This window comes from Microbacterium sp. R1 (assembly GCF_015159725.1).
GTDB classification, from domain to species: domain Bacteria; phylum Actinomycetota; class Actinomycetes; order Actinomycetales; family Microbacteriaceae; genus Microbacterium; species Microbacterium oxydans.
Window position 1 is genome coordinate 2,193,334 of record NZ_JADDUD010000001.1, and the last position, 56,414, is coordinate 2,249,747.

Genomic DNA, 56,414 nt, shown 5'->3' on the forward strand with positions numbered 1-56,414 from the left:
TCGTACGAGGCTTTGGGCGTTCGCTCACCCGTCTCGAAGTCGACGTGGACGAGGCCGAATCGCTGGGTGTAGCCGTCGGCCCATTCCCAGTTGTCCAGCAATGACCACACCGTGTACTCCTCCACCGGCACTCCGGCCGAGATCGCATCGCCGACGGCCTGCAGATGCCCGGCGAGGTACGAGATGCGGTCGGTGTCCTCCACGCGGGTCGCGCGCTCGGGCTCGGGGAAGGAGGCGCCGTTCTCCCCGATGATCACGGGCGGCATGTCGGGATGGCGACCATGCAGGTCGATCAGCAGGTCGCGCAGCGCGCCGGGCATGATCGGCCATTCGGGACCGAATCCGGTGACCGGAACGCCGGGCGTCGGCACGATGTCGAAGGGGATCGGGCTTCCCTCTTCGGCGGTCGTGACCGTCGTCGGATTGTAGAAGTTGACGCCGTAGAAATCGATCGAGTGGCCGATGGCTTCGAGGTCGCCTTCCTGCACGGGCATCGAGGGCAGGCCGAGTGCTTCCAGGTCGGGGTAGGTGCCGGCGAGGAGCGGCTCGCTGAAGACCCTGTTGTGGATCAGGTCGTAGATCGCCGCGGCCTCATGGTCTTCGGCGGTGTCACCCAGCGGCAGGACCCAGGTGTGGTTGTTGACCAGACCCACCGCGACAGCACCGCGATCTCGGAGCACCGCCGCTGCGCGGGCGTGCGCCAGCAGTTGATGATGGGCGGTAGGCAGGGCACCGAACAGGAGTTGCTTGCCTGGCGCCAATGCGCCGACCGCATACCCCTGGAGGGTCGTCATCGCGGGTTCGTTGAGGGTGTACCAGTTCTGCACCCGATCGCCGAGGCGATCAGCCACAAGCGCCGCATAGTCGGCGAAGCGCTCGGCGGTGTCGCGCTCGAGCCACCCGCCGTCGGCTTCGACGCTGCTCGGCATCTCCCAGTGGTACAGGGTGGGGAACGGCTGGATCCCGGCGTCGAGAAGCATATCCACGACGCGCGAGTAGTGGTCGAGCGCTGTGGTGTCTCCCGGACCCAGGCCGTCGGGCTGGACGCGAGCCCAGGGGATGGAGAACCGGTATCGGTCGAGTCCGAGACCGGACGCGAGAGCGACGTCGCGTTCGGGGCGCCGGTAGCTGTCGCACGCGGGGTCGGCCATGGATCCGTCGAGGACGGCACCCGGCCTCTCGAGGAAGTCGTCCCAGATTGATCGCCCGGATGCACCGGTGGGCCGGGAGCCCTCGATCTGGAAGGCGGACGTCGCTGCGGACCAGCGGAGCCCGGAGGGCATGGGCGAACGGGAGGGCTCGAGGGTCATGTGGCTCCTAGACATCAGTGTCGGGATAATGATGATTCTGCACCCGGTACCGTCGAATCCGCGACTGAGTCTCGCGTTCTCGCCGCCGTTTCGCGTCAACGGCCCGTCTGCTGGTAGACTCGACTCTTGGCTTGCGTGTGGGTTCTTCCCTCACGACCGCTGTGCAGCAGCCCTCTTCTGCTGCCGGCAATCCGAACACTCCTGTACAGAAAGCGTCCACACGTGGCAAACATCAAGTCGCAGATCAAGCGCAACAAGACCAACGAGAAGGCTCGCGAGCGCAACAAGGCCGTGAAGAGCGAGCTCAAGACGGTCATCCGTACCACTCGTACGGCCGTCTCCGCCGGCGACAAGGCAGCCGCAGAGGCCGCCCTGAAGAAGGCCGCCGTCAAGCTCGACAAGGCCGTCAGCAAGGGTGTCCTGCACAAGAACCAGGCGTCGAACCGCAAGTCGGCTCTCGCCAAGCAGGTCGCTTCCCTCTGAACCGACGCTTCTGAGAAAGGCCCGTCCCGATATCGGGGCGGGCCTTCTTCGTGTTCGGGGTGAGCGCACCCGGCGATGAACTATTCGCCGAAAGGCTGTCGTGTGGCGATGACCGTCACCATGCGCTCCAAGGCGAAGATCGGATCGCGCGCGGCACCCTTCACCTCGCCGTCGGCTCTGGCCGTGGCCTGGATCGCCATCCCGAGCGAGCGCTCGTTCCAGCCCGCCAGATCGCGACGGGCACGGTCGACCTGCCAATCCTTCATCCCCAGGCGCTGCGCGAGTTGACGGCTCGGCTCGCGGTTGCCGGCCACGCGGGCCATGGTGCGCAGCTTCATCGCGAAGGCTGCGACCATCGGGACCGGGTCGGCCCCCGAGGAAAGTGCGTGGCGGAGGGCCATGAGCGCCTCGCCGTAGCGGCCGGCGATCGCGGTGTCGGCCACGACGAACGCCGAGACCTCGACTCGTCCGCCGTAGTACTTGGTGACGACCTCCTCGGTGATGTCGCCGTCGACATCGCCGATGAGCTGCTGGCAGGCTGCGGCCAGCTCTGTGAGGTCGTCGGCGAACGCCGAAACCAGGGCGCGCAAGGCCGGAGGAGCGATGCGCTTCTTCGCCGCGCGGAACTCACCGGCTGCGAAATCGACCCGATCGCCGTCGCGCTTGATCGCCGGGCAGGCGATCTCGATGCCGCCACCGGAACCACCGCGAAGAGCGTCGAGGAGCTTCTTGCCCCGCACGCTGGCTCCGGTGTGCCGGAGAATGACCGTCGCCCCCTCCTGCGGGTGGTCGAGGTACGACACCGCCTCCTGGATGAACGCATCCGAGCACTTCTCCACGCCGGAGACGCGCACCAGACGCGGTTCTCCGAACAGGGACGGCGACGTGAGCGACAGGAGCGTCCCTGGTGCGTAGTCGTCGGCGCGTACGTCACTGACTTCGAGCGCAGGGTCTTCGGCGCGGAGGTAGTCGCGCACACCGGCTATGGCCCGCTCGGCGCAGACCTCTTCCGGACCGGAGACCAGCACGACCGGGGCCGGGCGCGGCTCGCGCCAGGAGACCTGGGGGATCTTGGTGGGCTTCGCGCCGCCGCGGGAAGGGGTACGCGAAGCTGCCATGGAACCAGCCTACCGGCGGTCGCCGACATGGCTCCGCCGTCACGGTGGCGTCTTCTCGGTCCAGATCTGCAACTCCCCGTCATCGAGTGCGAGCAGGATGCGCCCGTGCACGTCGGTACGGAGCACGCGTGCACCGGCGTCGGTCAGAGCATCGATCGTCTCGGCGCGGGGGTGCCCGTAGTCGTTGTCCGCTCCGACGCTGAACAACGCCACGCGCGGCCGGATCCGCCCATACAGCTCTGGATCCTGATCCGCGCTGCCGTGGTGAGCCACCTTCACGACCGCGTACGGAGCGAGTCCTCCTGTCCTCTGCAGCACGCGCTGTGGTGCGGCGGAGAGATCGCCGAGGTAGAGGGAGCGCGGCACACCTCCCCCGGCGACTTCCAGCACGACGCTCGCGTCGTTGCCGGAGGGGAACGCCGGTGACCGGGGTGGCGGCCAGAGCACGCGCCAGGCGGCATCGCCGAGCATGCCGCGCCGTCCCGCCGATGCCTGCTCGACCTCGGCTCCCTCATCGGCGAGGTCGTCGATGAGGCGTCGATCGGGCGGATCAGCCATCGGACCGTGAAGGACCGTCGACACCCGCGCCTGCACAGCTGCGGTCCCGCCGACGTGATCGAGGTCGAAGTGCGTGAGCACCAGAAGATCGATGTGCTCGATGCCGAGCGACCGCAGACAGGTGGACAGCAGATCCGGATCGGGCCCCGTGTCGATCAGCGCCACCCGGCCTGCCGAGCGCACGAGCACCGCGTCGCCCTGCCCGACGTCGCACACCGCGATCGCCCAGCCATCCGGAGCCGCCGCGGTCGCCAGCGGTCCATCGAGGAGTACACGTGATCCGGCGAGCGAGAGCACCACCACGAGCACCAGTGCCGCAACCCGCCTCAACCAGCGAGAGATCCGCCCGGCTGGAGTCGCCTCCGTCGAGCTCGGGGCGCGTATGAGGACTGCGGCGATGGCCGCGCTCAGCAGAGCCACCAGGAGCGCACTGCCGAGGCCCGCCGGCACGGTGACCTGCGCGCTCGGAAGCTCCGCCGTGGTGGTGGCGGTCGTCGCGATCCAGGCAGCGGGGAGCCACGCCGAGGCCGCAAGGAGATCGGCGATCATGGGCAGCGGTGCGGCCAGGCACGCGAGGAGTCCGATCACCGTCGCGACCGGCGCCGCGGGCGCGGCTATCAGATTCGCAGCGACTCCGACCAGGGACTGCTGCTCAGCGAACAGCGCGATGATGGGGCCGCACGCGAGCTGCGCGGCGAGCGGGACCGCCAGAGCCAACGCGACGGGTCCTGGCACGGCTCGTCTCAACCCGTGGGCGAGAGACGGGGCGAGCAGGATCAACGCCCCCGAGGCGACGGCCGACAGCGCGAATCCTGGCGTCGCCGCCAGCCACGGATCCGCGACGAGTATCCCCGTCGCGCACAGAGAGAGCACTCCCGCCCCGGCGCTCGGCCTCCCGCACAGGATGGTCAGCATCCCCGCCGCTGCCATCACCCCAGCCCGGACGACGCTCGGCTCCGGAGTCACCAGCACGACGAAACCCGCCAGGCCCGCAAGCGACAGCAGGGCGCGCAGCCAACGGCCGCCCCCGCAGAGGGCCGTGAGCCAGAAGATCGCGCCGACGACGATCGCGCAGTTCGCACCGCTGACGGCGGTGAGGTGGCTGAGCCCACTCGCGCGCATGTCGTCGTTCAAGGCCGTCGTCACCGCGCGGGTGTCGCCCACCGCAAGGCCGGGCAGGAGGCCTGCTCCGGGCTCCGGCAGGCGTAGCGCCCTCTCGACGAACGTGCTCTTGATCGCGGCTGCCGCGGCGAACACACCGGATGCGGGGTCGACGATCTCGGCCTCGCTCGCGAAGATCACGAGAGCCGAGCGCTCCCCGGCCTCCGTGATCGATGACTCGCCCACCACCCGTATCCGCGCACCGAGATCGAACCCGTCGGCGGGGTCCACTCCGACGCGGACCGGGACCGTGGAAGGGGCTGCCCGGCCAGGCGGCCCGAGTGTCGTAGCCGCCGCCTCGAACCACAGCCGCCCGTCCCGTCCGAGCGATGCCGAGGAGGTAACCTCGGCCGACGACTCGATGACGCGCCCGCCCCATGCGCGGGCCTCATCCCGCGCGGGAAGAGCGAACCCGACGGACACGGCCGCACCCGCCATCGCCGACAGCACGACGATCGTGACACCGGCCTCGGCGCGCTGAGTGTTCTTGGCTCGCAGCCCGGAGCGGCTGAACACCAGCACACCTGCCGCGGCTGCCGTACACGTGCCGGCACACACCCACGCGAGTTCAGGCAACAGCACGCACAGCAGCGCGGCACCCCATACGGCTGCCGCCACAGGGAGTAAGCGCAGATCGCGCGCTCTCACACCCTGACCCCGTCGCGCAGTCCCTCGAGGAGCTTCTCGCCGATGCCGGGCACGGCCAGAAGGTCGTCGATGGAGGCGAAGCGACCGTTCTCCTCTCGCCAGGCGACGATCCGCTCCGCCAGCGCGGGTCCGATACGCGGAAGCGTCTCGAGTGCAGTCTGATCCGCCGTGTTGAGATCTATCCGCGCGTCGCCCGGTGGCGCTGCCGCCCCGCCGGGTGCATCCGTCATCGCGCCTGTCGCCGGCACGACGATCTGCTCCCCGTCTTCGACCACCCGTGCGAGGTTTACGGCGCTCAGGTCCGCATCGGTGGTCGTTCCGCCGGCAGCGGCCACCGCATCGACGACTCGCGCGTCGAGATCGAGCACGTAGAGCCCCGGCCTCTCGACAGAGCCGAGCACGTGCACGTACAGCTCACCGGTCGACGAGGGCCCCGGGCTCGCACCTGCTCCGGCGCCGGTGTCCGTGCCGGTGTCCGTGAGTGACACGGTTTCGACAGGCGCAGACTGACCACGCAGAATGCCGACCCCGACGGCAGCCGACAGCACGACGAGTGCCAGCACCACCGCCGCTCCCACGCTCAGGCGCAGACGGCGCCGGTGCGGAAGAGGTGCCTGGGGAGAAGCCATCCGGCCACGCTAGGAGACAACGATCCCCCGGTGGTGCGCAGTAGACGCCCACAGTGGACAACCCGAGTGGATCCTCCTCAGTGGAGAAGAGACGATCAGCCCTTGACGACGAAGCTCACGATCTTCGGTGCGCGCACGACGACCTTGACGATCTCGCGGTCACCGATCGATCGGATCACACGCTCATCGGCCCGGGCCAAGGCCTCGAGCTCCGACTCGCCGATCCGAGCGGACACCTCGAGCTGCGCGCGCACCTTGCCGCCCACCTGCACGACGGCGGTGATGGTGTCCTCGATCAGCAGTGCGGGATCGGCGGAGCGCCAGGTCACCAGCCCGACGGAAGGCTCATGGCCGAGGATCTCCCACATCTCCTCCGCGGTGTGCGGGGCGATGAGGTCGAGCATCACGGCGATCGTCTCCGCGGCCTCGCGCACGGCGGGGTCGCCGGCACCAGCGGCGCTGTCGATCGTCTTGCGCGTGACGTTCACCAGCTCCATCAGGCGCGCGACCAGCACGTTGAACTTCGTCTGCTCGACGAGCGCCGGCGCCTCGGAGAGGAGCTTGTGCGTCGCGCGGCGGAGAGCGGCGTCACCACCGTCGAAGACCACATCGACCGGGCTCGACACCTCCCCCGCGATGCGCATCGCACGCGCCAGGAACTTCTGGGCACCGGTCGTCGAGACGTCCGCCCAGTCCTTGTCGTCCTCCACAGGACCGGCGAAAGCGAGGCCGACACGCAGCGCGTCGGCACCGTGCGCGTCGAGCTCTTCCTGGAACAGCACCAGGTTGCCCTTGCTCTTGGACATCTTCTGTCCGTCGAGCAGGACCATGCCCTGGTTGATGAGATTCGAGAACGGCTCGGTGAAGTCGATCAGGCCCATGTCGAACAGGACCTTCGTGATGAAGCGCGCGTACAGCAGGTGCAGGATCGCGTGCTCCACGCCGCCGATGTACGAGTCGACCGGCGCCCAACGAGCCGCCTGAGCAGGGTCGAACGCGACGGTCTCGCTGTTCGGCGACAGGAAACGCAGGAAGTACCACGAGCTGTCGACGAACGTGTCCATCGTGTCGGGGTCGCGCAGCACGGGGTCGCCGGTCTCGGGATCGGTCGTGCGCACCCAGTTCTCCGCACCACCCAGCGGCGAGGTGCCCTTGGGCTTCAGGTCCAGCCCTTCGACACTCGGCAGCTTCACGGGGAGCTTGTCCTCGGGAACCGGGATGATCGTGCCGTCCTCGCCGTGCAGCATCGGGATCGGGGTACCCCAGAAACGCTGACGGGAGATGAGCCAATCACGCAGACGGTAGTTCTTCGCGGCACGACCGGTACCGGAAGCCTCCAGCTGCTCGATCGCACGCGCGATCGCATTGCGCTTGGAGAGCCCGTTCAGCGCACCGGAGTTGATCATCCGACCCTCACCCGTGAGCGCGATGCCGGTGGTGGCCGGACTCTGCTCCTCGAGCGCTGCACCGGTGTCGATCGGCACGCCCTCGTCATCGACCTCGATCACGGGCATCGCACCCGTGACAGGAGCCGTGGTGTCGACGACCACTTTGACCGGCAGGTCGAAGGCTCGGGCGAAATCGAGGTCACGCTGGTCGTGCGCCGGCACGGCCATGACCGCGCCATGGCCGTAGTCGGCCAGCACGTAGTCCGCCGCCCACACCGGCAACTTCTCGCCGTTGACGGGGTTGATCGCGTAGCGCTCCAGGAAGACACCCGTCTTCGGACGGTCCGTGGACTGCCGATCGATGTCGGTCTCCTTCTGCACCTGCTCCAGATACGTCTGGAAACGCTCACGCACCTCGTCAGGCGCTCCGGCCGCGAGCTCCGCCGCCAGGTCGGAATCCGGAGCGACCACGAAGAACGTGGCCCCGTGCAGGGTGTCGGGTCGCGTCGAGAACACCGTGACCGGCTCCTCGCGCCCCTCGATGAGGAAGTCGACATCGGCTCCCACCGAGCGACCGATCCAGTTGCGCTGCATCTGCAGCACCTTGTGCGGCCAGAAGCCCTCGAGCTGGTTCAGGTCGTCCAGCAGTCGATCCGCGTAATCCGTGATCCGGAAGTACCACTGCGTCAGCTTCTTCTTGACGACCTCGTAGCCGCAGCGCTCGCAGCGCCCGTCGACGACCTGCTCGTTCGCGAGCACCGTCTGATCGTTCGGGCACCAGTTGACGGGGCTCTTCTTGCGATACGCCAGGCCGCGCTCGTACAGCTTCAGGAACAGCCACTGGTTCCAGCGGTAGTACTCGGGGTCGGACGTGTGCAGTACGCGGCTCCAGTCGAACGAGACGCCGTACTGCTCGAATCCGACCTTCTGCTGCGCGATGTTCTGGTAGGTCCACTCACGCGGATCGGCACCCTGACGGATCGCCGCGTTCTCCGCCGGCAGACCGAAGGAGTCCCAGCCGATCGGGTTCAGCACGTTGTGTCCGCGGTGACGCCAGAACCGAGCCACGATGTCGGAGTAGAGGTAGTTCTCCGCGTGTCCCATGTGCAGGTCACCGGAGGGATACGGGAACATCGCGAGCACGTACCGACGCGGCCGGGTGTCGTCATCGCCACCCGTGAGGAACGTGCCGTTGTCCGCCCAGTACTTCTGCCACTTGTTCTGGATGGCGTGCGCCGACGGGGTCTCGTCGTCGGCAGGAGCGGTGGACAGGTTCTCAGACAACGAACGCACGACCAATCTGGTGGAAAAAGCGGGATCAGTTCAGGATATCGGAACGCCAGAGGGCAGGCATTCCGGCGCCGAGTGCGGCGAGCGGCGCCCGAGCCTTGGTCGCGACCTCGGCCACCTCGGATGTGGCGACGGACCCCCAGGTGATTCCTCCGCCGGCACCGACGACGGCCTGCTCCTCATCGATCAGGATGCTGCGGATCACCATCGCCAGGTCGAGGGCGCCGTCGACGCCGACGTATCCGAAGCACCCGGCGTACACGCCGCGTGGCCCGCCCTCCAGCTCGTGGAGGCGAGTCATCGCGGAGAGCTTCGGGGCTCCGGTCATGCTCCCCGCGGGGAAGGCCGCACCGAGCAGATCCCCGACTGTCGTCCCCTCGACCGCGACGCCGCTGACCGTGCTCACCAGCTGATGCACGGCGGGATAGCTCTCCACCACCCAGAGTCCCTCGACACGGATGCTCCCCGCCGCGCACACCTGCGAGAGGTCATTGCGCATCAGGTCGACGATCATCACGTTCTCGGCACGTTCCTTGGGATCTGCGGCCAGTTCTGCGGCGAGCGCGGCGTCTGCGACGGGCTCGGCGCCTCGGGGTCTGGTGCCCTTGATGGGTCTGGTGCGGATGATGCCGCCCGCTGCGTGGAGGAACTGCTCAGGGCTCGCACTCAAGAGGGTGCGTCCGCCGATCCGCACGAAGCCCCCGTGGTGCGCGGGGGTCGAGGTGCGGAGGCGGTCGTACACCTCGACGGCATCATGCGTGCCGGACACAGTGAAGCGGGTGGTCAAGCACAGCTGGTACGCGATGCCCTCGCGGATGAGCTCTCGGCAGCGTTCGATGAGTGCGATGTACTCGCGCGGGTCGTGCCGTGCTTCGGCGACGCGCGTCAGGGGCCCGGTCGCCGTGCGGAACCGATCCTGGTTCTGGCTCTCCCTCGTGTACGCGGTGACCGCCGCTTCCCAGCTCTCCAGTTCGCTCTCAGCGCTGAGCGCCCAGACCCGTCGGTGCGAATGGTCGAAGGCGATGAGTCGCTCGGCGCTCAGCCATGCCCCATCTGTCTCGTCGCCCGTAGGGGACACGGGTGCCCCCGCAGCCGCGGCGCCGCTCTCGTAGTCGAGCCAGCCCACCCAGCCCCCGGTGAACGGCGGCTGCCCCGGCGTCGGGGCTGCAACGTCGAGGCGGACGTCGCGCGGAAGCGTCGAACGCTCCCCTGTGCCGATGAAGCTCCATCCCGTCGTCGCATCCGCGCCGGCGTCGAGCCAGAAGACATCGGCGTTCCCCGTTTCGAGCATCGGGAACACCGACGACGGCTCCGTCCACTCGGGAAGGGGTCTGGCGCTCAGCAGTACAGGCACCTTGCCAGCCTAGGACCGGGCGGCTCCCGTATTCTCGTGGGGTGGACGACCTCCTGATCTGGCTCCTCGACACCGTGCAGTCGATCGACCCGGTCGCACGCACGCTCATCGCCGGGCTCGCCGTGATGCTGGAGACGAGCATCCTGATCGGTCTCATCGTCCCCGGTGACACGATCGTGATCATCGCCTCGATGGGTGTCGCCACTCCCCTGGAGGGCATCGCGATGGGCGTCGCCGTCGTGATCGGCGCCCTCATCGGCGAGAGCATCGGCTTCTGGCTGGGCCGCTGGCTCGGACCACGAATCCGCGTGTCCTGGTTGGGACGCAAGATCGGCGAGCACAACTGGGTGCGCGCCGAGAACTACCTCGAGCGCCGAGGGGGCATCGCGATCTTCCTCTCCCGGTTCCTCCCCGTGCTGCACTCGCTCGTCCCCCTGACCGTCGGCATGAGCGAGTACCCGTACCGCAGGTTCCTGGCGTGGACGGCTCCCGCCTGCGCGCTCTGGGCAACCGCATACGTGAGCGTCACATCGCTCGCGGCCGGCAGCTTCCGCGAGCTCGTCGATCGCGTGCACTTCGCGGGCTACATCTTCGTCGGCGTCATCGCACTGTTCCTGCTCCTGGCGTTCCTCGGAAAGAAGCTGCTGCAGCGCCTCGAGGCCCGTCACCTGGAGGGGCCCGAAGCGGAGGCCGACGCCGACGTGAAAGACTGAGTCAATGGCATCGGCTCCCCCAGCCCCCCGGATCCACTGGTTCGCCCGACTCGAACACCGCCTCCACGTCTGGCGTGAAGGTCGTGCGCGCCGTCGTGGTCGTGTCGCGACGATCCTGCCCTTCCCCGGCTACGGCGGCCCAGGGTGGGTGCGCGTGGTCGGACGTGTGCTGATCGTGCCCCCGCAGCGCCGCACACGTCACGGCGAGCCGGCGAGTGTACGCGGGTGGCGCAGCTTCGTCGGCATTCCCGTGGGCTTCGCATCCGTCAGCGTGCATTTCGGTGACACCACCCATCAGGTGGCGGCCGACCGCGGTGGCGTGGTGGATGCCATGATCCGCGTCGACCTCGAACCCGGCTGGCAGACCTTCACCTTCTCCGTCGAGGGGCAAGCCCCCGTGGAGGCGAGAGCGTTCATCGTCGCCGAGGAGACCACGTTCGGTGTGGTCTCCGATGTCGACGACACCGTGATGGTGACGGCGCTGCCTCGTCCGTTCATCGCGTTCTGGAACTCCTTCGTACTCGACGAGCACGCCCGACTCCCCGTACCCGGGATGGCCGTGCTCCTCGACCAGTTGCTGCGACAGCACCCCGGCGCCCCCATGGTGTATCTCTCCACCGGCGCCTGGAACGTCGCCCCCACGCTGTGGCGCTTCCTCGGTCGCCATCTCTTCCCCGCCGGCTCCATGCTCCTGACCGACTGGGGACCGACGCATGAACGCTGGTTCCGCAGCGGCCGCGAACACAAGCTGACCAACCTGCGGAGACTGGCGACCGAGTTCCCGCACGTGAAGTGGCTCCTGATCGGCGACGACGGGCAGCACGACGAGGCCATCTACAGTCAGTTCATGGACGAGTACCCCGACTCTGTCGCCGGTGTCGCCATCCGTCGCCTGCTTCCTGCCGAGGCCGTGCTCGCCGGTGGGCGCGCCGGACACGAGCCGCACTCCGAGGACACCGCCCCCTGGGTCAGCGCCGAGGACGGCGCGGGCCTCCGCGACCTGCTGGGCGAAGCCGGCATCCTGCACTGACATGCCCATCGCCCGCCAGGAGTGGCTCCTCCGCGAAGAGAAGCACCGTGAACGTGCCGACGAACTCACCGCCGCGCACCGTGACAGGGCGACCAGGGCCGAGAAGCACCCGGTGTGGGACTTCCTCTTCACCTACTACTCGTACAAACCGGCTCAGCTGCGTCGCTGGCACCCCGGCGCCGGTGTCGAGCTCGCGGAGGCCGTCGAGCGACTCGAGTGGCGGTGGTACACGACAGGCAGCAGCGCGGACAGCGCAGTTCCCGATGCGGCGGCTTTCGGCACGGAGAAGGCAGAGCTGGCATCGCTCATCGAGAGGATGCTCCGCCGCACGGCGTCGCGTCCCGGACAGTTCGGGTGCTTCGGACTGCACGAGTGGGCCATGGTGTACCGCGCGGACGAGACCCGTCACTCGGTTCCGTTGCGCCTCGGGCGGGATGGAACCGACGCTGTGGTCGAGAACCACGACCTTCGCTGCACCCACTTCGACGCCTTCCGCTTCTTCACTCCCGAGGCCGTGCCCCGCAACCGCACCTCGTTGAGCAGGGACGAGCAGCCGCTGTTCGAGCAACCGGGCTGCCTGCACGCCGGCATGGATCTGTACAAGTGGGCCACCAAGCTGGGCCCCCTCATCCCGGGTGAGCTGCTCCTCGATTCGTTCGAGCTGGCCCGAGACATCCGCCTCCTCGACATGGAGGCCGCGCCCTACGACCTCTCGCCCTGGGGCATCGTGCCCGTGCCCATCGAGACACCGGAGGGCAAGGCCGAGTACGTCCGCCGGCAGCGAGGATTCGCAGACCGTGGTGCGGCACTCCGGTCGGCCCTGCTGGATGCCTGGCTCGGCGAGGGAGCCCGCGAGGCGGCCTGAGCGTCAGCCGACGGGCTCGCAGTCGTCGCAGGTCGCCCATCGAGCCGTCGCGGCAGCCATCTGCATGCGCAGCGCCACCACCCGCGTCGCTGCTTCTTCGAGCCTCTCGGCCGGAAGCGCGCCCGCATCGACCGCCGCCCCGATGCCTGCCGCCATCGCCCCGGCAGTCTGCGCGTCGGAACCTGCGATCATCAGCACCAGGTCGTTCCCTGCGGCGATCGCCGCCACGCCGTTCGCGACCGGATCGGCATAGGCGGGGTCTCCCGACGAGAGCAGCATCCCCAGGTCATCTGTCACCGCCACCCCCGTGAAGCCGAGCTCTTCTCTGGCGATGTCGTGCCAGACCGGCGAGAGCGACGCGGGAAGCGGGTCGATCTCGGTGTAGGCGAGGTGACCGTACATGAGCAGGGAGGCCCCGGCGTCGATGCCCGCCTCGAAAGGCACGGCTTCCGTGGCACGCCATTCCTCCCGACCCATCGTGGAACTCGGGATCGCCCGGTGCGAGTCGCCGGGCGCGGCGCCGTGGCCGGGGAAGTGCTTCAGCGTCGAGGCGACGAACTGCTCCTGTGCGGTGGTCGCCGCCGCGACGCGCTCGGCGGCAGACGCGGAGTCGATTCCGAGTGCCCGGCCGTGGATGAACGAAGCGGGATCGGACGTGTAGTCCGCCACCGTGCCGAAGTTCACCGTGATCCCGGCGCGTGCCACCAGGGCGCCCCGTGCGGAGAACGCCGCCGACGTCTCCGCGACCGGGAGCCCCTTCAGCGAGGTCGAAGCGGGGAAGCCGTCGCCGTGCAGTCGGGACACGAAGCCGCCTTCCTGGTCCACGGCGATGAGCGGCGGAAGGGCGGGATCGACGGTGAGCGCGGCCGTGAGAGCCTGCAGCTCCGCTTCCGTCGCGGGGATGTTGGCGCCCATGAGGATGAATCCGCCCAGCCCCGATGCCATGTAGGCATGCAGGGCCGCCGGATCGGTTCCCGCGACGTGCCCCATGACCACCGTCGATGCCTGCTCCGCGACCGACATCTCCGCCACCCGCTCTTCAGCGCGTTCCACGAACTCCTCGGAGGAGACGCCAGACGAAGTCTCGGCCGCCGCCGCGCGTATTGGCGTGTCCGTGAAGGTGGAGGAGGTTGTGGCCGGCGTCGCTGCGCACAGCCCCGCCATCGCGGCGAGCGCCAGGGCACCCACCCCGTACCTGCGGACCCGAGACGTCATGCTCGTCGCGGTGATGCGGAGGCGTCAGCAGGACAGCGCATCGGCGATGGGGTCTGCCGAGTCGGCGTCGCCGTTGCCGAAGCGGATCGTCCGGCCGACCGTGCACGGTTCCTGCAGGGATGCCGCGATCACAGCTGCGACGTCGGCACGGGAAACGGCTCCCCGCCCCTCGGGATCGATCTGGATGCGTCCGGTCGGATCGTCGAACGTGAGAGTCCCCGGAGCGAGGATCGTGCCTTCGAGGCCGGCACCGCGCAGGTGCTCGTCGGCAGCCCACTTGGCATCGGCGTAGGGGAAGAACGAGTCGTCCCGCGGGACACCGTGGTCGGCGGTGGAGCCGAGCCACGACACCATCACGTACCGCCGGACACCTGCGCGCTCCGCCGCGTCCATGGAGCGCTGCGCAGCGTCACGGTCGACGGCATAGGTGCGCTCGGGCGACCCCCCACCCGCGCCGGCCGACCAGACGACGGCATCGTGCCCGCGGATGATCTCGGCGAGCGCGTCGACGTCCATGCTCTCGACGTCGGCGACCAGGGCTCTCGCCCCACCGGCTTCGACCTCGGAGGAATGCTCCGGGTTCCGGATCACCCCCGTGACCTCGTCTCCCCGTGCGGCGAGGAGCGGCGCGAGCAGCAGGGCGATGCGGCCGTGGCCGCCGAAGACGATGATTCGCGACATACCTTCACCCTACGCGCCCTCTCCGACCTCAGCGCGGGGTCTGGTCGCTGTCGATGACGAATGCCTGCGGATGGTCGGGGAGGTAGCGCACCACGATCAGCTGGCCACCGGGGATGTAGGCGTCGCGGTCCGGGTACACGGCCGGGGTGAAGAAATTGCTCTCCAGCGTGTACTCGACGCCCTCGGCTGTCGTGAACGTCACCCAGTCGCCGTCGAGGGTCGCCGCCGTCGGCCGTCCGTTGTCGTAGATGTACGCGCGGGTCACCGGAACTCCGATGAGGCTGAGGATGCCGATCACCAGGCAGGCGAGCATGAGGAAAGCCAGGATCCGCGCCCCGATGCGTACGATCGCAGCCCCGGCCCGCCCGCGCGGACGCTGATCGGGGCGCAGCAGCCCTTCCCTCCGGCGGATCGCCCGCAACTCACCACCCGGCGCGGTTCCGCCGGCGGAGAGCGCGAACAGGCCGAGGATGGAGAAACCGGCGATGAACACCATCGCGTATCCGTGCGACGCCGGGAAGTTCACGAGCCAGATGAGGGTGTCCATCGGGTTCATCGTCCCGCCTCCTTCTCGATCGTCACCGCGACCGTATGCGGGTCCTCCCGCCGGTAGTACGCCCAGACGGGAGCGCCGACCTGCAGATGCGGGATGGCCTGCGGATACACGAACACGGTGGTGTCCGCCTCCCAGGTCGCCACGCCTTCCGGTGCCATCAGCACACGGAGCGCGAGCTCGCTCTGCCCTTCGCGACGTCGCCCCGTCGGACGGACCTCGAGCACGGAGGCCGTCACCGCGGTCCCGCTCGTGCGGGCGCGCACCTGTGACGGGTCGATCAGCCCCCGTTCGATCCTCCACTGGAGCATGGCGTCACGCACCGCGGGATCGGTGAGGTCTGCGAGGACCACGGTGTCCTGGTCGGTGAGGCTGTATCGCACCGGCACGGGAAGTCCGACCTGCAGGGCGGACATGTCTGAGGCGTCGACCAGCATCCGCATCTGGGCGACGAACTCTTCCCCGCTGTTCGGGGTCACGCGGATGAACAGGTCGTACTGCGGCACATCGTTGACGGTCAGACCGGTCCGGCTGACCTCGACGATCGTGCCGACACCGATCTGCGTCTCTCCGCGCACCGTCTTGCGACGGCCGAGGCCGGACAGCATGCCGCCGAAGGTCAGCAGCAGCCCCCAGGCGACGCCGATGAGGATCGGGGCGCCCAGGGTGTCCTCTCCGGCGAAGGGAAGGACCGAGTGTCGTTGATCGACTCCGAACAGGCCCTCGCCGACCCACACGACGAGCCAGGCGGAGAGCAGCAGCCAGACGACGAGGAACACGATGCGGAGCATGCTCTCAGCGTATCCAGAGTCCGATCCCCTCCCCGCCCGGAGGGTGTTCCTCGTGCGGAACACCGTCCTCTACACTCGGGGCAACGACACCGCCCCGAGGTGTCCTCCGGACAGCAGGACGAAGATGCCCACACCGCTGATCGAGCGCGAGATCACCGCGCCTGTGTCTCTCACCACCCCGGACGGGGAACTGAACCGGGATGCGGTGGGCTGGTCACGCGCCCCTGTCCACGACACCTCCGGCATCCCCGGGCGCGGACATTGGGGCCGCAACAAGCGGTGGGAGTACTGGAACGTGATGACACCGTCCCACATCATCGCGTTCACGGTGTCGTGCGTCGACTACATGTCGCTCCACGAGGTGTGGGTGCTCGATCGCGCGACCGGGCATGACATCGGCGCCACGGTGATCTCACCCGGGAGCCGAAGTGCGACGCTGCCTGCGTCGATCGGCGATGGGCCCGCGAGGGCGCGCACCCGTCGGATCACGGTGGACGTCGATGAGAGCTTCGACGGCACCCGCCTGCGCGGGAGTGCACCTCGCGTCTCATTCGACCTGCTCGCCGGTCGTCCCGCAGGGCATGAGGCGCTGGGGGTCGTCGTGCCGTGGCGTCGGGGCGACGACATCCCCCGGTTCCAGTACACGGTGAAAGACGTCGCCCGTCCGGCCAGCGGCACGGTGACGGTGGACGGCATCGCGCACGACGTACCCACGGGAAGCTGGGCGGTGCTCGATCACGGTCGCGGACGCTGGCCGTACCGGGTGCAGTGGAACTGGGCGGCCGCGAGCGGGGTCGTCGACGGACGCGTGATCGGACTGCAACTCGGCGCGAAGTGGACCGACGGTTCCGGGGCGACCGAGAATGCGCTGCTCGTCGACGGGCGACTGTCGAAGATCAGCGAGGAACTCGTGTGGGACTACGACCCCGGACACTTCATGCGCCCGTGGCACGTGCACGGAGTGAAGGCCGATCTCACCTTCACACCGTTCTACGACAAGCGCTCACGCACCAATGCCGTGGTGATCGCCAGCTCCACGGACCAGTTGTTCGGCGTCTGGTCGGGCTGGGTGCTCGACGACACCGGGAAACGGGTGCGCGTGGACGGCATCGAGGGGTTCGCTGAAGAGGTGCTCAACCGCTGGTGACGCGCGATTCTGCGGACTTCAGCGCGCGCTGCACGCCCTTCGCCGCGGAGCGACCGGCCCGATTCGCGCCGATCGTGCTCGCAGACGGCCCGTAGCCGACCAGCTGCACGCGAGGATCTCGGACGGCGGTCGTTCCGCGTCCGTTCCGGTCGAGCTGGATGCCTCCGGCAGCGCTGCGCAGATGCAATGGTGCCAGATGACCGATCGCGGGTCGGAAGCCGGTCGCCCACAGGATCGCATCGACCCGCTCGAAGCTGCCGTCGGACCAGCGCACACCGTCGGGTTCGATGCGCTCGAACAGCGGACGCCGGTCCGCGTAGGCGCCCAGACGCTCCGCTTCCCGCTCCTGCGCGCGGAGCATGAGTCCCGTGACGCTGACCACGCTCTGCGGAGGAAGCCCTGCGGCGACGCGCTGCTCGACGAGCGCGACCGCTGCGGCTCCCGCCTCCGGGGTGAAGTCGTCGTCGCGCCAGACCGGCTCACGGCGTGTGACCCACAGCGTCTCGGTGATCGGGGCCAGCGCGCCGAGGAACTGCACGGCTGAGGCGCCACCGCCCACGACCAGCACCCGCTTGCCGATGAAGTGCTCCGGTCCCGGATAGTCGACGGTGTGCAGCTGTTCTCCGACGAACGTCTCCATGCCGGGGAAATGCGGGAGGAACGGATGGGACCAGGTACCGGTCGCATTCACGATGGTGCGGGTCGTCCACTCCCCCTCCGCGGCTCGCACGGCCAGGAGACCGTCGCGGTCCTCCACCCGATCCACATGGACGGGGCGCAGCACGGGAAGTGCGTGCCTCCGCTCGTACGACGCGAAGTACGCCGGCACAGCCTCATTGGCGCGAGCACCGTCGCGGGCAGGAGGCGTGTCTCCCGGCAGCTCTGCAACGCCGTGCACGTCTCGCATCGTCAACGCGTCCCACCGATGCTGCCATGCGCCACCCGGGCGCTCGTCCGCATCGAGGACCACGTGCGAGATACCCAGCCGGGACAGGTGGAACGATGCCGAGAGACCGGCCTGTCCTGCGCCGATCACCAGACTGTCGAGGATGCTCACGCCGGATCCAACACGCGACGCCGCGTGCTTGTTCCTCCGCGCCTTCTCATCCGCGCCCTCATCCGTCGTGACGCGCCCGGGATGCCCCCACCGATTGGTGCTCCCGTCGATTCGTGTAGTACTCTTTTCAAGTTGCTCCGGCTGGTTCGGAACAGCGTCTGGGCCTGTGGCGCAGCTGGTAGCGCACCTGCATGGCATGCAGGGGGTCAGGGGTTCGAGTCCCCTCAGGTCCACAGAAAAAGCCCCCGGTTCTCCGGGGGCTTTCTTCGTCTCACGGGACGTGTACCGGGACGCCGACCCCGATCTGCCTGGCGCCGTTCTCAAGGGCCGAGGGGCGCGCCGCTCGGATCGTGCTGCGTCGCGGACAGGTCGTCAACGGCGACGGCGATTTTGCTGCGGCCGCTGTCGAGCGCCAGTCGGTCTATCACCCCGCCCCGACCGCTCGGTCGATGCAGAGCGCTGAGGCGCCTAGCGCGCCCCTTCCCGACCGTCAACCCGATGCAGCATCGTCGACGCGCGCCCTACCGTGAAGGCATCTCCACGAAAGGACGCGACCATGTCGAACCCCATCATTCCTCCCGTGCCTCCGATCCGCCCCGATGACGATGACGCCGCCGGTGTACCGACGCGAGATGTCGACGGCGAGCGTGTCCTCGATGCCGACGTCGACGATGCACTCGTCGACAGCGCCGAGGCCGACCGTATCGCCGCAGCAGCGGACGACGACGACACCCACGACGACTGAGCATTCGGAGGCATCCGCCCTGGACCCCGTCGACTCCCACCGCTCCGCCTAGACTTGCCTCATGGCACCGGTGGTGGCGACGTGGTCAGGAAGAGGCTCATCGAGCGTCTTCCGCGGTGTGCTGTCCGCCGTTCTCCTCGTAGCCGCGATCATCCTCGGACTCCTGGGGATGCACACCCTGAATCTGCACGGGACGCCATCCGCCGAGGCACCGGCAGCAGTCGCGATGCCGGTGAGCGACACCGCCACGACGCCCGCTCACCATGCGGCGGCTCCGCACGGCGCGGCGCAGGCTCACCCCTCCGGGAACTCGACCAACGCCGGCGACATGTCCTGTGCAGGTTGCGGCAGTGACGACCACGCCGGCATGGCGATGATGTGCGTACTCGCTCTGCTGCTCGCACTCGCGCTGGTCATCGCTCCCGGTGCGCTCCGGGCCTGGGCAACCACCGTCTTCCGGTCCTCTCCGACCGGGGCCCTCACCTCCCGCGCGCTCCCCCGCACCCCCTCGCTTCACGTTCTCTGCATCAGTCGCACCTGAGCGGCCGTCGAGCCCGCACCCCTCGTGCCCGGCTCCACACCACTCACCTTGCGCGCGCCGTCATCGGCGTGCGCGCGACGACTATGCGTATTGGAGAACACCATGAAGAAGATTCGCGCTGCGGTCACGACCGCACTCGCCCTGTCCACGGTCCTGCTGCTGTCCGGCTGCGCGACCGGCGACACTGACGGCTCGATGCCGGGGATGGACCACGGCTCGTCGTCGGCACCCGCCGGCGTCGACGAGGCGGACATCATGTTCACCTCGATGATGATCGTCCACCACCAGCAGGCCATCGAGATGAGCGACATCGTGCTCGCGTCTTCCGGGGTCGACCCGGCCGTCACCGCTCTCGCCCAGCGGATCAAGACCGCTCAGGGACCGGAGATCGAACAGCTCGAAGGCTGGCTCGACGAGTGGGGCGTCGGCCCCGACGATCGCGACGCGGGTGCGATGGATCACGGGAACGGGATGATGAGCGACGACGACCTCGCGGCGCTCCGCGAGGCCGACGGCGCCGAGGCCTCCCGACTGTTCCTCGAGCAGATGATCGCGCACCATGAGGGGGCCGTCGAGATGGCGCAGACCCAGGTCGACGAAGGAAGCGACCAGGAAGCGGTCGAGCTCGCCCAGACGATCATCGACGCGCAGACGGAGGAGATCCAGGAGATGAAGGACCTCCTCTCCTCTCTCTGACCCATCCCCGGGCCGGTGTCGGCGCCGCGCAGCGCGACACCGGCCCTTTTCCGCACGAAGGAACCACGCCATGAACCTCCCCACCATGCCCGCCGTCGTCCGCACGCTCCAGCGGCGTCGGCTGTCCGTCACGCTCGCCGCCCTCGCTGCCACAGGTATCGCCCTGACCGGATGCTCGGCCGGCGTGCAGACGACGCCCTCGCAGACCTCACCCTCGCAATCGGCCTCCACGCCATCGACGGACGCCGGCTCGGAGGCAGTGGCACAAGAGCTGCTCGCCGTACACGATCTGGCGGCGCTCGACGTCCGCGAGGTGATCGCGCGGCTCGAGGCGACGGCCCTCGTGGATCGTCCTGATGACCTCCTCGCCTCGGTGCAGCCCGACACGCTCGTGCTTCGAGACGCCAGGGGCAGAGAGGGCAGACTTCCCCTGCCCGACGACGCCGTCTACGTCTCGATCGCGCCGTTCCGCGATCAGACCCACGAGTGCCACTTCCACAGCCTCACGACGTGCGTGGGCGAGCTCGCCGACACGGAGGTCCGTGTCACCCTGACGACCGACGACGGGAGCATTGTCGTCGACGAGACCCGACGAACCCAGGACAACGGCTTCGTCGGCGTATGGGTGCCCCGCGGCCTCGAGGCGACGCTGACCGTCGAGAGCCAGGGGCTGATCGGCTCCGTGCCACTGTCGACGACCTCTCCCGACGACCGCACCTGCATCACGGATCTCCAGCTGCGGTGAGCCGATCGACGACGCTCTGAGCTCGTCCTGCCGCCGCGTGGCATGAAGAAGCGCACCCCTCCGTGTACGGAGGGGTGCGCTTCTGCTGTCGACGTGCGGCCTGCTAGGTCGCGAGCAGCGGCGGCACGTGCGAGATCGAGATCGGACGCGTGGCCCTGCTCGACCCGCGCATCCTCTCGACGTCCTCCAGCACTTCGAAGGCCGTACCGTATCGGGACGCGAGGGGAAGGTCGCGAAGCCACGTGACCTCGACCTCGGTCTCGGCCAGTTCGTACACGCACGCCACCACATGGCGCGGATCGTTCGGCGAGTAACGGAGGTCGTTGATCACCCACTCCGACGCCGTGATGCGATTCAGTATGAAACGTGGATCCGGAAGTTCAGACATATGCGGGCCCTCCAGGACTCTCTCTTCCTCAAAGAGTGCGCCACGGTTCGGCTCGCGCAAAGCCCCTTGACACTGCTCGCGAAGGATGCCGCCGCGGGGTCAGGAGGCGTTGTCGGCGGCCTCGGCCGAGGCGACCTGCGCGCGCCACCAGGGTGTCTCGATGAATCCTCGCTTCATGAACACCAGTTCCATGGCCGCGTTCCATCCTCTGACTCCCTTGAGGTGCGCGATGGTCCCGGTGAGGAAGTCGTGGAGCGTCTCGGTGCTCGGCAGGATGATCTCGCAGTAGAGGGAGTTCTCCTCGAGCGCTGCGGCCAGGAAGCGCACCGAGACGTGCTGGGCGAGGGTGCGTGCCACCGAGGCGATCCGAGAGGGTTCCACCCGAAGGATGAGAAGTGTCTCGGCGCTCATGCCGAGTGCGGACGCCGGAACCATGGTCACGGTCGTCAAGCACCCGCCGTTGCGCATGCGTTCGTACCGGCGACGGACGCTGCTCTCGTTCATGTCCAGCTTGTCGCCGATCGACTGGAAGGAGGCACGACCGTTGTGTCGAAGCTCCTCGACGATCGCGCGGTCCGCGTCATCGAAGTGCGTGGGATCGCAGGTGTTCGGCGCGGGCATGTACGACTGCGGATCGCTCGCGGCTTCGGCGTGCGCGTCGTAGAGCTGCCTCCCCCAGTCGAAGCTCACCTTGTAGGTGTGCACGACCAGGTCGCTGCGCCAACGCTCGACACCCGGTATCGCCTGCAGGTCCGTGAGGACGTGCGCGTAGGTGGCGGAATCCCCCGGGATGACGACCTCGGCGAACACGTCGAACTTGCCGGTGACCAGCGTCACGAACCGCACGTAGGGCGAACCGATCAGAGCCTGCGCGACGCTCAGCTGGGAACCGGGCGTGCAGTTGATCCGGACGAAGAAGGTCTCGACATGGCCTTCACTGCCCAGCGTCGGAACGATCCCGACCCGCACCAGCCCCTCGGCGAGCAGCTGCTGTCCGCGTCGGGTGACCGTGGAGACGGCGGCTCCGGCGAACTCGGCGATCGACGTCCAACTCGCTCGGCCGTCCTGCTGCAGCGCGACGACGATCCGTCGGTCGAGGTCGCTCACTTCCCTCGTGAGATCGACGCTGCTCATCGGGTCGGCGGGTACACCCGGTGCAGGAACGTGCGCACGCTCTTCGTCCACGCCTCTGCCTCCTCGATCTGCGGGGAGTGCCCCGACTTCTCGAACACCACCATCTCGGAGTCCGGGATGAGATCGGCGATCGTCTGGCTACACGATACTGGCGTGATCCAGTCCGTCCGGCCCACGGTGATGAGTGTCGGCACACCGATCTCGGGCAGGCGCGGTTTGAGGTCGTAGTTCGGGAGGTTCACCGAGAAGGCGTAGTTGTGTGCGCGATAGCGGTACGGCGTCGCCTGCACCTTGCGCTCGGTCGCTTCCGGGTCGTACACGAAGTCGTACAGGGGCAGGATCTCGCGCCAGCAGTCCTTCAGGTCCTCGTCGTCGTGGACCTGTCCGGCGTCGATGCGGTCGAACTTCTCCATGTCGATCGTGACACGGTCCGAGGCGAGGGCGTTCTCACGCGCCAGGTGAGCGTTGGAGTTGTCCGGAGAGGTGTCGCGCAGCACGATCGCCTGTACGTGCTCCGGGTATCGCAGTGCGTACTCCATGGCCATGAAACCGCCGTACGAGCCACCGGCGATCACGATCCTCTCCGCACCGATCCACTCCCGCAGACCGTCGATGTCCGCCGCCCACTGCTCGTGGCTGTAGGTGCCGAGGCCCTCGCTCGCTCCGCTGCCGCGCGCATCGAACACCACGACGCGGTATTCGTCGGCGAGTCGACCGAAACTGGCTCGCGGTTCGGCGCGGGACCCGAGGCCGGGGGCTCCGTGATGGGTGATGATGACCGGAGCGCCCTCGGGACCGAGGACCTCGACGGCCAGGTGGTTCCCGTTGATCTCGACCCATTCGTGGTCACTGGTGGCTGCGGCGAACTCCGGGGATACCGGCGGGGTGGATGTCATGTTCTCTGCTTCTCTCGGATTCCGTGGGTCAGAGCGCGATCGTGCACTCGTCGAGGCTGCGCGGGAAGGTGGTCAGGGGTTCGGCGCCGGTGGCGGTCACGAGCATGCTGTCGCTGATCCGGTAGCCGGCGTGGCCCGGCACATAGATACCGGGTTCATTCGAGACGACCATTCCCGCCTCGAGCTGCGTGGCGTCTCCGTCTTCCAGCCATGGCGCCTCGTGCATGCCGAGACCGATGCCGTGCCCCTGCCGGTGCCGGATGTACTCTCCGAGTCCGGCGTCGCGGATCACATCGAGGCACAGGCGGTTGGCCTCACGGCACTCGAGCCCCGCACGGATGGTCTCGCGACCGCGCAGCTGTGCCGCGTGGATCGCGTCGTGGTACCGCCGCTGCTGCGCAGTGGGTTCGCCCAGCACGAAGGTGCGCTCCCCCTCGATGAACCGACCGCCGACCGCGCAGCCCAGGGAGAGCATGAAGGTGTCGCCGGCCTTGAGACGGTTCACCGAGGGGAGCCCGTGCGGGAAGGCGGAATTGGGCCCTGAATAGACCAGTCCCCCGGCCAGCAGTGACGCGACGACGACATTGCGGTGCTCGGCGTACATGATGCCGGTGCCGGTCGCGGTGACGTGTCGCTCGAGCTCGGCCTCGGTCGGAAGATCTCCCCCGGCCGCGACCGCCGCCTGCACCAGCTGCACGCCGGCGTCGAGCATCCGGTCGGTGACACGGGCCGCTTCACGGTGCAGCTCCACCTCCTCGGGGAACTTCACGTAGCGGGCGCGGGTGAGCAGCCCCGAGGCGACGAGATCGGCATCGGGCATCGCCTCCCTCGCCGCAGACAGGCGGGCGGACGGCATCGACGCCGCGAACCCGACCCGCCCGCGAGGTGAGACCGCACGGGCGAGCACTTCGAAGGGCGCGACGACGCCGGGATACTCGAAGAACGCGACCAGTTCCGCACGGGAAGACTGCGATTCGGCGTACTCGCGTTCCAGCTCGGGCAGCAGCATGACCACGCGGCCTCCCGCCTCGAGCCAGATCGCCACCGGACGCTCGGACGGGTGGTGGAAGAAACCGGTGAGGTACGCGATGTCCTCGGGGTGATCGGTGAGGAAGGCATCGAAACCCGCTTCGGCCATCCGCTCGCGCACCCTGGTCTGTACCCGGTCGAAGAACTCGGGCGCGAGACGCTGGTCGAACTCGGTCATCACGGTCTCCTATCGGGCGAGGTGGCGCGGGTTGCGCGCGTCGTTGTAGGCGATCGAGAGCAGTGTCGCGGAGAGCACCAGGATGAGGATCGCGATCGAGGGGAAGAGCGTCAGCCACCAGGCGCTGACCATCGCACCGGCCTGCTGCGCCTCGTAGAGGATGCGCCCCCAGGACCAGGTCGTCGGGTCGCCGAGGCCGAGGAAGGCCAGTCCCGCGGCCGAGAGCACAGCCCGTGAGGCCGTCACCACCACGGAGACGACGACCACCGGGGTCACAGCGGGCAGCACGTGCTTGGTGATGATCCACACCGGAGACGTGGTCATCAGCCGCGACGCGTCGACGTAGGGCAGACCGACCACCGTGAGCGCTTGAGAACGCACGAGGCGGGTGACCTCCGGCCAGGAGAACGCGGCGACCACGAAGATGATGGTCGATGTGCTCGGCCCCACCAACGCGGCGATCAGGATCATGAGCGGCAGCACGGGGAGCGAGAGCGTCATGTCGACGATCACGCTGATGAAGCTGTCGAGCTTGCGGAAGTACGCTCCGAGGACCGCGATGATCGTGCCGAAGACGATCGCGATCAGCGAGGCCGCCACGGCCACCAGCACACTCTGCTGCGTGCCCCAGATCACCTCGGAGAACACGTCCCGCCCGAGAGCATCGGTGCCGAACCAGTGGTCACCGCTCGGCGGACGCAGTACGTCGGGTCCGTAGCTGGCCGGATACGGAGCGATCAGAGGCGCGGCGAGAGCCACGATCACGAGCAGGATCAGCAGTCCGAGGGAGATCATGCCGAGCGGGTCACGGCGGAACGCACGCCAGGTGTGGGCGCTCGCCCGCTCGCTGCCTGCAGCGGTCGGCTCACTCGGGGTCAGGGCCTCTGCGGAGGGCATCGGAGCGGTCATGAGGTCTTCACTCTCGGGTCCAGGTAGCCGTAGATGATGTCGGTGATGGTGTTCGCCACGACCACCGTGACGGCGAGCATGAGGAACGCACCCTGCAGGACGGGGAAGTCGAGCTGGGTGACTGCTTCGTAGATGCCACGGCCGATGCCGGGGTAGGCGAACACCGTCTCCGTGAGCACGGCGCCGCCGACCAGGAAGCCGAGCTGCAGTCCGATCAGGGTGGTGGTCGGGAGCAGGGCGTTGCGCAACGCATGCTTCCAGAGGATGCGGCTGCCGCGGATGCCGTTCGCCTTGGCGAGGAGGATGTAGTCCTCGCCGAGCGTCTCGATCAACGTCGATCGCATCGTCAGGACGTAGGATCCCACCTGGATCAGCATGAGCGACACCGCCGGCAGGACGAGGTGCTGCGCGACGCTCAGGTACCACTCGAAGCCGTAGGTGTTGTTGGTGTAGGCCCCACCGATCGGGAACCACCCCAGATTCAGACCGAACACGAACAGCAGCAGGATCGCGACGCTCGGCACGAACAGCGACTGCCCGGTGACTCCGAGCACCTGCACCGCCCTATCGACGAACCGTCCCTTGTGGGAAGCCGCGGCCACACCCAGCGGTACTCCGATGAGGATCGTGAGCACCAGCGCCGTGATGGTCAGCAGGAGCGTCCACGGCAACCGCTGCAGCAGGACGTCCGTGACCGGGATCGACTGTGTGAAAGAGATGCCGAGGTTCCCCTGCAGCAGCTGCCACATGTAGAGCCCGTACTGCACGATCAGGGGCTGGTCCAGACCGTACTGCTCGAGGATGGTCGCCCGGATGTCGTCCGTCATGTTCGGACTCGCCAGCGCCAGCGCCGGGTCACCGGGAAGCAGACGCAGCAGCAGGAACGTCACGGTCACGGCGAACCAGATCGTGAGCAGACCGCGACCGGCGCGACGGAGAATGAACGATGCTCGGGACACCCGGGCGACCTTCCTCGAGATTTCGGTGGTTGTTACTCGACCGGGTGCGCGCTCGCGAGCGAGAGCGGGTTCACGATCGAGAGCAGCTCGCTCGGCTTCGCGATGAAGCCGGCCCACTCGTCGCTGGCTGCGAAGAACAGGTTCTGCGTGTACATGATGTTGTCGTAGACCTGCTCATGGACGATCTTGTTCGCCTTGCGCATGATCGAGATCTTCTCGTCCTGGTCGAAGGTGACCATTCCCTCCTCGATCAGGGCGTTGAGGTCGGGATCGTCCACGTGCGTGTAGTTGATCGCCCCGCCGGGGAGATACGACAGCGAGAAGTTCGTCACCGGGTCGTCCATGATGGCGAAGTTGCCCGCATAGATGTCGTAGTCGCCCTCGCTTGTCATGGAGAGGTAGGTGTTGCGCTCGGTGCCCTGCAGCTCGATCGTGATGCCGGCTTCTGCCGCGCTGTCCTTCACCATCTGGGCCCACTGGCTGGTGACGCTGTCCTGCAGCGAGTAGATCAGCCGGAACGAGACCGGGAACTTCCCGCTCGCGTCCGCCGCGTAGCCGGCCTTCTCCATGAGCGAGCGCGACTTCTCGGGGTCGAACTCGTACTCCTTGACCGACTTGTCGTAGTACTTCGCGAGCACCGGCATCAGCGCACTGGAGCCCGTCGAGACGGCCTGCCCTTGCAGCACGACAGTGCGGATCGCGTCGTAGTCGACGGCATGGGCGAGTGCCTGACGGACCTCGGTCTTCGCGAGGTCCGGCCTGTCCATGTTGTAGACCAGGTGGGCGTAGCCGAGCCCCGGAGCCTCGATGACCTGCAGACCGTCGGTGTTGCCGAGCTGCTCGACCTGTGCCGGCGGCAGCGCGTTCGCGATCACATCGATCTCGCCGCTCTGCAGTGCCAGGATCTCGGTGTTCACGTCCGGATACACGCGATACACGACCTCGGCGGGTCCGGGGACGCCGCCCTTGACGAGCGGGTAGTCCTCGACGCGCTTCAGCGTGTAGTGCTGACCCACCTGGAAGTCGCTCATGATGAACGGGCCCATGCCCACCCATCCCCCGTCGCTGCCGTCGTTCGCGAACTCGGCGATCGATCCCTTCGGCTCGAAGACGTGCTGCGGGACGACGACACCCCAGAACCCGATCTCCTCGACGATGGACGAGTCCGGCTGGGTGAGAGTGAGCTCGACACGGGTGTCCGACACGGCTGTCGCGGTGTCGAGGTTGCCGAGCTGTCCGTAGAACGTGCCGGGGGCCTGATCGCGCTTGACCGCGTTCAGGGTCCACGCCACGTCTTCGGCGGTGAGGGGCTCGCCGTCGCTCCAGGTGAGGTCGTCGCGGATCTCGTAGAAGCCCGTGGTGTCATCCACGTAGCCCCAATCCGTGGCCACGTGGGCTTCCTTGCTGCCGTCATCGCTGATGCTCAGCAGGTGCGGATACATCAGGTTCGTGATCCACGAATCCGTTCTGCTGTTGCCGAGCACCGGGTTGAAGTTCACGACATCCGTCGTCGTGCCGATGCTGATCGTCTCGTCGCTCGGACCGGCGGAGCCGGACGACTCCCCCGGTTCCGGCGCGGACGGGGCGCACGCGGCGAGACCGACGGCGAGAGCCGCGGCCGCACCGAGGGCGAGGAACTTGCTGTACTTCATCAGACCCAGACCTCCTCGAGTACGCGCATGGTGTTCCCTCCGACGACGGCGCGAATCTCGTCGTCGGAGTAGTCGTGCTTCACAAGCCAGCCGATGATGTTGTAGAAGGCTTCGGCCGGGTTCTCGATGCCGTCGACGTACGGCTGCTTCTCGTAGTCGACGTTGGCGTGCGCCTGCCCCAGCGACAGGTTCGAGGAGAACGCGTCGTGAAGGCCGACATGGTCCCCGAACAGCGTGTCCGGTCCGAAGCTCACGTGCTCCAGGCCCACCAGGTCGACGCAGTACTGGAAGTGATCCATCACCGACTCCAGCGAGTGCTTCGGGTGCTGGGGCGAGATGGTGGTGTGCGGAGCCGCCTCGATGCCGATCACACCGCCGCGCTTGGCGCACTCGATGATCGTCTCGTCGGTCTTCATGCGGTTGGTCGGCCACAGCCCACGAGCACCGGCGTGCGTGATGAAGACCGGCTTCGTCGAGTGGGCGATCACATCGAGGCAAGTCTGGTCCCCGGAGTGGGAGATGTCGATCGCGATGCCGAGCTTGTTCATCCGCTCGACCGCGCGCTCGCCGAAGTATGTCAGTCCGCCGTCGCCCCGCTCCTTCAGTCCGCCTCCGAGCATGTTGGCCTCGGAGTAGGCGATGCCCATCTGACGCACGCCGAAGCCGTACAGCACGTCGAGGCGGTCGACCTCGTTCTCGATCATGGTCGACGCCTCGAGCGCGAAGATGTGCGCGACTCGGCCGGTCTCCGCCGCGTGGCGGATGTCCTTGATCGACTCGGCCTTGATCACGAAGTCCTGGTGCGCGAGGTCGGCCATGCGAACACCGAGGTCGAACAGCACGTCCTGGTACTTCCACCCTGCGTCGCTCGAGATGCAGCAGGTGCCGTCCATACCGTTGTCGAACACGGCCGTGAGTCCTGAACGGGCGAGGCCCTGGTAGCCGGTGGGTTCGCGACCCTGGCGGATGTGGTCGCGCAGCTCGCCCATGTCCTCGGGGAAGACCTGCACGTGCTCGTGCAGGGAGATCACGGTCTCCTCGCGGAGCAGGCGCTCGGTGCGTTCGCGCTGCGCATCGCTCAGGCCGAGATCGTAAGCCGGGACGCGGCCGATCTGCTTGGCGTAGCGGAATTCGCGGTAGTCCTTGCCGGCTTCCAGATAGTCGTACGCGGTGTAGCCGGTGTACCGGCCAGCTTGTTCGAGCACGGATGCGCTCCTTCGGTTCGATGATGCGGGTGTCCCACTCGGTCACCAAGTGGGAGTTTCCTCGAATCTGGAGGATTTCGGCATAGATGTCAACCGCTATGATTATTTCCAGACGAAATGTTTCCTGTTCGAAACAATTCAGAGGCTGGAAGCTGGCATGATGGCACCCATGGAGAACGCACCCGCCCCCCGGAACACCGTCGTCCTGGACGTCAAGGGACTCACCGTCACCCTCACCGGCGAAGGCCGGCGCAACCGCGTGGTCGATGGCATCGACATCACCGTGCGCCGGGGCGAGGTCTTCGCGCTGCTGGGCGAGTCCGGATCAGGAAAGTCCATGACCGCCCGCGCGATCATGGGCCTCATCGACAACGGGGATGTGGAGGCGGACACCCTGACGCTCAGCGGGACCGATCTCCTCTCCCTCTCCGCCGAACAGCACAGGCGCCTGCGGGGTGTGCACGTCAGCCTGGTCATGCAGGACGCCCTTTCCGCGTTGAATCCGGTCCTCAGCATCGGCGATCAGATCATCGATCTGATCCGTGCTCACCGCAGCATCGGCCGGAGCGCCGCCCAGGCGCGCGCGGTCGAGCTGCTGGCCCTCGTCGGTATCCCCTCCCCCGACAAGCGTGTGCACGATTACCCGCACCAGTTCTCCGGCGGCCAGCGCCAGCGCATCCTGATCGCCATGGCGATCGCGCTGGACCCTGATCTCATCATCGCGGATGAGCCGACGACCGCGCTCGATGTGACAGTGCAGGCCCAGATCCTCGATCTGCTGCTCTCCCTGCGTGATCGACTCGGAATGGGGATCCTGCTCATCACGCACGACCTCGGTGTCGTGATGGAGGTCGCGGATCAGGTCGCCGTCATGCGCACCGGTCGCATCGTCGAAACGGGATCCGCCGACGTCGTGCTCACCGAGCCGCAGCATCCGTACACGGTGCAGCTGCTGAACTCGATGCCGCGAGATGTGAGCCCGGCGGCGCAGGATGCCGACACCCCGCCGATCCTGGAGGGACGCGGCCTCGAGCGCACCTTCCGTTCGGGAAGCGGGCGCCGTGCGCACCGGGTCGCCGCGGTAGCCGACGTCGACCTCGACCTCCGCCAGGGCGAGATCCTGGCGATCGTCGGCGAGTCCGGAAGCGGCAAGTCGACTCTGGCGCGGATGCTGGTCGGGCTCGACTCCCCCGATGCGGGAACCCTGCGCTACCGCGACCAGGATGTGACGAGAGGGCGGCTCCAGGATCGGAAGATCCTGCGGCGTGGGGTGCAGATGGTGTTCCAGGACCCCTACATGTCACTCAACCCCCGGATGACCGTGCAGCAGATCATCGCCGAACCGCTCGCCGCGACGCACTCGGGAACGCCGTCGAGCAGGCGCGAGCGCGTCGCCGAGCTGCTGGAACTCGTCGGCCTCACCGCCGAGATGGGTTCGCGTTTCCCGCACCAGTTCTCCGGCGGACAGCGTCAGCGCATCGGCATCGCTCGGGCACTCGCACTCGACCCGGACGTCCTGGTGTGCGACGAACCCGTCTCGGCGCTGGATGTGTCGATCCGCGCACAGATCATCGACCTGCTGTGCGAGCTGCGGGAGCGACTGGGAATGTCGATCGTCTTCATCGCGCACGATCTCTCCCTCGTGCGGCACATCGCCGACCGCGTCGCGGTCATGTACCTGGGCGAGATGGTCGAGATCGGTGAGACCGAAGACGTCTACCTTCGCGCAGAGCACCCCTACACCCGGTCGTTGCTCTCGGCCATTCCTCCCCAGACACGCGCCGACCGGGGCATGCTCGCGCGCCGCACCCGAATGAGCGCGTGAACGCGGAGCAGCGCGGAGTCAGCGCCCCGGTCGCACCGTGAGGTCGGTGATCTCCGCATCGCGTGGAAGATCGAGCGCCGTGAGGATCGTCGTGGCGACCGCGTCCGGCGTGATGAACCGCTCGGCGTCGTAGTCCTGGCCCTCCTGCTGGTGCACGCGCTCCTGCATGGGAGTGGCTGTGCGGCCGGGATAGATCGACGTCACCCGCACTCCGTGCGCGGCCTCCTCGGCGCGCAGCGCATCGGCAAGCGCACGGAGACCGTGCTTCGACGCCGCATACGCCGACCACCCGGCGTTGGCGCGGAGGCCCGCTCCCGAGTTGACGAACACGATCTGCCCCTGTGACACGCGCAGGACGGGCAGAAGCAGGCGCGTGAGCTCGGCAGGGGCGATGAGATTCACGGCGAGCTGCTGCTCCCACAGCGCGGGAGCGAGATCAGCCACATCGCCGAGGTCGACGACGCCGGCGACGTGGACGAGCGCATCGATCCGCTCGGGCAGCTGCTGCTTCGACAGCGCCCACGACAGTCGCCCCGGCTGGGAGAGGTCTCCGACGAGGACGGAAGCTCCGGGAAGCGTCTCCGCGATCTGTCTGGCACGCCCGGCATCGCGGGCGAGCGCCACGACGTCGTCGCCGCGATCCAGGAGCCGTCCAGCGAGAACAGCCCCTATGCCGGAACCCGCACCGGTGACGAGGTGCGTTGACACGTCAGCCCTGGTCGGTGGCGGCAGGCACCGCCACGTCGATCGGAACGACGGGGCAGTCCTTCCACAGACGCTCCAGCCCGTAGTACACGCGCTCCTCCTGGTGGAACACGTGCACGATCAGGTCACCGAAATCGAGCAGCACCCAGCGAGCCTCCGCCCGACCCTCTCGGCGGACGCGCTTGTGCCCGGACTCGATCAGGCGGTCTTCGATCTCGTCGGCGATCGCGGCGACATTGCGCTCGCTGTTTCCGGTGACGAGCAGGAAGATGTCGACGAGCGGAAGCGGCTCGGAGACGTTGAGTGCGACGAGATCCTCTCCGCCCTTGTCGACGGCGGCCTGTGCTGCCAGACGCAGCATCTCTTCGGCGGTTTCAGGTGATTGCATCAGAACACATTCGTGGTGATGGCGATGATGACGACGACACCGACAGCGAGGGCAAGCCCTCCGGCGACGATCGCCAGGGTGATCATCAGCCGGTTGCCCTTCTCAGGCGCCGGCGGACGGATCACCTCGCCGGCGGGCTTGATGGTGCTGACCGCCGAGCTGGCGGCGATCGGCGTAGGCGACGACGCGGGGGGAAGCTCGCCGTCGATGAGAACGGCGTCGACATCCTTGCCGTCGGTGGTTCCGAGTGCGTGGCCCTGCGAACCCATGCCCTGCGGCAGTTCGTACGACCCCGTCACGAGGATCTCGCCGGTCGATGCGACGGGACCGGAGAGCGATCCCTCTCCGGGAGAGGGTGTGAAGATCAGCGCATTCGGCGCGGAGTGCTGGGAGCCGGTCGAGTCGCCGACCGTGAGCAGCTCATCGAAAGACGGGCGGAAGGGCGCGTGCGGGTCGGGAGCGTCTGCGAGCAGCCCCTCGCCGAAAGCGGAGTTGACGGTCGGGCGTGCGTCGCCGACGACCTCATCCCCGGCGTCGTCGACATCGGCGAGCACGTCGTCGGGATCCTGCTCGCCGGCGTCCTCTGCCTGGGCGGGAAGCCCGAGGGCCGCAGCCACATCGTCCTCATCGCCCGTGGACGCCGCCGTGGTCTCCAGCGGGACCTCGCCCACCGCGTCTGCGGCGACCGATGCCCGGACGGGCTCTACGGCGACGTCATCATCATCGTCGTCGTCGGCATCGCCCGGCTCTTCGTTGCGGGTGAAGTCAGGAACGCCCGACACGATCTCCGCGGGCGCGGCAGCGGCGTCGGAGGGGCCCGCTTCGGCGGGCTGCTCCGCTTCCCCGTCGCCGGCAGCAGCGACGCCGTCTTCCGAGGTGCCTTCCGGTGTGACCACCGGCACGGAGGCCGTGCGGACCTTCTCGAGCTCGCGCACCTGACGACGCGTGAGCGGTGCGTCACCGTTCGCGGCGTCGACGACCGGTGCCGGTGCGACCTCCACGGGGTCGGCGGCCCGAGGCAGCGGCGGCGCGGGGGGCGCGGCTTCCGCCGCGGCGGCGGCCTCCTCGCTGGTGATGACGGGGGTCGAACCCGTCAGACGGATCTCCCGCAGCTGCTTGCGCGTCAGCGGACCCTGCTCCTGGCGATCCGATGTACTCATGCCTTGCTCCGATACAGATGATGCTTCGCTATGTACTGAACGACCCCATCAGGGACCAGATACCAGACCGGCTGATCGTCGCGAACGCGTTCACGGCAGTCCGTCGATGAGATCGACAGCGCCGGCACTTCCAGTTGGCTGACGTTGTCGCTCGGGAGGCCGTCGGTGCTCAGGACATGTCCCGGGCGCGAGACCGCGACGAAGTGGGCCAACTCCCACAACTCATCATGGTCCCTCCAACTGAGAATTTGCGCCACGGCGTCGGCTCCGGTGATGAAGAAGAGGTCCGCATCCGGGCGATCACGCTTCAGATCGCGCAGCGTGTCGATCGTGTAGGTGGGCCCCTCACGGTCGATGTCGACCCGGCTCACGGTGAACTGCGGATTCGACGCGGTGGCGATCACCGTCATGAGGTAGCGATGCTCGCTCGGCGAGACGCCCGACTTCTGCCACGGGTGACCGGTGGGAACGAACACCACTTCGTCGAGGCCGAAGGAGTTCGCCACCTCGCTGGCTGCGACCAGGTGGCCATGGTGGATGGGGTCGAACGTGCCGCCCATCACACCTATGCGCGGGGGGCGCGTGGTCGCAGCGTCGTTCATGGGGGCCTAGTGGCCGTGTCCCGCCTCGTGGCCGTCCTTGCCGTGCTGTGCGGCCCAGGCCTCGGCCTTGGCCGAGTGGCGGTTGGCGACGTTCTTGTAGGAGAAGGTCACCAGTCCGAGGAAGGCGAACACGACCGCAGCGATGGCTCCGAAGATCACCGTTTCGAGCGCGACGTTGCCGTGGTGCTCTGTTTCGGCAGCGGCCATCGCGATCTGTGCGACGAGGTTCATCCTGACTCCGTTTCGTGGCGTGCTGTTCGGGATCCTGTGAGGTACAGCGTCCCCCAGTCTAGCCCTCAGCCGCGGGTCTGCCCCGACCCACGCGCGAGCCATTTCGTGCTGGTCAGCTCTGCGACGCCCATCGGCCCTCGAGCGTGCAGCTTCTGGGTCGAGATGCCGACCTCCGCGCCGAAGCCGAACTCGCCGCCGTCCGTGAAGCGGGTGGACGTGTTCACCATCACGACGGCGGAATCCACCTCGGCCAGGAAGCGCTCCGCATTGCGCGTGTCGGTCGTGATGATCGACTCCGTGTGACCCGTGCTGTAGCGGCGGATGTGGTCGAGCGCCTCGTCCAGGGACTCCACGACCTTGATCGCGATGTCGAGGCTGAGGTACTCGGTCTTCCAGTCCTCCTCCGTGGCGGGGATCACGTTCGACATGAGGCCGACGACCATGTCATCGCCGTGGATCGCGACGCCCTCGCTCTGCAGCGCGCTGGCCACCAGCGGGATCAGACGCGGTGCCGCCTGTCGATGCACGAGCACGGTCTCCACCGCATTGCACACGCTCGGCCGCTGCACCTTGGCGTTCACGACGATGTCGCTCGCCCAGTCGTCCGGGGCGGTCTCATCCAGGAAGATGTGAACGTTGCCTGCCCCGGTCTCGATCACAGGCACGGTCGATTCGGTGACGACGGTCTCGATGAGGCCGGCACTTCCCCGCGGCACCAGGACGTCGATGAACCCTCGCCCGTGCATGAGCGCCTTCGCGCCGTCCCGGCCGAAGTCGTCAACCGTCTGGATCGCCTCGGCTGTGAGCCCTGCACTCTCCACCGCCCGCCGCATCACGTCGACGAGCACGGTGTTCGACTCACGGGCGGCGCTCCCGCCACGCAGCACGACGGCGTTGCCCGACTGCAGCGCCAGAGCGGCGATGTCGACCGTCACGTTGGGGCGGGCTTCGTAGATCGCGCCGACGACGCCGAAAGGTACGCGCACCTGCTCGAGGGCGACACCGTTGGGCATCCGGTGGCCGCCGACGACGCGCCCGACCGGGTCACCGAGAGCGGCGACCTCACGCACGGCGGCCGCCAGTGCCGCGACACGCTTCTCGTCGAGACGCAACCGATCGATGAGTGACTCCCCGATGCCCTCCGCGCGTCCGCGGGCGATGTCACGACCGTTCGCCTCGATGATCTGCACAGCGGAATCGCTCAGCGCCACAGCGATCGCTTCGAGCACTCGCGCCTTCTCATCGCTCGTGAGCGCAGCCGTGGCGCGAGAGGCCTCTTTGGCGCGCTCCAGGCGCACCTGCGGGGTCTGGTCGGTCATCCGCCCAGTTTATGAGGTGGCCGGCTCGAACCAGGTCCCTATTTCGGCGCCGGCCAGGGCCTGCCCTACGAGGTCGGCGCTGGTGACCAGCACACCGATGCCAGACGCCGCGGCAAGACGGGCGGCGGAGACCTTGGTCGCCGCTCCCCCGGTGCCCACGCTGTTGACGACGGTCGCCCCGAACTCCAGGCCGGTGAGATCGGCGTTCGGCGCGACCACGTCGATCGGCTCGGCGCCGGGATCGGTCGGAGGCTTCGTGTACAGCGACTCGATGTCGCTGAGCAGGATGAGGGCGTCCGCCTCGATCAGCTGAGCGACCAGCGCACCGAGCCGGTCGTTGTCGCCGAAGCGGATCTCCTGTGTCGCGACCGTGTCGTTCTCGTTGACGATCGGAAGCGTGCGCAGGCCGAGCAGGCGCTCCATCGCGCGACGGGCGTTGGAACGCGACGTCGGGTTCTCGAGGTCACCGGTCGTCAAGAGCACCTGGCCCGCGACGATGTCGAACGGACGAAGTGACTCCTGATAGCGGTACATCAGGATGTTCTGGCCGACGGCCGCCGCGGCCTGCTGCGTCGCGAGGTCGGTCGGACGAGCATCCAGCCGCAGGAAGGGGATGCCGGACGCGATGGCACCCGACGACACCAGCACGACCTCGATCCCCCGCGCATGCGCCGCGGCCAGGGCTTCCATGATGACGGGGATCCGCCATGAGGAGTCCCCGCTGATCGAGGACGACCCGACCTTGACGACGATGCGGGACGCGGTGGCGAGGTCCGCGCGGGTGCGTGCTGTCACTCGCCGTCCTCGCGGTACGCGGCGAGACGCTGCGTCTCCACCTCGGCGCGGGCTTCGGCCTTCGCGTCCATGCGCTCGTAGTACTGCTCACGGCGCTCGGAGGTGGTCCGGCGTGCGTTCGGAGCCAGACGCGGGTCGGTTCCGCGCGGCGCGGCCATCGCCTCGGCGGCGGACGTCATGGTGGGCTCCCAGTCGAACACGATGCTGTCGCCCTCACCGATCACGACGGTCGACCCCTGCACGGCGCCGAGTCGGAACAGCTCGTCCTCCACGCCGAGCTTCTCGAGTCGATCCGCGAGGTAGCCCACGGCCTCCTCGTTCTGGAAGTCGGTCTGCTGCACCCAGCGGACCGGCTTCTCGCCAAGGATGCGGTACACGTTGCCGTAGGTGCCGCCCTCGACCCGGATGGTGAAGTCCTTCTTGGAACCACGCGGGCGGATCACGACGCGCTCCGGCGGTGTATCGAGCGCCGCTTCGGCGCGGGCCTTCTCCACCAGCTCACCCAGTGCGAAGGTGAGCGGGCGCAGCCCCTCGTGCGAGACGGTGGAGATCTCGAACACGCGGAACCCACGAGCCTCGAGATCGGGGCGGACGAGGTCGGCGAGGTCGCGCGCCTCCGGCACATCGATCTTGTTCAGCGCGATGAGCTGCGGGCGCTCGAGCAGCGGAGTCTGCCCCTCGGGGACCTCGTACGCGCCGAGCTCGGCGAGGATGACGTCGAGATCGGAGATCGGATCGCGCCCCGGCTCGAGAGTCGCGCAGTCGAGCACGTGCAGCAGTGCGGAGCAGCGCTCGACGTGGCGGAGGAACTCGAGACCGAGCCCGCGGCCCTCGCTGGCGCCCTCGATGAGACCGGGCACGTCCGCGACGGTGTAGCGGAAGTCGCCCTGCTGAACGACGCCGAGGTTCGGGTGCAGGGTCGTGAAGGGGTAGTCGGCGATCTTGGGCCGCGCGGCCGAGATCGCGCCGATCAGGCTCGACTTGCCGGCGGACGGGTAGCCGACGAGAGCGATATCGGCGACCGTCTTCAGTTCGAGGACCACGTCGCCCTCGTATCCGGGCGTGCCGAGCAGGGCGAAGCCCGGTGCTTTGCGCTTGGGGGTGGCGAGAGCGGCGTTGCCGAGCCCGCCCATCCCGCCCTTCGCGACGACGAACCGCTCGCCGGGGATGATCATGTCGATGAGGACTTCACCCGCGGTGTTCTTCACCACGGTGCCGACCGGCACGGGGAGCTCGAGCGTCTCACCCAGGAAGCCGGAACGGTGATCGCCCATGCCGGGACCGCCGTTGCCGGAGGACCGGTGCGGCGAGTGATGGTACGACAGCAGCGTTCCGGTCTGCGGGTCCGCCACGAGGACGACGTCTCCGCCGTCGCCGCCGTTGCCCCCATCGGGACCACCCAGCGGCTTGAACTTCTCGCGGTGCACGGAAACGCAGCCGTTGCCGCCCTTACCCGCACGAAGGTGCAGTGTGACGGTGTCGACGAACGTGACCATGTGCGGATTCCCCTGTATGTGAGTGGTGTTTCGGTGTGCAGATACACGGACGGGGCGAGCCGAAGCCCGCCCCGAACCGGATAACTAGTGTCGCGCTGTGATCACTCAGCTGCGGCGACGATGTTGACGACCTTGCGGCCGCCCTTCGCGCCGAACTGGACCGCACCGGCGGCCAGAGCGAACAGCGTGTCGTCGCCGCCACGGCCGACGTTGACGCCGGGGTGGAAGTGCGTGCCGCGCTGGCGGACGATGATCTCGCCGGCGAGGACCTGCTGACCGCCGAAGCGCTTCACGCCGAGGCGCTGAGCGTTGGAGTCACGACCGTTACGGGTTGAGCTTGCGCCCTTTTTATGTGCCATGTCCTAGTCCCCTCTGGCTTACTTGATGCCGGTGATCTTGACGCGCGTGAGCTCCTGACGGTGGCCCTGGCGCTTCTTGTAGCCGGTCTTGTTCTTGTACTTCTGGATGATGATCTTCGGGCCGCGGAGGTTGCCGATGACCTCAGCCGTGACCTTGACCTTGGCCAGCGAGTCAGCGTCGGTGGTCACCGTGGCGCCGTCGACGAGCAGCACAGCGGCCAGCTCGATCTTCTCGCCCTGGGCAGCCTTGACACGGTCGAGCTGAACGATCGTGCCGACCTCGACCTTCTCCTGCCGCCCACCGGCGCGCACTACTGCGTAAACCACTTCATACCTGTTTCGTTGGGGAGCTCGCGGCTCCGAGATCTCACGGGAAGACTGTTGCTTGCATGCACCGTGGAACGGCGGGCGCGAACGCAAGGCTCTCCGCTTCGACCGACGAGGACGACGCGGCATACGCACCAAGGGACTACTTTACCGGATGCGGGTCGGTGTCGCAAAGCGAGGTGGGTCCGTGCATCGCGGCTCGCTCCACCAGCCCCTGCCCCACCGGCGCGGACATAGGCTGAAAGCGTGACCGTACTCGTCGACGACCCGCTCTGGCCCGCCCACGGACGCCTGTGGGCGCACCTCGTGAGCGACGAGAGCCTCGACGAGCTGCACGCGTTCGCGCGCGAGAACGACGTCGCCGCACGCGCTTTCGATCTCGACCACTACGACGTGCCGGAGGAGATCATCCCCCGGCTCGTCGCCGCCGGCGCCCAGCACGTCGCGGGCAAGGAGCTGGTGCGTCGACTGATCGCCTCAGGACTCCGAGTCCGCAGCCGCGACCGGCGCTGACGGCTCGTTGTTCACCGAGACGGGCGTGCCGGTGAGCGCCGCTGTGCTCACCCGACGACGTCCTCGTCCCTGACCCGGCGCCTTCGGCTCCGGGAGAGCGTCGAGGACCGAGTCGAGCAGCGCCTCGGCGGGAGACTTCGGGCCCTTGCGGTCGCCGCCCCGCTTCTTGCGAGCCTTCTTCGGACGATCGGCACCTGCGGGCGCTTCCGACGCGACGTCGGCCGCCTCGGCTTCCGGCGCCCCCTCCGCCGCCGGAGCGATGGTGGAGGCGGCGATCTGCGCGAGGGCCGACTTCGCCCCCTCCGTGATGCTGTGGGTGACCGCGGAGGCAGCCGGAGCGCTCTGGTTCTGACCGTTCCCGTTGCCACCGCCGCCGCGCTGACGACGCCCGCTCTGCCCGTTGCCGCCGTTGCCGCCGCCGTTGTTGTTGCCGTTGGAGCGGTGTTTCACGACCGGGTCGTGGTGCACGATGACGCCGCGGCCGGCACAGACCTCGCAGGCCTCGCTGAAGGTCTCGAGCAGGCCGAGCCCCAGCTTCTTGCGCGTCATCTGCACGAGCCCGAGCGAGGTGACCTCGGCGACCTGGTGCTTGGTCCGGTCGCGGCTCAGGCATTCGATCAGGCGCCGCAGCACGAGATCGCGGTTGGACTCCAGGACCATGTCGATGAAGTCGACGACGATGATGCCGCCGATGTCGCGCAGGCGCAGCTGGCGGACGATCTCCTCCGCTGCCTCGAGGTTGTTCTTGGTGACCGTCTCCTCGAGGTTTCCCCCCGAGCCGACGAACTTGCCGGTGTTGACGTCGACGACCGTCATGGCCTCGGTGCGGTCGATCACGAGTGAGCCACCGGAGGGCAGCCACACCTTGCGATCGAGAGCCTTCTCGATCTGCTCCGTGATGCGGAACGCATCGAACGGATCGGTCTCGTCCTCATACGCCTCGACGCGCTCGAGCAGGTCGGGAGCCACGCTCTCCAGGTAGGCACGGATGGTCTGCTGCGCATCCTCGCCCTGGATGAGCATCTTGGTGAAGTCCTCGTTGAAGACGTCGCGGACGATCTTCACGAGAAGGTCGGGCTCCGCGTGCAGGAGCGCGGGCGCCTGCTGGTTCTCGACCTGCTTCTGGATGTGCTCCCACTGCGAGGTGAGACGCTGCACGTCACGCGTGAGCTGGTCCTCGGTGGCACCCTCGGCCGCCGTGCGGACGATCACCCCGGAGGACTCCGGCAGCACCTCCTTGAGGATGCGCTTGAGGCGTGCCCGCTCGTTGTCGGGAAGCTTGCGGCTGATGCCGTTCATGGAACCGCCCGGCACGTAGACCAGGTAGCGGCCGGGCAGGGAGATCTGGCTCGTGAGACGAGCACCCTTGTGCCCGACCGGGTCCTTGGTGACCTGGACGAGCACGCGATCGCCGGGCTTGAGCGCCAGTTCGATGCGGCGCGGCTGGTTGCCCGTTTCGACGCCGTCCCAGTCGACCTCGCCGGAATACAGCACGGCGTTGCGTCCACGACCGATGTCGACGAACGCGGCCTCCATGCTGGGAAGCACGTTCTGCACGCGTCCGAGGTAGACGTTGCCGATCAACGACGCGTCCTGGTTCCGGGCGACGTAGTGCTCGACCAGCACGCCGTCTTCGAGGACGCCGATCTGCGTGCGGCCGTTCTTGGAGCGCACGACCATCTTGCGGTCGACGGACTCGCGACGTGCGAGGAACTCGGCCTCGGTCACGACGGGGCGACGACGACCAGCGTCACGCCCGTCCCGGCGACGCTGCTTCTTCGCCTCGAGGCGGGTGGATCCCTTGATGGCCTTCGGCTCGGTGATGTACTCGACGACGCGCTGACGCTGACGCGGCTCTTCGCGCTGGTCGTCACCCTCGGAACCGCCACGGCGGCGACGGCCGCGGCCGCGACCCGCGGGCTCGTCCTGCGACTGCTCGCGCTCGGCGATCCGGTCGAAGATGCGCTCGCGCCCCGGCTGCGCGGGGAGCGGGACGATCTCAGGCGCGTAGAAGTGCAGCTGTGTGGAGACCTGCGAGACGAACACCTCGGGAAGCAGACCGAGCGACACAGCAGTCACCGGACCCGGAGCTTCGGGAGCGGCCGGAGCTTCCTCCTCGGTGACGGTCGCCTCGACGGCGGTCGTCGACTGCGCGACCGACTCCTCTGCGGTGGCTTCCTCGACGACTCCGGCTTCCGAGGGCTTCTCCGCGACGGCGGACTCCCCCTCCGGCACCTCGAGCGCATCAGCAGCAGCCTGGGCCTCGGCAGCCGCTTCCGCGTCAGCGGCAGCTTCGGCTTCCGCCTCAGCCACGGCATCAGCGACGGAATCGGCCGCAGCAGCGGCATCGTCGGCAGCAGCCGCGGCATCGTCCGCCGCGGCGTAGCCGGCGGCGACAGCATCGGCAGCGGCGTCCTCGGCCCGTTCAGCGGCGTCGGAGTTCTCGTCACCCTCGATCGACGCCTCTGCAGGGCCGTCGACAACCGGAGCGGTGGGCTCCGTCAGCTCTCCCGCGGCGTCAGCCGGGAAGTCGAGGGTGGGGGCGTTGTTGTCATTGTTCTCATCGGCCATCTCTGGCTTACTCCCTGCACGGGACACTAGGTGCCCCGTGAAATCTCATGCGGTACCCGCGGGTTCCGCGAACTCACTCGGTCTGCGACCGGCTCATGGCTCTGATCGCGTGGGGCATTGGACCCCGAAGTCTTCTCGACGCGTGTCGCGGCAAACGCCGTTCATCGCATCACAGGCCATTATCGCACCAAGTGGGTCGGTTCGCGGTATCCCGTCGTCCGCAGCGAGTTTTGTCCGGCCTGTTCTCGCCCCATCCATAGCAGGCGCTGGGATAATCCCCAGTATGAGCGAGCAGCGCACCCGCCCCGTCGTCTACGCCGTCTGGCTGATCATCGCGAGTGTGGTGGGCTGGTTCGCCGCATTCCAGCTGACGGTCGAGAAGTTCGTCCTCGCGGCCAATCCCGACGCCGTGCTGAGCTGCAACGTCAGCGTGATGATCCAGTGCGGGAAGAACCTCGAGTCGTGGCAGGGAGAGGTCTTCGGCTTCCCCAACCCGATCCTCGGTATCGCCGGGTGGATGGCACCCCTCTTCGTCGGCGTCGCACTGCTCGCCGGCTCACGGTTCCCCCGGTGGTTCTGGCTGACCTTCGGCGCCGGCGTGACCTTCGCCTTCGGCCTCGTCTGCTGGCTGATCTGGCAGAGCATCTACGCCCCCAACCTCGGTGTGCTCTGCCCGTGGTGCATGCTCACCTGGTCCGTCACCATCCCGACCTTCTTCGCCACCATGCTGCACCTGACACGAAACGGCAGCTTCACCGGCAACGAGAAGGTGCAGGAGCGCGCGAACCGGCTGATGGCCTGGGTCCCGCTCGCCACGATCCTCGCGTACGCCGTCGTGATCCTCCTCGCTCAGCTGCGCGGCCTCGACCTCCTCGGCGAGGTCATCGGCATGATCTTCTGAGGCTGCAGCACGGAAAGAGCCCGTCCACCGAGATTCGGTGGACGGGCTCTTCGCATGTGGACGGGTTCTCAGTCGAACCAGATTCCCAGCTCGCGCGCGGCGGACTCGGGGCTGTCGGAGCCGTGCACCAGGTTCTGCTGCACCTTGAGGCCCCAGTCGCGACCGAAGTCGCCACGGATCGTGCCCGGTGCGGCGGTCGTGGGGTCGGTCGTGCCTGCGAGAGAGCGGAAGCCCTCGATCACGCGGTTGCCCGCGAGCCGGATCGCGACAGACGGGCCGGAGAGCATGAACTCGAGCAGCGGCTCGTAGAACGGCTTGCCCTCGTGCTCGGCATAGTGCTCGGCGAGCAGGTCACGGTCGGGCTCCACGAGGCGGATGTCGACGAGGGCGTAGCCCTTCGCCTCGATGCGGGCGAGGATCGCGCCGGTGAGGCCGCGAGCGACGCCATCGGGCTTGACGAGGACGAGGGTTTCTTCGGTGGCCATGTCATTCACTCTCTGTGTCTGAGATCTGCGTGGTCTGAGTCTCGGTCGAGGGCTCGACGGGGCGTCGTGCGTCCAGTCGGGCCCCTCCGATGGTCGCATACGCCCACATCCCGCCGAAAATCAGGACGACGAGCAGGATGGAGGGGACGAAGAACGCCGACAGCGCGACGAGGGCCTGGACGACCCACCCGGCGGTGAGTGCCCAGGGCTTCGTGATCATCCCCGCGATCGCGATGCACGCGAGGGCGAGCACCGCCCCGGCGACGATCGCCCACCACTGCTCGACGCCATCGGGGAGCTGACGCAACCCGAAGATCGTGAGTCCGACGAGGAAGACCACGATCGCCTCGAACCCCAGCACGACGGGTGCGAGCTTCTGCACGAGGGTGCGCGGCGGGCGCGGACGACGCGCTGGTGCGGCATCGGCGCTCATGCGCGCCACCCCGCCTTCCAGTCCTCGTCCTGCGACAGCGCGATCGCCTCTCCGGCGAGCACCACCGAGCCCGCGATGATCACCGCGCGGCGGTCGGAGGAGGCGGCCCACTCGCGCGCGGCGTCGGCGGCGTCGGCGAGAGAGTGGTGCACGGTCGCCCGCTGGCCGCTCTGCTCCACGAGATCGGCGATCGCATCAGCATCGCTCGCTCGATCCGAATCCGGAGCGGTGGCGAAGACGTGTGCCGCCCTCGGGGCCAGCTCGGCGACGATGCCCGCGGCATCCTTGTCGGCGAGCACACCGAGCACCAGACCCCACTCGTCGAAGTCGAAGCTGTCGTCCAGTGCCTGCGCGAGCGCCTTGGCGCCGTGCGGGTTGTGCGCCGCGTCGACGATCACGGTCGGCGCGATGCCGAGCAGCTGCAGTCGGCCGGGAGAAGTGCTCTCCTGCAGGCCCGCGGTGACGATGTCGGCCGCGATGCGCTGCGTGGCGCCCCCGATCAGCGACTCCACCGCGGCGACAGCGAGGGCGGCGTTGTGCCCCTGATGCGCCCCGTACAGCGGGAGGTACTCCTCGGTGTAGTCCCCCGCCAGGCCACGGATCGTGAGCAGTTGCCCACCGACCGCGAGTTTCTGCTCGGCGAGACCGAACTCCTCGCCCTCGAAGGCGATGGTGGCGTTGCGCTCCGCAGCCACCCGGCGCAGCACCTCGGCGGCCTCCGCGGGCTGCTGAGCGGACACCACGGCGGCGCCCTCCTTGATGATGCCCGCCTTGACCTCGGCGATCTCGGCGATCGTGCTGCCGAGGCGGTCGGCGTGGTCGATGTCGATCGGCGCGAACACCGCGACGTCGCCGTCTGCCGTGTTGGTGGAGTCCCATTCGCCGCCCATGCCCACCTCGAGCACGAGCACATCGATCGGAGCGTCGGCGACCGCGACGAATGCCAGCACGGTCAGCAGTTCGAAGAAGGTCAACGGAGCGTCACCGGCTGCCTCGAGCTCGGCGTCGACGATGTCCACGAACGGCTCGATCTCGTCCCACGCGTCCGCGACGGCCTCGTCGGCGATGGGCTCGCCGTCGATCATTATGCGCTCGGTGAAGCGCTCCAGGTGTGGACTCGTGAACAGCCCGGTACGCAGATCGTGCGCACGCAGAAGGCTCTCGATCATCCGGGCCGTCGACGTCTTGCCGTTGGTGCCCGTGATGTGCACGACGCGGTAGGTGCGCTGCGGGTCGTCGAGGAAGGCCAGGATCCGGGCGGTGCGCTCCTTGCGCGGCTGCACCCAGCGCTCTCCCGCTCGGCTCAGCAGCGCCTCGTAGACGGCATCCGCCCTGTCAGCAGCACTCATGCTCCCGCTCCCATCCTGGTCACGTCGATCGTGAAGTCGCCGATGTTCGCATACGTCCCGGCGGAGATCACAGCGGAGAACTCCGGCGTCGCGCTTCCTGCACCGGCGAGGACCGCACCGTGACCGAAGATCGAGTCGCCCTGCGCGTCGATCACGAAGTACTCCTCGGCGAGGGTCTCCGCAGCGATGCCTGCCAGCTCGAACGCCGAGACCACGGCCGCGGTGTCCGCATCGTCCTGGAATCGGAGCACCAGCCGGATGCGGTCGCTCACGTCGAAGTCGGCGTTCTTGCGCGTCTCCTGCACGGCGCGGATCACATCTCGGGCGAGCCCCTCCGCCTCGAGCTCGGGGGTCGTCCTGGTGTCCAGCAGCACGAAACCCCCGCTCGGCACGATGGCCAGAGCCTCCCCCTCCGGACGGCCGGTCGTCTCGAGCACGAGCTCGTACTCCGACGGCTCCAGCGCGATGCCGCCGGCTGTGATGACACCGGCCTCCTCGCTCCAGTCGCCAGAGCGTGCGGCCTGGATCGCCTTCTGCACGTCCTTGCCCAGACGCGGACCGGCCGCGCGGGCGTTGACGCTGAGGCGGTGCGCGATGCCGTACTCCGCTGCGGTGTCATCGGCGAGCGCGACGAGTTCGACCGACTTCACGTTGAGCTCCTCGCGGAGGATGTCCTCGAACTGCCCGAGCGACGCCGCGAGAGGCGAGACCACGGTGAAGCGGGCGAGTGGGAGACGCACACGCAGCTTCTCCTTCTTCCGCAGTGCGTTGCCCACGCTCGACAGCTCGCGCACGGCGTCCATGGCGTCGCGGATCTCGTCCGCTGCGGGGAACTGCGCCTCGTCCGGCCAGTCGGTCAGGTGCACGCTGCGCCCACCGGTCAGGCCCTGCCACACGCGCTCGCTGATGAGGGGCACGAGAGGCGCTGCGACGCGGGTGAGCGTCTCGAGCACGGTGTAGAGGGTGTCGAACGCCTCACGGCTCTTCGGGTCTTCCGTCACGCCTGACCAGAAGCGATCGCGCGAACGTCGGATGTACCAGTTCGTCAGCACCTCGGCGAAGTCACGCAACCGCGCGGACGCCGTCGTGGAGTCGAGACCCTCCAGGTCGGCACGCACCTCGCGGACGAGGTCGCCGAGACGAGCGAGGATGTAGCGATCGAGCACATCGGTGGAATCGGTGCTCCACTGCGCCTCGTAGCCGGCGGCGCCCGATGCGTTCGCGTAGGTGGCGAAGAAGTACCACGAGTTCCACAGGGGCAGCAGGAACTCGCGGACCCCGGAGCGGATGCCCTCCTCGGTGACCGCGAGGTTGCCGCCGCGCAGCACCGAGCTCGACATCAGGAACCAGCGCATCGCATCGGAACCGTCGCGGTCGAGCACCTCGGACACGTCGGGGTAGTTCCGCAGCGACTTCGACATCTTGTAGCCGTCGCTGCCGAGGACGATGCCGTGGCAGCTGACGCCCGTGAACGCCGGGCGGTCGAAGAGCGCGGTCGAGAGCACGTGCATCACGTAGAACCAGCCGCGGGTCTGTCCGATGTACTCGACGATGAAGTCCGCCGGGGAGTGCGAGTCGAACCACTCCTGGTTCTCGAAGGGATAGTGCACCTGGGCGTAGGGCATCGAACCGGAGTCGAACCACACGTCGAAGACGTCTTCGATGCGGCGCATCGTGCTCTTGCCGGTGGGATCGTCCGGGTTCGGACGCGTCAAGTCGTCGATGTACGGGCGGTGCAGGTCGACCTCGCCCTCAGGGTTGCGCGGAAGCGTGCCGAAGTCGCGCTCCAGGTCCTCCAACGAGCCGTAGGCGTCGACGCGCGGGTACTCCGGGTCGTCGCTCTTCCAGATCGGGATCGGCGAGCCCCAGTAGCGGTTGCGGCTGATCGACCAGTCGCGCGCGCCCTCGAGCCACTTGCCGAACTGTCCGTGCTTGACGTTCTCCGGCACCCACGTGATCTGCTCGTTGTTCGCGAGCATGTCGTCCTTGATGTCCGTCACGCGGATGAACCAGCTCGACACGGCCTTGTAGATCAGGGGGTTCCGGCAGCGCCAGCAGTGCGGGTACGAGTGCTCGTAGCTCTGCAGGCGGATCAGTCGGCCGTTCTCGCGGATCAGGCGCACCAGAGGGGTGTTCGCGTCCATCCACAGCTGGCCGGCGACGTCGGTGACGTTCGGGAGGAACTTGCCGCCGTCGTCGAGCGACAGGATCGTGGGGATGCCGGCGGCACCGGCCACCCGCTGGTCGTCCTCACCGTAGGCCGGAGCCTGGTGGACGATGCCGGTGCCGTCGCTGACGGTGACGTAGTCGTCCACCAGGATGCGCCAGGCGTTCTCGGTCCCGTAGGTCTCGGCGTCGGCGTAGTAGTCGAACAGCCGGTCGTAGGTCACGTCCTGCAGGTCGGCACCGCGCACCGTCGCATCGACGGCGGCGAGCGCGTCATCGGCGCTCTCGTACCCGAGGTCCTTCGCGTATCCGCCGACGAGCTGACGGGCGAGCAGGTATCGGTGCGCCGAGGCCTCGATCGCGGCATCCGTCGTCCCTGCGGCCTGGTGCACGTCCGCTGCGCCGTTCGGGCCTGCCGGCAGTACCACGTACTCGATGTCCGGCCCCACGGCGAGCGCGAGGTTGGTCGGGAGCGTCCAGGGGGTGGTCGTCCAGGCGAGGGCGCGCACGCCGGTGAGCCCGAGCGCCTCGGCCTTGGCTCCGGTCAGCGGGAAGGTCACCGTCACGGAGGGGTCCTGACGCATCTGGTACACGTCGTCGTCCATACGCAGCTCGTGGGCGCTGAGCGGGGTCTCGTCACGCCAGCAGTACGGGAGCACCCGGTATCCCTCATAGGCGAGGCCCTTGTCGTACAGCCTCTTGAACGCCCAGAGCACGCTCTCCATGTAGCCCAGGTCGAGCGTCTTGTAGCCACGGTCGAAGTCGACCCAACGCGCCTGACGGGTGACGTAGTCCTGCCACTCGTGCGTGTAGGCCAGGACCGAGCTCTTCGCCTTCGCGTTGAAGACGTCGATGCCCATCTCCTCGATCTCGGCCTTCTCGGTGATGCCGAGCTGCTTCATCGCCTCGAGCTCGGCGGGAAGTCCGTGCGTGTCCCAGCCGAAGACGCGATCGACCTTGTGGCCGGTCATCGTCTGGAAGCGCGGGAACACGTCCTTCGCGTACCCCGTGAGCAGGTGGCCGTAGTGCGGAAGGCCGTTCGCGAAGGGCGGGCCGTCGTAGAACACCCACTCGGGCGACCCCTCGCGCTGCGCGATCGACGCGCGGAAGGTGTCATCCGCCTCCCAGAACGCGAGCACCTCCTCCTCGATCTGCGGGAAGCGAGGGCTGGGCGCGACGGAGTCGGCGGCGGGGCCGAAGGCGGAACGGGGGTAGGTCATCGTGGCTCGCAGTGGTCGTCGTGGCGGATGCTCATGCGAGGACGACCCTCACGGACCGCGGTACCACCTCGCGTGCCGCGCCCTGCGGCGCGACCACTCTCACTGCGGCTGTGACGGGCCTGCCCCGCTCGGTTCTACTGAGCGCGGCCCGAAGGTCACGCCGTTCTTCCGAGAGCTCCCCGGTGATGGCCGGATCGATGCTCGTCCCACCAGTGTACGCGTGCCCACTGCTCCCCGGCGTACGGTCCTTCCCGGATGGCGACCGCGCACGATGTCGTCGGCCCGCCCTACGCTCGGAACATGGCCCGCACCTCCGACTCCCCCGCGTCTCCCCGCGTCACGGCGCCCGATCTGCCGCCGGTGCTCGAACCGGCTCGGGCTGCCCGCAGTGCCGACCTCGTCGCCGCTCGACTCGATCTGGCCGGTACCGTCGACCTCGCCTATTCGACGGTCGAGCAGTGCGTCGTGAGCGCAGACGCCGATGCCGTCGACCTCACCGGGGCATCGGTCGTCGACGTCGACATGTCGGGGGTGCGCATCGCCTCGCTGCGCATGCGCGACGCGGGTGTGCGGCGAGTGCGGATCAACGGCGGCCGCATCGGGACCCTCGACCTCAGTGAGGCGCATGTCTCGGAGCTCGACCTGCGCGATGTGCGCATCGACTACCTCAACCTCGGTGCGGCGAAGGTCACCGATCTCGAGATCACAGGGTGCGCCATCCGCACGATCGACATGCCGCGGGCCGAGCTCACGCGAGTGCGCTTCACGTCCACATCGAGTGACGAGGTGGACTCGCGGGGCATGCGGGCGAAAGACCTCGATCTGCGCGGGCTCGACGCTCTCGGCTACCTCGACGCCAACAGCCTGCGCGGTGCCACGCTCACCTCGTTCCAGGTGCAGCAGCTGGCACCCGTGCTCGCCGCGGGAATCGGCATCCTCGTCAAGGACTGACGGCGCCGCTCGCGTCGATCAGCTCTCTCGTGAACGGGTGCTGCGGTGCCGCGAACACCTCCGACGTCGGCCCCTGCTCCACGATCCGGCCGTCCTGCATCACCAGCACGTCATCCGCGACCGATCCCACGACATCCAGATCATGGGAGACGAGGATCATCGTCAGCCGGCGTTCGCGCTGCAGCCCGTCGAGCAGACGCAGCACCCGCTCCCGCACCGAGGGGTCGAGCGCGGAGACGGGTTCGTCGAGCACCAGCACGTCAGGATCTGCGGCGAGGGCACGGGCGATGGCCGCCCGCTGCCTCTGTCCGCCGGAAAGGGCACTCGGACGTCTGCCGGCCAGTGCGGGAGCCAGGCCGACCTCGGCGAGAAGTTCGACCACCCGAGCAGGGCGCGCGGTGCGGGGCACACCACCGGCCTCCAGCGCTTCCTGCAGCGATCGACCGATCGTCCAGCGCGGGTCGAAGGCGCCGAGCGGATTCTGATGCACCAACTGCACCCGTCGCGGTGCGTTCCACTCCACGGCGCCGCTGTCCGGGGCGTCGACGCCGACGATCATGCGGGCGAGAGTGGTCTTGCCCGATCCCGACTCCCCCACGATGCCGAGCGTCCGCCCGTCCCTCACGACGAACGAGGCATCGACGACCGCTGGCACGGTGCCGAAGCTCCGTGACACGCGGTCGACTCTCAGCACCGATGCGGAATCCGTCGGCGCAGCGGTTCGGGGCTCGTGGATCGTCGCGGCGATGAGCTGCTTCGTGTACTCGTGTCGAGGGTTCTCGAGCACCTCGGCCACCGGACCGGACTCCACGACCACGCCGCTCCGCATCACCAGGACACGATCGGCGATCCGACGGACCGCTGCGAAGTCGTGGCTGATGAACACGAGGGCCGTCCCCGCGTCGGTGATCTCACGCAGCAGTCCGAGGATCCGCGCCTGCACGGTGGCGTCGAGCGCGGTGGTCGGCTCGTCCGCCACGAGGACGGCCGGGTTCGCGGCGAGTGCGGACGCGATGAGCGCACGCTGCCGCAGACCTCCGGAGAGTTCGTGCGGGTGCTGTCGCGCGCGGCGCTCCGGTTCGGGCATCCACACGCGCTCCAGCAGCTCCCGCACACGTGTCGCTCGCGGCGCCCGCCCCCGGACGACCCTGTGGAGGAGGAGCGGCTCGGCGATCTCCGCCTCGATGCGCCGCAGGGGATCGAGGGAGACCAGCGCGTCCTGGGAGATGAGCGCGATTCCCGATCCGCGCACGCCCCTCCACGCCCGATCGGAGAGACCGGCGACATCCCTCCCGTCCACCACGAGCCCGTCCAGGGTGACGTCAGCGGCTGCGGGAGTCAGGCCCAGCAGGGCACGCGCCGTGAGGGACTTGCCGGCGCCGGACTCCCCCACGATCGCGACGCACTCACCGCGGTCGACGGCGAAGGACACGTCATCCACGACCTGCTTCCCGTCGAACGAGATGCGGAGTCCTCGAACCTGCAGTGCAGCGTTCATCCTGTCCTCCCGTCTGCGCGAGCCCGAAGGATTCGCCCGATGACGGTGGCCGAGACCACGGTCAGCGTGATCGCGACGCCGGGGAAGAGGGAGATCCACCAGGCCTGGCCCAGCACATTGCGGCCCCCGGCGAGCATCAATCCCCACTCGGGCGTCGGCTCTGAGGGACCCAAGCCCAGGAAGCTGAGTCCCGCGGCCGCGAGGATGCTCGAGCCGATGCCGATGGTGGCGAGCACGCTCAGCGCACCGAGCACGCCCGGCAGCACGTGCCTGCGGAAAGCGCGCCAGCGCGGGACGCCGAGGATGCGCGCGGCTTCGACGTGCTCGGTGACGCGGAGCGTCTGGGTCTGCACGCGCGCCAACCGGATGTACACCGGCAGGGCGGCCAGGGTCACCGCGATCGCGATGTTCACGGGCCCCGGTCCCAGCACGGCGACGACGACCAGCGCGACCAGGAACTCGGGGAACGCCATCAGCACGTCGTTCACCCGCATCACGGTGGTGTCGACGCCCCGCGGTGCGACCCCGGCGAGCGCGCCGATCATGAGCCCGAGGACCAGAGCCACCCCGGTGGCGAAGAGCCCGATGCCCAGCGATCTCCCCGCGCCGTGGACCACCCGCGAGTAGACGTCGCGCCCGCTCTGATCGGTGCCGAAGAAGTGCTCCGCGCCGGGCGGCAGCAGGGCGGAGCGGACATCGGTCTGCAGTGGATCGTGCGTGGCGAGGACCCCGGGCCAGAGCGCCGCGAACACGATCACGGCGCTCACCACGATGGCCGACCAGAGGAGCACAGTCTGCGCGCGCCTCATCGGGTGCTCCGGTCACGTGCTGCCCTGATACGCGGGTCGATCAGCGGGTGCACGATCTCGACCAGCAGGTTCACGGTGACGAACACCACGGCGCTCAGGAGGATGATCCCCGTGATGACCGGAAGATCGCGGTCGCTGATCGCCGCGAGCGTCACGCGTCCGAGACCGGGTCGGGCGAACACGGTCTCGACCAGCACCGCTCCGCCGAGGACGGAGCCGGTCAGATAGGCGGCGAGCGTGACGGCGGAGGCTGCGCCGTGACGCAGTCCGTGCCGGAGCGTGAACCACGAAGGACTCGCCCCACGCGCGCGCACCGTCTCAGCGAACGGCATGCGCTCGGCTTGCACGAGGCCGTCCCGAAGCACCTGACTGAGCAGCGCGGCCACCGGCAGCGCGAGCGTCACCGCCGGGAGGACGATCGTGGCGGGGTTGCGGGCTCCGGAGACCGGAAACCACCCCAGTCCGAAGGCGAAGACGCTGAGGAGGACCAGTCCGATCCAGAACACCGGAGACGAGAGCACCACCAGCTCCACCGCCGCGGCGGCCGTGCGTCCTGCATCGCCGCGTACGAGGACGGCGACCCCGACGGCGAGCACGACGGCGATCACCAGTGCGAGAGCGGAGAGCTGTACCGTCGCTCCCAGCTGGCGTCCGATCACCTCTGTGACCGGCATCCGCAGCTGGTACGACTCCCCCAGGTCCCCGCGGGCCAGCTGGCCGATGAAACCGAGGTACTGCTCCCACGGCGGCCGGTCCAGTCCCAGGTCGGCGCGGATGCCGTCCTTGACCGCCTCACTCACCTGTGCCTGAGGTCCCAGCATCACCGACACGGGGTCTCCGGGGATCACTCGGAACGCGAGGAATGCGACGGTGGCGGCGCCCCACAGGACGATGACGACGGAGGCGATCAGGCCGGCGATGCGGACGAGAGCAGCCTTCACCACCCGTGCCCTCCGCTCAGCCGGCGGTTCAGCCGACGGTCACATCGTAGAACAGCGGACGGCCGTACAGGTCGTACTCGACGCCCTCGACGCGGTCGCCGACGGCCGTGATCGCCGACGGGCTGTACAGCGGCACGATGGCGGTGTGCGTGGCGTTCCACTCCTGCAGCTGGGTGTAAAGCCCGTTCCGCGTGTCCTGATCGCTCGTCGCGACGGCCTGTTCCAGCAGCGCATCGATCTCGGGGTCGCTGACCTGTGAGGCGTTCTGGAACCCGTCGGTGTGCAGGTGACTGCGCAGCAGGTCGGGGTCGACACCGGAGAAGCCCCAGTCGGTCAGGTCGAACGTCTTCGGCTCGTACTGCTCGTTGTAGGCGCCCGGTTCGAGCACCTCGCGCTCGACCTCGAAGCCGATCCCCTTGAGGTCGGACTGGATCGCGTTGGCCAGCGCGGCACGGTCGTCGGGAACCGGAGTCCAGGCGATCCAGCGCACCGAGAGGCGCTTGCCGTCCTTCATGCGGATCCCGTCGGTGTCGCGGGCCGTCCAGCCGGCCTCGTCGAGGAGCGTGTTCGCCGCATCCTGGTCGAACGGCCAGCTGCCCTCGAGGGACGCGTCGTAGCCCGGAGTCGTCGACCCGAGGATGCTCCACGCCCGCGGGAACTGCCCGAAGTAGATCTCCTCCACCGCGGCGTCGATGTCGATGCCACGGGCGAACGCCTGACGCACCTTCTCGTCGGCGAAGACTCCGTACTTCTCGTTCAGATACAGCGAGTACGGCAGCCCCGGGTACTCGATCGAGTCGACCGTGATGCCGTCGCCGAGGTCCTTCGCGAGGTTCGGCGGGATGTTGCTGGCCAGGTCGGCTTCACCGCTTTCGACGACGCCCGCGCGCACAGACGCCTCCGGCTGGATCTCGACGCGCAGGGTCTCGAACTTCGGAGCCTCAGCGTCGTGCGGGCCCCAGGCGTAGTCGTCGTTGCGGGTGTAGACGATCTCCTGGTCGGGTGTGTACTCGGTGAGCTCGAACGGGCCGGTGCCGACGGTGATCCCGGGGCCGCCCGCTTTGAGCTTGTCGGCCGACTTCTCCAGCGCGGCAGGCGAGTAGAAGCCGAGCTGCGGCGTGCTCGCCGCCTGCAGGAACGGCGCGTAGGGCTGCGTGAAGGTCACCTTGACGGTGTGATCGTCGACGACCTCGGTGCCGTCGTAGAAATCGGCGCCGAGCATGCTGGCTGCCTGGGCCGACGCGGTCTCGGGGTCGACGATGCGGTCGAAGTTCGCCTTGACGGCGGCAGCGTCGAACTTCTCGCCGTCGGTGAAGGTCACGTCGTCGCGGAGCGTGAAGGTGTACTCCGTGCTGTCCGGTGAGACGTCCCAGCTCTTCGCGAGCCACGGGCTGAACGATCCGTCGTCCTCCTGGAAGACCAGGGAGTCGAGCACCGCCCGCTGCACCATGCCGGAGACATCGAGCTGGCTGACCTGCGGATCCATGTGCCCTGCGGACAGATTCGCGCCCTCGATCGACCACACGAGCTCCCCGCCCTCCCCATCGGCGCCGGGCGCAGCACACGCACTGAGTACCAGCGCAGCGGCGGCGGTGAGCGCCGCGAAGGGCAGGAGACGGCGCACAGATCTTGCGGGCATGACGGTTCCTCTGGACGAGCGGGTCGGGGTCCCTCCATCCTACGGCTGATTCTTGGACGGGGTCGATCTGCGCCGGCGACCCGTCACCGTGACGCTCGGTAGACTGTTCGGCACACCCCACACTCAGGCACGCTCACACAGTGCCGCATACATCGCTCGAGGAGACCTCCATGCCTGCTTCCGAAACGGCGCAGAACCCCATTCCCGACAAGCCAGCACTCGAAGGTCTCGAAGCGAAGTGGGACGCCGCCTGGGCTGAGCAGGGCACGTACCTGTTCGACCGTCTGCGCGCCGCCGAGCTCGGCCGTGAGGGCGTCTACTCGATCGACACCCCGCCGCCGACCGCCTCCGGCAGCCTCCACATCGGCCACGTGTTCTCCTACACGCACACCGACGTCAAGGCGCGGTACGAGCGCATGCGCGGCAAGACCGTGTTCTACCCGATGGGCTGGGATGACAACGGCCTGCCCACCGAGCGCCGCGTGCAGAACTACTACGGCGTGCGCTGCGACCCGTCTCTCCCCTACGACGCCGACTTCACCCCTCCCTTCGAGGGCGGCGACAACAAGTCGAGCCGGGCTGCCGACCAGCGGCCGATCAGCCGCCGCAACTTCATCGAGCTGTGCGAGCGCCTCACGATCGAGGACGAGAAGCAGTTCGAGGCCCTGTTCCGTCAGCTCGGGTTGAGCGTCGATTGGACGCAGACCTACCGCACCATCTCCGACGACACGATCCGGCAGAGCCAGCTCGCGTTCCTCCGCAACATCGAGCGCGGCGAGGCATACCAGGCCCTCGCGCCGACGCTGTGGGACATCGACTTCCGCTCCGCGATCGCGCAGGCCGAGCTCGAGGACCGCGACCAGCAGGCCGCGTACCACACGATCGAGTTCCCCTTCGCTGACGGCTCCGGCTCCATCGCGATCGACACCACGCGCCCGGAGCTCCTCCCGGCGTGCATCGCGATCGTGACCCACCCCGAGGGGCCGCACAAGCACCTCATCGGCACCAAGGTGCGCACGCCGTACTTCGGCGCCGAGATCGAGATCCACGGCCACCACCTCGCCCAGCCCGAGAAGGGCACCGGTGCGGCGATGGTCTGCACCTTCGGCGATGTGACCGACATCATCTGGTGGCGCGAGCTGCGCACCACCGCCGGCGAGTCCCTGCCGAACATGACGGCGATCGGTCTCGACGGCCGCTTCCTCGCCGAGGCGCCGTCGATCGTCACAGACCCCGACGCGCGTTCCTGGTACGTGGAGAACGTGGCGGGCAAGACCGTCTTCAGCGCCCGCAAGGCGATCGTGGAGAAGCTGCAGGAGACCGGCGACATGACCGCCGTCGGCAAGCCCTTCCAGCACGCCGTGAAGTTCTTCGAGAAGGGCGACCGCCCGCTCGAGATCGTCTCGACCCGGCAGTGGTACATCCGCAACGGCGCCCGCGACGGCGAGCTGCGCGACCAGCTCCTCGCGCACGGAACCGAGCTGGCGTGGCACCCCGACTTCATGCGGGTCCGCTACGAGAACTGGGTCGGCGGCCTCACCGGCGACTGGCTCGTGTCCCGGCAGCGGTTCTTCGGCGTGCCGATCCCGCTCTGGTACGCGTTGGACGAGAACGGCGAGCGCGACTACGACCGGGTGCTCACCCCGGATGCGGCCGCGCTGCCCATCGACCCGACCACGGATGTCCCGGCGGGCTACACCGAGCAGCAGCGCGGGGTGCCGGGCGGGTTCGATGCCGAGGCCGACATCCTCGACACCTGGGCGACGTCCTCCCTGACCCCGCAGCTCGCGGGCGGCTGGCAGCGCGACGAGGAACTGTGGCAGCTCACTGCTCCGTTCGATCTGCGCCCGCAGGGACAGGACATCATCCGCACCTGGCTCTTCTCGACCATGCTGCGCTCCACGCTCGAAGACGGCCGCACCCCCTGGAAGAACGCCGCCATCTCCGGCTTCATCGTCGACCCCGACCGCAAGAAGATGTCGAAGTCGAAGGGCAACGTCGTCACCCCGGCCGACGTACTCGACACCCACGGCTCTGACGCGGTGCGGTACTGGGCGGCCTCGAGCCGACTCGGCATGGACGCGGCCTTCGACCCGCAGAACCCGACCCAGGTGAAGATCGGCCGGCGTCTGGCGATCAAGGTGCTCAACGCCGCGAAGTTCGTGCTGTCGTTCCCGGTGCCCGCGGGCGCGCAGGTGACGCACGCGCTCGACGCCTCGATGCTCACGGCGCTCGACGGGGTGGTGGCCGAGGCGACCGCCGCCTTCGACCGGTACGACGCGGCCAGGGCGCTGGAGTTGACCGAGGCGTTCTTCTGGACGTTCTGCGACGACTACCTGGAGCTCGTGAAGGAGCGCGCCTACAACCAGAACGACGTGGGCCAGGCCTCGGCCGCCCTCGCGCTGCGTCTGGCGCTGTCCACGCTTCTCCGCCTGCTCGCGCCGGTGCTCTCCTTCGCCACGGAGGAGGCCTGGTCGTGGTTCGAGGCGGGCTCCGTGCACACCGCAGCGTGGCCCGAGAAGCTCGGCATCGAGGGCGACCCGGCCGTGCTGGCCGCCGCGAGCGAGGCGCTCATCGGCATCCGGCGCGCGAAGACCGAGGCGAAGGCGTCGCAGAAGACCCCGGTCTCCCGTGCCGCCATCGCCGCTCCCGCAGCGAAGGTC

At 68.2% G+C, this 56,414-nt stretch carries 52 protein-coding genes and 1 tRNA gene (2 of these 53 only partly in view); 15 read left to right on the forward strand and 38 right to left on the reverse strand.

Annotation, left to right across the window (positions count from 1 at the left end):
• On the reverse strand, positions 1-1,310 hold the 5' portion of the coding sequence (locus tag ILP86_RS10770; RefSeq protein ID WP_193761902.1) for a glycoside hydrolase family 1 protein. The gene continues 52 nt to the left of window position 1, outside the view; 1,310 of the gene's 1,362 nt are visible here — the first part of the coding sequence; its start codon is at positions 1,308-1,310; its stop codon lies beyond the left edge, outside the window.
• Between the two features lie 222 nt (positions 1,311-1,532).
• On the opposite strand from ILP86_RS10770, the gene rpsT reads away from it, so the two are divergent.
• Positions 1,533-1,793 (forward strand): 30S ribosomal protein S20, encoded by a 261-nt coding sequence (gene rpsT / locus ILP86_RS10775; RefSeq protein ID WP_017830351.1) that lies wholly within the window; start codon positions 1,533-1,535, stop codon positions 1,791-1,793.
• Positions 1,794-1,873: 80 nt separating this feature from the next.
• Here rpsT and holA read toward each other — a convergent pair whose 3' ends face one another.
• The 5 genes from holA to ILP86_RS10800 all read right to left on the reverse strand — a co-directional run bounded on the left by holA (position 1,874) and on the right by ILP86_RS10800 (position 9,939).
• The gene (holA, locus tag ILP86_RS10780; protein ID WP_046749211.1) at positions 1,874-2,911 is read right to left on the reverse strand and encodes a DNA polymerase III subunit delta; all 1,038 of its coding nucleotides are present in this window, start codon (positions 2,909-2,911) and stop codon (positions 1,874-1,876) included.
• A gap of 39 nt (positions 2,912-2,950) precedes the next feature.
• Positions 2,951-5,248, reverse strand: coding sequence for a ComEC/Rec2 family competence protein (locus ILP86_RS10785; protein WP_308431911.1), 2,298 nt, complete (start codon positions 5,246-5,248; stop codon positions 2,951-2,953).
• 26 nt (positions 5,249-5,274) lie between these two features.
• Entirely contained in the window at positions 5,275-5,907 is a 633-nt protein-coding gene (locus tag ILP86_RS10790) for a ComEA family DNA-binding protein (protein ID WP_058631395.1), read from the reverse strand.
• Between the two features lie 95 nt (positions 5,908-6,002).
• Complete coding sequence (gene leuS, locus ILP86_RS10795; protein ID WP_058631417.1) at positions 6,003-8,579, reverse strand: leucine--tRNA ligase; 2,577 nt, start codon at positions 8,577-8,579, stop codon at positions 6,003-6,005.
• A gap of 34 nt (positions 8,580-8,613) precedes the next feature.
• Positions 8,614-9,939, reverse strand: coding sequence for an anthranilate synthase component I family protein (locus ILP86_RS10800; protein WP_308431912.1), 1,326 nt, complete (start codon positions 9,937-9,939; stop codon positions 8,614-8,616).
• A gap of 41 nt (positions 9,940-9,980) precedes the next feature.
• Between ILP86_RS10800 and ILP86_RS10805 the strand changes: the two genes are divergently transcribed.
• From ILP86_RS10805 to ILP86_RS10815, 3 genes are read left to right on the forward strand one after another with little or no spacing between them, the layout of a single operon-like run.
• The gene (locus ILP86_RS10805; RefSeq protein WP_046749215.1) at positions 9,981-10,652 is read left to right on the forward strand and encodes a DedA family protein; all 672 of its coding nucleotides are present in this window, start codon (positions 9,981-9,983) and stop codon (positions 10,650-10,652) included.
• Between the two features lie 4 nt (positions 10,653-10,656).
• Complete coding sequence (locus ILP86_RS10810; RefSeq protein ID WP_061015441.1) at positions 10,657-11,682, forward strand: App1 family protein; 1,026 nt, start codon at positions 10,657-10,659, stop codon at positions 11,680-11,682.
• A 1-nt stretch (position 11,683) separates the two neighbouring features.
• The gene (locus ILP86_RS10815) at positions 11,684-12,547 is read left to right on the forward strand and encodes a 3-methyladenine DNA glycosylase (RefSeq protein WP_193761904.1); all 864 of its coding nucleotides are present in this window, start codon (positions 11,684-11,686) and stop codon (positions 12,545-12,547) included.
• A gap of 3 nt (positions 12,548-12,550) precedes the next feature.
• Here ILP86_RS10815 and ILP86_RS10820 read toward each other — a convergent pair whose 3' ends face one another.
• From ILP86_RS10820 to ILP86_RS10835, 4 genes are read right to left on the reverse strand one after another with little or no spacing between them, the layout of a single operon-like run.
• Positions 12,551-13,762 carry a glycoside hydrolase family 3 N-terminal domain-containing protein gene (locus tag ILP86_RS10820; protein ID WP_227750949.1) on the reverse strand — a complete coding sequence of 404 codons (1,212 nt, stop codon included), beginning with the start codon at positions 13,760-13,762 and terminating at the stop codon, positions 12,551-12,553.
• A gap of 24 nt (positions 13,763-13,786) precedes the next feature.
• On the reverse strand, positions 13,787-14,443 hold the full coding sequence (locus ILP86_RS10825; protein WP_193761905.1) for an SDR family oxidoreductase: 657 nt from the start codon (positions 14,441-14,443) through the stop codon (positions 13,787-13,789).
• Positions 14,444-14,471: 28 nt separating this feature from the next.
• Positions 14,472-14,999: a hypothetical protein gene (locus ILP86_RS10830; protein WP_193761906.1), complete on the reverse strand. Its 528-nt coding sequence runs from the start codon at positions 14,997-14,999 to the stop codon at positions 14,472-14,474.
• Entirely contained in the window at positions 14,996-15,787 is a 792-nt protein-coding gene (locus ILP86_RS10835) for a hypothetical protein (protein ID WP_193761907.1), read from the reverse strand. The genes ILP86_RS10830 and ILP86_RS10835 overlap by 4 nt, the downstream gene beginning before the upstream one ends.
• A gap of 124 nt (positions 15,788-15,911) precedes the next feature.
• Between ILP86_RS10835 and ILP86_RS10840 the strand changes: the two genes are divergently transcribed.
• Positions 15,912-16,934 carry a DUF2804 domain-containing protein gene (locus ILP86_RS10840; protein WP_193761908.1) on the forward strand — a complete coding sequence of 341 codons (1,023 nt, stop codon included), beginning with the start codon at positions 15,912-15,914 and terminating at the stop codon, positions 16,932-16,934.
• Here the strand turns inward: ILP86_RS10840 and ILP86_RS10845 are convergent.
• The gene (locus tag ILP86_RS10845; RefSeq protein ID WP_113681541.1) at positions 16,921-17,991 is read right to left on the reverse strand and encodes an NAD(P)-binding domain-containing protein; all 1,071 of its coding nucleotides are present in this window, start codon (positions 17,989-17,991) and stop codon (positions 16,921-16,923) included. The genes ILP86_RS10840 and ILP86_RS10845 overlap by 14 nt on opposite strands.
• A 160-nt stretch (positions 17,992-18,151) precedes the next feature.
• Here ILP86_RS10845 and ILP86_RS10850 point away from each other — a divergent pair.
• The 5 genes from ILP86_RS10850 (at position 18,152) to ILP86_RS10870 (ending at position 20,718) form a co-directional block, all read left to right on the forward strand.
• Positions 18,152-18,224 (forward strand) — tRNA-Ala (locus tag ILP86_RS10850).
• A gap of 323 nt (positions 18,225-18,547) precedes the next feature.
• Positions 18,548-18,736 (forward strand): hypothetical protein, encoded by a 189-nt coding sequence (locus ILP86_RS10855; protein WP_193761909.1) that lies wholly within the window; start codon positions 18,548-18,550, stop codon positions 18,734-18,736.
• A 61-nt stretch (positions 18,737-18,797) separates the two neighbouring features.
• Positions 18,798-19,277 (forward strand): DUF6153 family protein, encoded by a 480-nt coding sequence (locus ILP86_RS10860; protein WP_227750950.1) that lies wholly within the window; start codon positions 18,798-18,800, stop codon positions 19,275-19,277.
• Between the two features lie 102 nt (positions 19,278-19,379).
• On the forward strand, positions 19,380-19,973 hold the full coding sequence (locus ILP86_RS10865) for a DUF305 domain-containing protein (RefSeq protein WP_227750951.1): 594 nt from the start codon (positions 19,380-19,382) through the stop codon (positions 19,971-19,973).
• 70 nt (positions 19,974-20,043) lie between these two features.
• Entirely contained in the window at positions 20,044-20,718 is a 675-nt protein-coding gene (locus tag ILP86_RS10870) for a CueP family metal-binding protein (protein WP_227750952.1), read from the forward strand.
• Between the two features lie 103 nt (positions 20,719-20,821).
• Here ILP86_RS10870 and ILP86_RS10875 read toward each other — a convergent pair whose 3' ends face one another.
• The 8 genes from ILP86_RS10875 to ILP86_RS10910 form a co-directional block, all read right to left on the reverse strand.
• Positions 20,822-21,106 (reverse strand): hypothetical protein, encoded by a 285-nt coding sequence (locus tag ILP86_RS10875; RefSeq protein WP_046749229.1) that lies wholly within the window; start codon positions 21,104-21,106, stop codon positions 20,822-20,824.
• A 99-nt stretch (positions 21,107-21,205) separates the two neighbouring features.
• Complete coding sequence (locus ILP86_RS10880) at positions 21,206-22,291, reverse strand: Lrp/AsnC family transcriptional regulator (RefSeq protein WP_308431913.1); 1,086 nt, start codon at positions 22,289-22,291, stop codon at positions 21,206-21,208.
• Positions 22,237-23,136, reverse strand: coding sequence for an alpha/beta fold hydrolase (locus tag ILP86_RS10885; RefSeq protein WP_193761910.1), 900 nt, complete (start codon positions 23,134-23,136; stop codon positions 22,237-22,239). Before ILP86_RS10885 ends, ILP86_RS10880 begins: the two co-directional genes overlap by 55 nt.
• Before the next feature lie 28 nt (positions 23,137-23,164).
• Positions 23,165-24,343 carry a Xaa-Pro peptidase family protein gene (locus ILP86_RS10890; protein WP_046749231.1) on the reverse strand — a complete coding sequence of 393 codons (1,179 nt, stop codon included), beginning with the start codon at positions 24,341-24,343 and terminating at the stop codon, positions 23,165-23,167.
• Positions 24,344-24,352: 9 nt separating this feature from the next.
• Positions 24,353-25,252 (reverse strand): ABC transporter permease, encoded by a 900-nt coding sequence (locus tag ILP86_RS10895; RefSeq protein ID WP_174799766.1) that lies wholly within the window; start codon positions 25,250-25,252, stop codon positions 24,353-24,355.
• A complete protein-coding gene (locus tag ILP86_RS10900; protein ID WP_046749232.1) occupies positions 25,249-26,211 on the reverse strand; it encodes an ABC transporter permease in 963 nt (320 codons plus the stop codon). Before ILP86_RS10900 ends, ILP86_RS10895 begins: the two co-directional genes overlap by 4 nt.
• A gap of 32 nt (positions 26,212-26,243) precedes the next feature.
• Positions 26,244-27,863, reverse strand: a complete 1,620-nt coding sequence (locus tag ILP86_RS10905) for an ABC transporter substrate-binding protein (protein ID WP_046749233.1) — start codon at positions 27,861-27,863, stop codon at positions 26,244-26,246.
• Complete coding sequence (locus tag ILP86_RS10910; protein ID WP_046749234.1) at positions 27,863-29,068, reverse strand: dipeptidase; 1,206 nt, start codon at positions 29,066-29,068, stop codon at positions 27,863-27,865. The genes ILP86_RS10905 and ILP86_RS10910 overlap by 1 nt, the downstream gene beginning before the upstream one ends.
• A gap of 169 nt (positions 29,069-29,237) precedes the next feature.
• Here ILP86_RS10910 and ILP86_RS10915 point away from each other — a divergent pair, with 169 nt between their 5' ends.
• Entirely contained in the window at positions 29,238-30,893 is a 1,656-nt protein-coding gene (locus ILP86_RS10915; RefSeq protein WP_179516393.1) for an ABC transporter ATP-binding protein, read from the forward strand.
• 18 nt (positions 30,894-30,911) lie between these two features.
• Here the strand turns inward: ILP86_RS10915 and ILP86_RS10920 are convergent, their stop codons facing one another.
• The 10 genes from ILP86_RS10920 to rplU all read right to left on the reverse strand — a co-directional run bounded on the left by ILP86_RS10920 (position 30,912) and on the right by rplU (position 38,275).
• Positions 30,912-31,601 carry an SDR family oxidoreductase gene (locus tag ILP86_RS10920; protein ID WP_127012107.1) on the reverse strand — a complete coding sequence of 230 codons (690 nt, stop codon included), beginning with the start codon at positions 31,599-31,601 and terminating at the stop codon, positions 30,912-30,914.
• Between the two features lies 1 nt (position 31,602).
• Positions 31,603-31,986 (reverse strand): ribosome silencing factor, encoded by a 384-nt coding sequence (gene rsfS / locus ILP86_RS10925; RefSeq protein WP_046749236.1) that lies wholly within the window; start codon positions 31,984-31,986, stop codon positions 31,603-31,605.
• Entirely contained in the window at positions 31,986-33,146 is a 1,161-nt protein-coding gene (locus tag ILP86_RS10930; protein WP_046749237.1) for a hypothetical protein, read from the reverse strand. Before ILP86_RS10930 ends, rsfS begins: the two co-directional genes overlap by 1 nt.
• A complete protein-coding gene (nadD, locus tag ILP86_RS10935) occupies positions 33,143-33,748 on the reverse strand; it encodes a nicotinate-nucleotide adenylyltransferase (protein ID WP_021198523.1) in 606 nt (201 codons plus the stop codon). The genes ILP86_RS10930 and nadD overlap by 4 nt, the downstream gene beginning before the upstream one ends.
• Positions 33,749-33,754: 6 nt before the next feature.
• Positions 33,755-33,979 carry a hypothetical protein gene (locus ILP86_RS10940; RefSeq protein ID WP_021198522.1) on the reverse strand — a complete coding sequence of 75 codons (225 nt, stop codon included), beginning with the start codon at positions 33,977-33,979 and terminating at the stop codon, positions 33,755-33,757.
• Between the two features lie 65 nt (positions 33,980-34,044).
• Positions 34,045-35,298 (reverse strand): glutamate-5-semialdehyde dehydrogenase, encoded by a 1,254-nt coding sequence (locus ILP86_RS10945; RefSeq protein ID WP_141369354.1) that lies wholly within the window; start codon positions 35,296-35,298, stop codon positions 34,045-34,047.
• A 9-nt stretch (positions 35,299-35,307) separates the two neighbouring features.
• Positions 35,308-36,093, reverse strand: coding sequence for a glutamate 5-kinase (proB, locus tag ILP86_RS10950; RefSeq protein WP_193761911.1), 786 nt, complete (start codon positions 36,091-36,093; stop codon positions 35,308-35,310).
• A complete protein-coding gene (gene obgE, locus ILP86_RS10955) occupies positions 36,090-37,589 on the reverse strand; it encodes a GTPase ObgE (RefSeq protein ID WP_193761912.1) in 1,500 nt (499 codons plus the stop codon). The genes proB and obgE overlap by 4 nt, the downstream gene beginning before the upstream one ends.
• A gap of 101 nt (positions 37,590-37,690) precedes the next feature.
• A complete protein-coding gene (gene rpmA, locus ILP86_RS10960; protein ID WP_028501603.1) occupies positions 37,691-37,948 on the reverse strand; it encodes a 50S ribosomal protein L27 in 258 nt (85 codons plus the stop codon).
• A gap of 18 nt (positions 37,949-37,966) precedes the next feature.
• A complete protein-coding gene (rplU, locus tag ILP86_RS10965; RefSeq protein WP_028501602.1) occupies positions 37,967-38,275 on the reverse strand; it encodes a 50S ribosomal protein L21 in 309 nt (102 codons plus the stop codon).
• A gap of 246 nt (positions 38,276-38,521) precedes the next feature.
• Between rplU and ILP86_RS10970 the strand changes: the two genes are divergently transcribed.
• Complete coding sequence (locus ILP86_RS10970) at positions 38,522-38,788, forward strand: DUF4031 domain-containing protein (RefSeq protein WP_046749242.1); 267 nt, start codon at positions 38,522-38,524, stop codon at positions 38,786-38,788.
• On the opposite strand, the gene ILP86_RS10975 is transcribed toward ILP86_RS10970, so the two are convergent.
• On the reverse strand, positions 38,753-41,359 hold the full coding sequence (locus tag ILP86_RS10975) for an Rne/Rng family ribonuclease (RefSeq protein ID WP_227750953.1): 2,607 nt from the start codon (positions 41,357-41,359) through the stop codon (positions 38,753-38,755). The genes ILP86_RS10970 and ILP86_RS10975 overlap by 36 nt on opposite strands.
• Positions 41,360-41,642: 283 nt before the next feature.
• Here ILP86_RS10975 and ILP86_RS10980 point away from each other — a divergent pair, with 283 nt between their 5' ends.
• A complete protein-coding gene (locus ILP86_RS10980; protein ID WP_046749244.1) occupies positions 41,643-42,260 on the forward strand; it encodes a vitamin K epoxide reductase family protein in 618 nt (205 codons plus the stop codon).
• 68 nt (positions 42,261-42,328) lie between these two features.
• On the opposite strand, the gene ndk is transcribed toward ILP86_RS10980, so the two are convergent.
• Genes ndk through ileS form a run of 4 tightly spaced genes read right to left on the reverse strand, consistent with a single transcriptional unit; the run spans position 42,329 to position 47,913 of the window.
• Entirely contained in the window at positions 42,329-42,745 is a 417-nt protein-coding gene (gene ndk, locus ILP86_RS10985) for a nucleoside-diphosphate kinase (RefSeq protein WP_017830321.1), read from the reverse strand.
• A gap of 1 nt (position 42,746) precedes the next feature.
• Complete coding sequence (locus ILP86_RS10990; protein WP_218867904.1) at positions 42,747-43,178, reverse strand: DUF4233 domain-containing protein; 432 nt, start codon at positions 43,176-43,178, stop codon at positions 42,747-42,749.
• On the reverse strand, positions 43,175-44,527 hold the full coding sequence (locus tag ILP86_RS10995) for a folylpolyglutamate synthase/dihydrofolate synthase family protein (protein WP_141369348.1): 1,353 nt from the start codon (positions 44,525-44,527) through the stop codon (positions 43,175-43,177). The genes ILP86_RS10990 and ILP86_RS10995 overlap by 4 nt, the downstream gene beginning before the upstream one ends.
• The gene (gene ileS, locus ILP86_RS11000; RefSeq protein ID WP_193761913.1) at positions 44,524-47,913 is read right to left on the reverse strand and encodes an isoleucine--tRNA ligase; all 3,390 of its coding nucleotides are present in this window, start codon (positions 47,911-47,913) and stop codon (positions 44,524-44,526) included. Before ileS ends, ILP86_RS10995 begins: the two co-directional genes overlap by 4 nt.
• A 300-nt stretch (positions 47,914-48,213) precedes the next feature.
• On the opposite strand from ileS, the gene ILP86_RS11005 reads away from it, so the two are divergent.
• Positions 48,214-48,864, forward strand: coding sequence for a pentapeptide repeat-containing protein (locus tag ILP86_RS11005; protein WP_058632277.1), 651 nt, complete (start codon positions 48,214-48,216; stop codon positions 48,862-48,864).
• Here the strand turns inward: ILP86_RS11005 and ILP86_RS11010 are convergent.
• Genes ILP86_RS11010 through ILP86_RS11025 form a run of 4 tightly spaced genes read right to left on the reverse strand, consistent with a single transcriptional unit; the run spans position 48,854 to position 53,751 of the window.
• Positions 48,854-50,362, reverse strand: a complete 1,509-nt coding sequence (locus ILP86_RS11010) for an ABC transporter ATP-binding protein (RefSeq protein ID WP_058632268.1) — start codon at positions 50,360-50,362, stop codon at positions 48,854-48,856. The two genes, ILP86_RS11005 and ILP86_RS11010, sit on opposite strands and share 11 nt — an antisense overlap.
• Positions 50,359-51,171 (reverse strand): ABC transporter permease, encoded by an 813-nt coding sequence (locus ILP86_RS11015; RefSeq protein WP_046749250.1) that lies wholly within the window; start codon positions 51,169-51,171, stop codon positions 50,359-50,361. The genes ILP86_RS11010 and ILP86_RS11015 overlap by 4 nt, the downstream gene beginning before the upstream one ends.
• The gene (locus ILP86_RS11020; protein WP_127012100.1) at positions 51,168-52,115 is read right to left on the reverse strand and encodes an ABC transporter permease; all 948 of its coding nucleotides are present in this window, start codon (positions 52,113-52,115) and stop codon (positions 51,168-51,170) included. Before ILP86_RS11020 ends, ILP86_RS11015 begins: the two co-directional genes overlap by 4 nt.
• Before the next feature lie 25 nt (positions 52,116-52,140).
• Positions 52,141-53,751, reverse strand: coding sequence for an ABC transporter substrate-binding protein (locus tag ILP86_RS11025; RefSeq protein ID WP_113681794.1), 1,611 nt, complete (start codon positions 53,749-53,751; stop codon positions 52,141-52,143).
• Positions 53,752-53,921: 170 nt separating this feature from the next.
• On the opposite strand from ILP86_RS11025, the gene valS reads away from it, so the two are divergent.
• Positions 53,922-56,414: the 5' portion of a valine--tRNA ligase gene (gene valS / locus ILP86_RS11030; RefSeq protein ID WP_193761914.1), read on the forward strand. Its footprint extends 123 nt past the window's final position; the window shows 2,493 of its 2,616 coding nt (coding positions 1-2,493); the start codon lies at positions 53,922-53,924; the stop codon falls past the right edge of the window.

What these genes read in the sequence shown, in the direction of transcription:
- holA (WP_046749211.1), bottom strand. Translation starts at nt 2,911, where the DNA reads ATGGCAGCTTCGCGTACCCCTTCCCGCGGCGGCGCGAAGCCCACCAAG.
- ILP86_RS10790 (WP_058631395.1), bottom strand. Translation starts at nt 5,907, where the DNA reads ATGGCTTCTCCCCAGGCACCTCTTCCGCACCGGCGCCGTCTGCGCCTG.
- ILP86_RS10810 (WP_061015441.1), top strand. Translation starts at nt 10,657, where the DNA reads ATGGCATCGGCTCCCCCAGCCCCCCGGATCCACTGGTTCGCCCGACTC.
- ILP86_RS10815 (WP_193761904.1), top strand. Translation starts at nt 11,684, where the DNA reads ATGCCCATCGCCCGCCAGGAGTGGCTCCTCCGCGAAGAGAAGCACCGT.
- ILP86_RS10820 (WP_227750949.1), bottom strand. Translation starts at nt 13,762, where the DNA reads ATGACGTCTCGGGTCCGCAGGTACGGGGTGGGTGCCCTGGCGCTCGCC.
- ILP86_RS10825 (WP_193761905.1), bottom strand. Translation starts at nt 14,443, where the DNA reads ATGTCGCGAATCATCGTCTTCGGCGGCCACGGCCGCATCGCCCTGCTG.
- ILP86_RS10830 (WP_193761906.1), bottom strand. Translation starts at nt 14,999, where the DNA reads ATGAACCCGATGGACACCCTCATCTGGCTCGTGAACTTCCCGGCGTCG.
- ILP86_RS10835 (WP_193761907.1), bottom strand. Translation starts at nt 15,787, where the DNA reads ATGCTCCGCATCGTGTTCCTCGTCGTCTGGCTGCTGCTCTCCGCCTGG.
- ILP86_RS10840 (WP_193761908.1), top strand. Translation starts at nt 15,912, where the DNA reads ATGCCCACACCGCTGATCGAGCGCGAGATCACCGCGCCTGTGTCTCTC.
- ILP86_RS10855 (WP_193761909.1), top strand. Translation starts at nt 18,548, where the DNA reads ATGTCGAACCCCATCATTCCTCCCGTGCCTCCGATCCGCCCCGATGAC.
- ILP86_RS10860 (WP_227750950.1), top strand. Translation starts at nt 18,798, where the DNA reads ATGGCACCGGTGGTGGCGACGTGGTCAGGAAGAGGCTCATCGAGCGTC.
- ILP86_RS10865 (WP_227750951.1), top strand. Translation starts at nt 19,380, where the DNA reads ATGAAGAAGATTCGCGCTGCGGTCACGACCGCACTCGCCCTGTCCACG.
- ILP86_RS10870 (WP_227750952.1), top strand. Translation starts at nt 20,044, where the DNA reads ATGAACCTCCCCACCATGCCCGCCGTCGTCCGCACGCTCCAGCGGCGT.
- ILP86_RS10875 (WP_046749229.1), bottom strand. Translation starts at nt 21,106, where the DNA reads ATGTCTGAACTTCCGGATCCACGTTTCATACTGAATCGCATCACGGCG.
- ILP86_RS10885 (WP_193761910.1), bottom strand. Translation starts at nt 23,136, where the DNA reads ATGACATCCACCCCGCCGGTATCCCCGGAGTTCGCCGCAGCCACCAGT.
- ILP86_RS10890 (WP_046749231.1), bottom strand. Translation starts at nt 24,343, where the DNA reads ATGACCGAGTTCGACCAGCGTCTCGCGCCCGAGTTCTTCGACCGGGTA.
- ILP86_RS10895 (WP_174799766.1), bottom strand. Translation starts at nt 25,252, where the DNA reads ATGACCGCTCCGATGCCCTCCGCAGAGGCCCTGACCCCGAGTGAGCCG.
- ILP86_RS10905 (WP_046749233.1), bottom strand. Translation starts at nt 27,863, where the DNA reads ATGAAGTACAGCAAGTTCCTCGCCCTCGGTGCGGCCGCGGCTCTCGCC.
- ILP86_RS10915 (WP_179516393.1), top strand. Translation starts at nt 29,238, where the DNA reads ATGGAGAACGCACCCGCCCCCCGGAACACCGTCGTCCTGGACGTCAAG.
- rsfS (WP_046749236.1), bottom strand. Translation starts at nt 31,986, where the DNA reads ATGCAATCACCTGAAACCGCCGAAGAGATGCTGCGTCTGGCAGCACAG.
- ILP86_RS10930 (WP_046749237.1), bottom strand. Translation starts at nt 33,146, where the DNA reads ATGAGTACATCGGATCGCCAGGAGCAGGGTCCGCTGACGCGCAAGCAG.
- nadD (WP_021198523.1), bottom strand. Translation starts at nt 33,748, where the DNA reads ATGAACGACGCTGCGACCACGCGCCCCCCGCGCATAGGTGTGATGGGC.
- ILP86_RS10940 (WP_021198522.1), bottom strand. Translation starts at nt 33,979, where the DNA reads ATGAACCTCGTCGCACAGATCGCGATGGCCGCTGCCGAAACAGAGCAC.
- ILP86_RS10945 (WP_141369354.1), bottom strand. Translation starts at nt 35,298, where the DNA reads ATGACCGACCAGACCCCGCAGGTGCGCCTGGAGCGCGCCAAAGAGGCC.
- obgE (WP_193761912.1), bottom strand. Translation starts at nt 37,589, where the DNA reads ATGGTCACGTTCGTCGACACCGTCACACTGCACCTTCGTGCGGGTAAG.
- rpmA (WP_028501603.1), bottom strand. Translation starts at nt 37,948, where the DNA reads ATGGCACATAAAAAGGGCGCAAGCTCAACCCGTAACGGTCGTGACTCC.
- ILP86_RS10975 (WP_227750953.1), bottom strand. Translation starts at nt 41,359, where the DNA reads ATGGCCGATGAGAACAATGACAACAACGCCCCCACCCTCGACTTCCCG.
- ILP86_RS10980 (WP_046749244.1), top strand. Translation starts at nt 41,643, where the DNA reads ATGAGCGAGCAGCGCACCCGCCCCGTCGTCTACGCCGTCTGGCTGATC.
- ndk (WP_017830321.1), bottom strand. Translation starts at nt 42,745, where the DNA reads ATGGCCACCGAAGAAACCCTCGTCCTCGTCAAGCCCGATGGCGTCGCT.
- ILP86_RS10990 (WP_218867904.1), bottom strand. Translation starts at nt 43,178, where the DNA reads ATGAGCGCCGATGCCGCACCAGCGCGTCGTCCGCGCCCGCCGCGCACC.
- ILP86_RS10995 (WP_141369348.1), bottom strand. Translation starts at nt 44,527, where the DNA reads ATGAGTGCTGCTGACAGGGCGGATGCCGTCTACGAGGCGCTGCTGAGC.
- ileS (WP_193761913.1), bottom strand. Translation starts at nt 47,913, where the DNA reads ATGACCTACCCCCGTTCCGCCTTCGGCCCCGCCGCCGACTCCGTCGCG.
- ILP86_RS11005 (WP_058632277.1), top strand. Translation starts at nt 48,214, where the DNA reads ATGGCCCGCACCTCCGACTCCCCCGCGTCTCCCCGCGTCACGGCGCCC.
- ILP86_RS11010 (WP_058632268.1), bottom strand. Translation starts at nt 50,362, where the DNA reads ATGAACGCTGCACTGCAGGTTCGAGGACTCCGCATCTCGTTCGACGGG.
- ILP86_RS11015 (WP_046749250.1), bottom strand. Translation starts at nt 51,171, where the DNA reads ATGAGGCGCGCGCAGACTGTGCTCCTCTGGTCGGCCATCGTGGTGAGC.
- ILP86_RS11025 (WP_113681794.1), bottom strand. Translation starts at nt 53,751, where the DNA reads ATGCCCGCAAGATCTGTGCGCCGTCTCCTGCCCTTCGCGGCGCTCACC.